Here is a 54,905-nt window from a genome sequence, read left to right on the forward strand (position 1 = left end):
CCCGGACCTGAGCGGCGCCTCCCGGACCTGAGCGGGGCCTCCCGCACGACGGCCGCCACTCACACGCCGCAACCGCCACTCACACGCCGCAACCGCCACTCACACGCCGCAACCGCCACTCACACGCCGCACCCGCGCGCGTCCGGACCGCTAGAGGCGCGAGGCAGCGGCGGCGTCGAGCACGATCCGCGTCTCGAGCCGGCCCGCGACGCCCGAGGCGGGCGCCTCGGCGACGTCGGCGCCGTCGAGCACGCGCGCCACCGCATCCGCCTTGTCGGCGCCGGCGACGACGAGCCACACCCGGTCGGATGCGTTGATCGCGTCGAGCGTGAAGCTCAGGCGCTCGGGCGGCGGCTTGGGGGAGTCGCGCACGGCGATGATGCGCGCACCGCGCTCGTGCACCCCCGGGAGCCCGGGGAAGAGCGAGGCGACGTGGGCGTCCGGACCCATGCCGAGGAGCGTCACGTCGATCGCGCCGAGCCGCTCGAGCAGCTCGGACGCGCGCGCCGCCGCCTCGTCGAGGCTCGTGGCGCCAGCCGCCGGCAGCTCGAGCACGTGCTCGGCGGGGATGGGCACGCGGTCGAGCAGCGCCTCGCGGGCCTGCCGCGCGTTCCGGTCGGGGGAGGCCGCGTCGACGAAGCGCTCATCGCTCCAGGTCAGGGCGACGCGCGACCAGTCGACGGGGAGCTCCGCGAGCGCGGCGAGGAGCTCGGTGCCGACCGAGCCGCCGGTGAGCGCGATGGCCGCGCGGCCCCGCGCGGCGACGCTCGCCTCGATGAGCTCCGCGAGCTCGCGAGCGGTCTCGCGCACGAGCGCGGCGCGGTCGGCGTGGACCGTGCGCCTCATCGGTCGCCGCCGCGAGTCGAGAGGAGCACCTGCCGGTACATGTCGTCGGGCGCGAGCTTGCGCAGCTCCTCGGCGAGCTGATCCTCGAGCCCGCGGGTCGAGAGCGCGACGTGGTGCTCCGGCTGGCCGGGCTGCCGGAGCACGCCGACCGAGTCGCGCACGCGCGTGAGCGACGACTCGCCGCTCGTGCGGTGCAGCTCGACCGCGTGCAGCCCGCTCGAGCCGGTGGGCGTGTCGCCCGCCTCGACCTTGTCGATCGGCACCTGCAGGCGCAGCTGCAGCCACGCGGCCATGAGGTGCACGCTCGGGTTCGAGAGGTCGCCGGAGACGAGCCCGCCGTGCACCGGCTCGAACGGCGGCTGGTCGAGGAGCGCCGCGAGGTGGGCGCGCCAGTTCGTCAGGCGCGTCCACGCGAGGTCGGTGTCGCCCGGCTGGTAGCAGCCCGCGAGGGCGAGGATCGCCGCGCGCGGGTCGGCCTGCTTGCCCGAGTCGGTGATGCGGCGCTGCGAGATCTGCCCGAGCTGCGACGCGGAGGGCGTCTCGGGCATGAAGCTCGGCCACCACGCGACGACGGGCGCGTCGGGCAGGAGCAGCCCCTGCACGATGCCGAGCAGGTGGGACCCGAGCTCGCCGTAGCACTGCAGCAGCACGACCTCGCTCGCCCCGGCGTCGGCGCCCACGCGCAGCTCGGCGTCGAGCCGCGGCTCCTCGTTCGCGTTCACGTGGTCCGGGTTGCGGGAGACCACGATGACGCGCATGGGGTGCTCGCGCGAGGCCTGGTTCGCGGCGCGGATCGCCTCCTCCTCGGCCCCGATCTGCGTGTGGATGACGAGCGTGAGCACGCGGCCGAGCGCGACGACGCCGCCCTCCTCGCGGATCTCGAGCATCCGCCGCTGCACCTCGGCGGTCGTCGTGCGGGAGAGTCGGATGATCACGGTCGCCTCCAGTGCCGTCCGTCGCGCGCGAGCAGGTCGTGGGCGCTGCGCGGACCCCACGAGCCGGGCGCGTACTGGTCGATCGGTCCGCCCTCCGCCTCCCAGTGCTCCTCGATCGGGTCGAGGATCCGCCAGGAGAGCTCGACCTCCTCGTGCCGGGGGAACAGCGGCGGGTCGCCGAGCAGCACGTCGAGGATGAGCCGCTCGTACGCCTCGGGGCTCTCCTCGGTGAACGCGTGGCCGTAGCCGAAGTCCATCGTGACGTCGCGCACGTGCATCCCCGGGCCCGGGACCTTCGAGCCGAAGCGCATCGAGACGCCCTCGTCGGGCTGCACGCGGATGACGAGCGCGTTCTCGCTCATCGTGCGGATGTCGGACTCCTCGAACAGGTACTGCGAGGCGCGCTTGAAGACGATCGCGATCTCGGTCACCCGGCGCCCGAGCCGCTTGCCCGCCCGCAGGTAGAACGGCACGCCCGACCAGCGGCGCGTGTCGACCTCGAGCTTGATCGCCGCGAACGTCTCGGTCGTGGAGTCGGGCCGCATGCCCTCCTCCTGCAGGAAGCCCTTCACGAGCGTCCCGCCGTGCCAGCCGGCGTCGTACTGCCCGCGCGCGCTCGAGCGGGCGAGCGGCAGCGGCACGCGCGCCGCGCGCAGCACCTTCTCCTTCTCGACGCGGAGGTCGGCCGCGTCGAACGACACGGGCTCCTCCATCGCGGTGAGCGCGAAGAGCTGCAGGAGGTGGTTCTGGATCACGTCGCGCGCGGCGCCGATGCCGTCGTAGTAGCCCGCGCGGCCGCCGACCCCGATGTCCTCCGCCATCGTGATCTGCACGTGGTCGATGTGATTCGCGTTCCAGATCGGCTCCCACAGCGCGTTCGCGAACCGCAGCGCGAGGATGTTCTGCACCGTCTCCTTACCGAGGTAGTGGTCGATGCGGAACACGCTGTCGGCGGGGAACACCGACTCGACCACCTGGTTGAGCTCGCGGGCCGATTCGAGGTCGTGCCCGAACGGCTTCTCGATCACGACGCGCCGCCACCGGTCGCCCTCGCCCTCCGCGAGCCCCGAGCGCTTGAGCTGCTGCGTGACGAGCGGGAACGCGTTCGGGGGGATGGAGAGGTAGAACGCGTGGTTCCCCATCGTGCCGCGCGTCTCGTCGAGCTCGGCGAGCACCTCGGCGAGCCGGTCGAAGGCCGCGTCGTCGTCGAAGTCGCCCTGCACGAAGCGGATGCCCTCGGCGAGCTGCCGCCACACCGACTCCCGGAACGCGGTGCGGGCGTGCTGCTGCACCGCCTCGCGCACCATGGCCGCGAACGACTCGTCGCTCCACTCGCGCCGGCCGAAGCCGACGAGGCCGAAGCCCGGCGGCAGCAGCCCGCGGTTCGCGAGGTCGTAGACGGCCGGCAGCAGCTTCTTCCGCGCGAGGTCGCCCGTGACGCCGAAGAACGTCATCGCGTTGGGGCCCGGGATGCGCGTGAGGCGCTGGTCGGACGGGTCGCGCAGCGGGTTCTGGCCTGCGGCGATCTCGACGGCGCCCTCGGCCGCCGGCGCGGTCATCGCGAGGCGAGCGCGAGGAGCCGGTCGAGCCCCTCGTCGAGGTCGGGGAGCGTGAGCGTGAGCACGGGCCTGCCGTGCTCGGCCAGCACGCTCGCGTCGCCCGACGCCTGCGCCTGGAGCAGCTGCCCGAACGTGAACGGCCGACCGGGGATCTCGAGGTCCTCGTGCGGCTGCCCGAGGAGCTGCAGGAAGACGCCGTTCGGCGTGCCGCCCTTGTGGTACTGCCCGGTCGAGTGCAGGAAGCGCGGCCCCCAGCCGAAGGTCACCGGCCGACCGGTGCGCGCGGCGAACGCCGCCCGCAGCCGCTCGAAGCGCGGCTGCCCGATGCGATCGAGGTAGGCGTGGATCGCGAGGTAGCCGTCGGCGCCGAGGCTCGCGAGCAGCGCGTCCACGGAGGCCTCGAGCGAGTCGCGCACGACGCCCGGGGTGCCGCGCAGCTCGACGCCCGCATCGACGGCGCCGGGAGCCGCGGGCGGCTCGAGCGCGTCGAGCAGGCCGCGGGCCGCGACCTTCGCCGACTCGACGTCCGGCTGGTCGAACGGGTTGATGCCGAGCAGCCGGCCGGCGACGGCGGTCGCGAACTCCCACACGAGCAGCTGCGCGCCGAGCGTGCCGGCGACCTCGATCTCGCCGTGCGCGACGTGCTGCGCCTCGCGCGCGGAGCCGACGAGCCGCACGACCTGGAGGTCGGGCAGGTCGGCCGAGAGCTCGGGCGCGTCCTTCTCGAGCACGACGGGCAGCAGGCCGACGCCGTCCTTGCCGGTCGACTCCGCGATGAGCTGCTCCGCCCAGTCGCCGAGGCCGACGATGTGCGTGCCGTCGGCGACGAAGCCGATCTTGTCGCGCAGCGGCCGCGTGCCCGCGATCGCCGCGGCGAGCCGCAGGCCCGGGTTGTCCTCGGCGTCCTCCGAGATCTCGGGGAGCGCGGCGAGCGCCTCCGCGAGGAGCTCGCGCACATCGACGCCCGCGAGCCCCGCGGGCACGATGCCGAACGCGGTGAGCGCGGAGTAGCGGCCGCCGACGTTCGGGTCGGCGTTGAACACGCGGTAGCCGGCGCGCCGCGCGTCCTGGTCGAGCGGGGAGCCGGGGTCCGTCACGACGATGATCCGGTCGATCGGGTCGATGCCGGAGTCGCGGTAGGCCTGCTCGAACGCGCGGCGCTGGCTGTCGGTCTCGAGCGTCGACCCCGACTTCGACGAGACGACGAGCGCGGTGCGGGCGAGGCCGTCGCGCAGCGCCCGGCGCACCTGGCCGGGCTCGGTCGAGTCGAGCACCGTGAGGTGCACGCCCTCGGTGCGGGTGATGACCTCGGGCGCGAGCGACGAGCCCCCCATGCCCGCGAGCGCGATGCGGTCGACGCCGTGCTGGCGCAGCTGCTTGCGGAGCGCCTCGATGTCGTCGACGAGGCCCGCGCTCGAGGCGGCCGCCTCGACCCAGCCGAGCCGGATGGACGCCTCGGCCTCGGCGGCCTCGCCCCACAGGGTCGCGTCGCCCGAGACGAGCCGCCCGGCGACGCCGTCGACGACGAGCTGCGGCACGACCCGGTCGATCGCCTCCTTCGCGGGCCCCGAGGCCGTGATGATGAAGGTCATGCGCCCGCTCCCGCCGAGTCGAGGTGGCCCTGGACGGTCTCGACGAGCTCTGCCCACGATGCGTCGAACTTCTCGAGGCCCTCGCGCTCGAGCAGCTCGACGACCTCGGTGTACGAGACGCCGACGCGCTCGAGCGCGTCGAGCACCGCCTCGGCCTCGTCACCGCGGCCGGAGACGCGGTCGCCCGCGATCTCGCCGTGGTCGGCGACCGCCTCGAGCGTCTTCTCGGGCATCGTGTTGACGGTCTGCGGCGCGACGAGCTCGGTGACGTAGAGCGTGTCGGGCAGCGACGGGTCCTTGACCCCCGTCGACGCCCACAGCGGCCGCTGGGTGTTGGCGCCCGCGGCGAGCAGCGTCTGCGCGCGCTCGGTCGCGAAGGCCTCCTGCCAGACGCGGTAGGCGAGGTGCGCGTTCGCGACGCCCGCCTTGCCCTTGAGCGCGAGCGCCTCGTCGGTGCCGATCGCGTCCAGGCGCTTGTCGATCTCCGTGTCGACGCGCGAGACGAAGAACGATGCGACCGAGTGGATGCTCGAGAGGTCGTGCCCGGCCTGCTGGGCGCGCTCGAGGCCCGTGAGGTAGGCGTTGATGACGTCGCGGTAGCGGTCGAGCGAGAAGATCAGCGTCACGTTGACGCTGATGCCCGCGCCGATCGTCGCGGCGATCGCCTCGAGCCCCTCCTGCGTCGCGGGGATCTTGATGAGCACGTTCTCGCGGCCGACGCGCTCGTGGAGCTCGGCCGCCTGCGCGACGGTGCCCGCGGTGTCGCGCGCGAGACCCGGCTCGACCTCGATCGACACGCGGCCGTCGAAGCCCGCGGTGGATGCGTAGACGTCGGCGAAGAGGTCGCATGCCTCGGCGACGTCCTCGGTCGTGAGCGCCGTGATGACCTCGTCGACGCCCGCCCCGTCGGCGGCGAGCTCGTGGATCGCCGCCTCGTAGGACTCGCCCTTCGCGATCGCGTTCGCGAAGATCGTCGGGTTGGTCGTGACGCCCACGACGTTGCGGTCGGTGATGAGCGCCGCGAGCGTGCCGCTCGTGATGCGCTCGCGGGAGAGGTCGTCGAGCCAGATGCTGACGCCCGCGTCGGAGAGGGCCTGCGTGTTCTCGTTCATGTCCGTGCCTCCTGCCGGCCCGCTCAGCGGGCTGCCTCGATGGATTCGCGAGCGGCCTGCGCGACCGCCTCGGCGGTGAAGCCGAACTCGCGGAAGAGCGTCTGCCAGTCGGCGCTCGCGCCGAAGTGGTCGATCGCGACCGAGCGGCCCGCGTCGCCGACGATGCCGCGCCACGTGAGCGCGGAGCCGGCCTCGACCGACACGCGCGCGCGGACGCCCGCCGGCAGCACCGACTCGCGGTACTCGTCGCTCTGCTCGGCGAACCACTCGAGCGACGGCGCGGCGACGACGCGCGCCGCGATGCCGTCGGCCTGGAGCTGCTCACGCGCGGCGAGCGCGAGCTGCACCTCGGAGCCCGTCGCGATGAGGATCACGTCGGGGGAGCCGCCGCGCGCCTCGGCGAGCACGTACGCGCCCTTCGCGACGTTGGAGGCGTGCGCGAGCGCATCGCCCGTCGCGTCGCCGTCGCCGCGCTCGAGCACGGGGATGTTCTGGCGGGTGAGGGCGATGCCCACGGGCCGGTCGCGGCGCTCGAGGATCGTCTTCCACGCCCACGCCGTCTCGTTCGCGTCGGAGGGCCGCACGACCTCGAAGCCGGGGATCGCGCGCAGCGTCGCGAGCTGCTCGATCGGCTGGTGCGTCGGGCCGTCCTCGCCGAGCGCGACCGAGTCGTGCGTCCAGACGTGGATGGGGTGCACGCCCATGAGCGCCGCGAGCCGCAGCGCCGGGCGCTGGTAGTCGCTGAAGATGAGGAACGTGCCGCCGTAGGGGCGCGTGGGCCCGTGCAGCACGATGCCGTTGAGGATCGCGGCCATGGCGTGCTCGCGGATGCCGAAGTGCATCGTGCGGCCCGCGGGGGAGGCGTCGGGCCACGCGGTGGTCGCGTGGTCGGCGGGCGCGAACGAGCCCTTGCCCTCGAGCGTCGTGTTGTTCGACTCCGCGAGGTCCGCCGAGCCGCCCCACAGCTCGGGCAGCACGTCGGCGAGCGCGTTGAGCACCTTGCCGGACGCGGCGCGGGTCGAGACCTCGGTGCCCGCCTCGAACGTCGGCAGCGCATCCTCGACCCCGTCCGGGAGCGCGCCCGAGAGCAGCCGGTCGAGGAGCGCCTTGCGCTCGGGGTTCGCCTTCGCCCAGATGTCGAAGCGGCGCTGCCACGCGGTGCGCGCGTGCTCGGCGCGCTGCGCGGCGTGCTGGCGCGTGTACTCGATGACGGCGTCCTCGACCTGGAAGGTGCGCTCGGGGTCGAAGCCGAGCACCTGCTTGACCGCGGCGACCTCGTCGGCGCCGAGCTTCGAGCCGTGGATCTTGCCGGTGCCCTGCTTCGTCGGCGCCGGCCACCCGATGATCGTCTTCAGGATGATGAGGCTCGGCCGGCCGGTGTCGGCCTTCGCCTCCTCGATCGCCGCGTGCAGCGCCTCGACGTCCTCGACGTACTCGTCGGCGACCGGGTCGTCGCCCGTGCGCCACGCGACCTCGAGCACCTGCCAGCCGTACGCCTCGTAGCGGGCCCGCACATCCTCGGTGAAGGCGATGTCGACGTCGTCCTCGATCGAGATGGCGTTCGAGTCGTAGATCGCGATGAGGCGGCCGAGGCGCTGGTGGCCCGCGAGCGAGCCTGCCTCGCTCGTGACGCCCTCCTGCAGGTCGCCGTCGCCGGCGATCACGTACGTGTAGTGGTCGAAGGGGCTCTCGCCGTCGGCCGTGTCGGGGTCGAGCAGCTCGCGCTCGAAGCGCTGCGCGTAGGCGAAGCCGACCGCCGACGCGAGGCCCTGGCCGAGCGGCCCGGTCGTGATCTCGACGCCCTTCGTGTGGCCGTACTCCGGGTGGCCCGGCGTGCGGGAGCCCCACGTGCGCAGCGCCTCGAGGTCGCTCTTCTCGAGCCCGGAGCCGGTGAGGTACAGCTGGATGTACTGCGTGAGGGAGGAATGGCCGACCGAGAGGATGAACCGGTCCCGTCCGAGCCAGCGGTCGTCCGCCGGGTCGCGGTCCATCACCTTCTGGAACAGGAGGTGCGCGACGGGCGCGAGGCTCATCGCCGTGCCGGGGTGGCCGTTGCCCACCTTCTCGACAGCGTCTGCGGCGAGCACGCGGGCGGTGTCGACGGCGCGCTGGTCGTCGGTGGTCCATTCGAATGCCAAAGCGGCTCCTTCTTCTGGCGGCACGGAGCCGCGGCGATGCGGAGGGGATGCGACCCGACCAGCATAGTGAGCGAGCGCATGGCGGCCCGGGGCCATTCCCGCACCGTGACGCCGCGCGTCGGATAGGATGGAGGTCGGCTCTCGCCCCTCCCATCCGCCCCGTCGAACAGGATCCCGCTGCATGTCGAACGCGACCTCGTCCGGCGTCGCGGCGCCCGCGGCGGAGCCGGCGCAGCGGGCGAGCCTCCGGGCGAAGGCGGCCGCCTACGTCGCGCTCACGAAGCCGCGCGTGATCGAGCTGCTGCTCGTGACGGCGCTCCCGACGATGTTCCTGGCGGCGGATGGGGTGCCGCCGCTCGGCGCGCTCGTCGCGACCCTGGTCGGCGGGTTCCTCAGTGCCGGCAGCGCCAACGCGTTCAACATGATCATCGATCGCGACATCGACCGGGTCATGCACCGCACGCAGCACCGCCCGCTCGTGACCGGCGCGCTCTCCGTCGCCGAGGCGCGCGCGTTCGCGTGGACCCTCGCGGTCGTCTCGACGCTCGTGCTCGGCGTGTTCGCGAACTGGCTCGCCGCGGCGCTGTCGATCGCGGCCATCGCCTTCTACGTGCTCGTCTACACGATGCTGCTGAAGCGCCGCACCGAGCAGAACATCGTGTGGGGCGGGATCGCCGGCTGCTTCCCGGTCGTGATCGGCTGGGCGGGCGTGACCGGCTCGCTCGACTGGCCCGCGTGGATCCTGTTCGCGCTCGTGTTCCTCTGGACCCCCGCGCACTACTGGCCGCTGTCGATGAAGTACCGCGACGACTACGAGGCGGCCGACGTGCCGATGCTCGCGGTCGTCCGCGGACGCCCGATGGTCGGCATCCAGGTGATCCTCTACGCGTGGGCTTCGCTCGCGTGCACGCTCCTGCTCATCCCCGTCGGGGGCATGGGCTGGCTCTACAGCGGCGTCGCCGTCATCGCGGGCGCGTGGTTCGTGGGGGAGGCGCACGGCCTCTACGCGCGCGCGATCCGCGGCGAGCGCGAGGTGCGGGCGATGCGCGTGTTCCACGCGTCGAACACGTACCTGACGCTCATCTTCCTCGCCGTCGGCGTCGACCCGCTCCTGCCGTTCTGACGACGGGCTCGCGGCGACGCGTCCGCCCGCAGTAGGGTCGCCGCTGTCGTCACCTGCAGAGTCGAGGGCGGATGCTCCTGATCGTCACGTGCGCCGCCCTGCTCGCCGCGGGCGTCGCCCTCGCCGTCGCGTGGGGCGATGAGCGGCTCGTCGAGCCCGCCGTGCCCGCGTCCCCCGGCCGCCCGCGACGCGCGGCGCTCGCCCTGTACGGGCGATGGCTGCTGCTCCTCGCGATCGTCGGCGCGGGCTCCGGCGTCCTGATCGCCGCGGCAGGCGGTCGGCTCGCGATGCGGCTCCTCGCTGCCACCTCGCCCTCCGCGACGGGCCGCCTCACCGAGGGCCAGGCGGTGGTCGGCGAGATCACGCTCGAGGGCACTGCCGCGCTCGCGGCGTTCGGCGCGCTGCCGCTCGCGCTCGCGTCGGCCGCGCTCTACCTGCTCGCAGCGCCCTGGTTGCCGCGCGGCCGGCTCGCGGGGTGGGCGTTCGGCGCGCTGCTGCTCGTGATCGGCGCGCCGCTCGTCGACCCGCTGCGAGCGGACAACGTCGACTTCGACCTGCTGGGACCCGGATGGCTCGCCGTGCTCGCGCTCGGGGCGCTCGTCGTCGTGCACGGTGCTGCGGTCGCCGCGATCGCCGGCCGTGCGAGCCGGGCGCTCAGCGCGCCGACGCGGACGTCGCGCGCCGTGATCGTCGCGGGGCTCGTGCTCTCCGCCCCGGTGCTCGCGATCGCCGCCGTGCTCGCGGCGCCGCTCGTGCTGGTGAGCGCCCTCGGCGTCGCGGCGCTGCCACGGGCGCTCCCGGCACTGCTCGCGGCGAGGGCGTCGACGCGCGGCGTGCTGCTGGGGCGGCTCGTGCTCGGGGTGGCAGCGGCCGTCGCGCTTCCCGCGTTCGTGGCCGCGGTCGTGTCGATCGCGGGTCGGTGACGCCCGCGCTCAGACGCGGTCGAGCATCTGGAGCAGCCGGCCCTCGCGGAGCGCCCACGGGCTCACGTCGAGCTCGGCGACGCGGAAGGCGCGCACCGCCTCGGACAGCACGATCCCTCCCGCGACGATCTGGAACGTGCGGTCGGTCGTGATGCCGGGCAGCGCCGTGCGCGAGGTGGCGTCCATGCGGGCGAGCCGCGGCACCCAGTCGTCGAGCTGCGCGCGCGAGAGCACCGCCCGGTCGCCGTCGCCGACGCCCGGGAGCGCGTTGCCCGCGAGCCGCGCGAGGGAGCGGATGGTCTTCGACGACCCGATGACGTGGTCCGGGCGACCGAAGGGCGCGACCTTCGCGACGGCGTCCTCGAGCACGTCCTTCGCGTAGGCGCGCAGCGCCCGCTGGTCGGCGGCAGAGGGCGGGTCGTCGTGGAAGAAGCCCACGGTGCTGCGGCCGGCGCCGAGCGGCACCGAGAGCGCGATCGCGGGCTCCTCGTCGTCGCCGACGGCGATCTCGAGCGAGCCGCCGCCGATGTCGAGCAGCAGGATCCTGCCCGCCGCCCAGCCGAACCAGCGGCGCACCGCGAGGAACGTCAGCCGCGCCTCGTCCGGCCCGGAGAGGATGTCGAGCGACACCTCGGCCTCGCGCTCGATGCGCGCGACGACCTCCTCGCCGTTCGCCGCCTCGCGCAGCGCGCTCGTCGCCATCACGACGAAGTCGTCGAGCGCCTCGGCGCGAGCGATGTCGACGCACTCGCCGATGGCCGAGAGCAGCGCGGCGACGCCCTCGTCGCTGATCGAGCCGTCGTCCTGCAGGTACCGCATGAGGCGGAGCGTCTGCTTGTGCGAGCGGGTCGGCACGGGGCGCCCGCCGAGCCGCATGTCGACGATGAGCAGGTGCACGGTGTTCGACCCGATGTCGAGCACGCCCAGTCGCGCGCCGTGCTGGACCGTCCCGAGGGCGCCGTCGACGGGCCGATCGCCCGTCATGCGCCCACCGCCGACGGCGCATCCGCCCCGTCGTCGCGCGCATCCGCCGGTCGGGGAGCGCGGAGGGAGAGCACGACCGCGGCCCCGACGGCGGTCGCGACCACCGAGAGCACCATGTGGATGCCGACGAGCGCGATCGGCAGCCCGAGGCGCGACTGCACGATGCCGACGACGATCTGCACGAGGATGACGCCGAGCAGCGCGAGCGACCACCGCAGGTGCAGGAGCGGCCCCCGGGCGCGCGCGACGGCGACGACCGCGAGCACGAGCGCGAGCAGCGCGTAGCCGGGCCACGCGTGCACGTGCTGCATGATCGCGGGGTCAAGCCCGTTGCGGGCCGCGCCCCCGTCCCCGGCGTGCGGACCGGACCCGGTCGTGAGCACGCCCACGACGATCACGACGGCGAGCGCGAGGGTCATCGCGTGCACGAGCACCGGCTGCCAGCGCAGCTCGGGACGCGGACCGGCAGGGCCCATCACGACCCGCCACACGAGCACGGCCGAGAGCCCCACGAGGATGACGGAGAGGAAGAAGTGCACGCCGACCGTGTCGGGCCGCAGCCGCATCCACACGACCACGGCGCCGATGAGCGCCTGCGCGATCGTGAGGCCGAGCACGAGGGCCGAGAGCGTCACGACGGTGCGCCCGGCGCGGTGCCGCAGCGCGAGCACGAGCATGATGACGGCGATCAGCACCACGAGGCCGCCCCACACCCGGTTCGTGAACTCGATGATGCCGTGGATGCCCTGCTCCGGCACGGGCGTGAACGACTCGGGGGTGCAGTTGGGCCACTCGGAGCACCCGAGCCCCGACCCGGTGAGCCGCACGGCGCCGCCCGTCCCGACGATGACGATCTGCGACACCAGCGTCGCCCAGGCCGCGACGACCAGGCTCCGTGAGCGCTCGAGCACGATGCACCTCTCCTTGCCGTTCGCGGTAGGATCGTGGGGAGCCCATCGGCTCCGAACCCCTGCGCCGAATCGGGCGAGGCATGTGCGAAGGCCCTTCAAGTATGGCCGAGCGGCGGTTCGCGAGTCGCGCGGAATGCCGAGGAGCACCGCCGGGTTGTGACCATGGAGGGAAGGGGGAGCGATGTCCGACGTCCTGATCGACCGGCCCGAGCTCGAGAGCCTGGGACAGTACGAGTTCGGCTGGCACGACTCCGACGAGGCCGGAGCCGTCGCGAAGCGAGGGCTCAGCGAGCAGGTGGTCCGCGAGATCTCCGAGCTCAAGAGCGAGTCCGACTGGATGCTCGAGCGCCGGCTCAAGGGGCTGCAGCTGTTCGAGCGCAAGCCCATGCCCACGTGGGGTGCCGACATCTCGGGCATCGACTTCGACAACATCAAGTACTTCGTGCGCTCGACGGAGCGCCAGGCGCGCACGTGGGAGGACCTCCCCGAGGACATCCGCACGACGTACGACCGGCTCGGCATCCCCGAGGCCGAGCGCTCGCGCCTCGTCGCCGGCGTCGCCGCGCAGTACGAGTCGGAGGTCGTGTACCACCAGATCCAGGAGGACCTGGAGCGCCAGGGCGTCATCTTCATGGACACCGACACCGCGCTCAAGGAGCACCCCGAGTTCTTCGAGGAGTACTTCGGCACGGTGATCCCGGCGGGCGACAACAAGTTCGCGGCGCTCAACACGGCGGTGTGGTCCGGCGGCTCGTTCGTCTACGTGCCGAAGGGCGTCCACGTCGAGATCCCGCTGCAGGCCTACTTCCGGATCAACACCGAGAACATGGGCCAGTTCGAGCGCACGCTCATCATCGCCGACGAGGGCTCGTACGTGCACTACATCGAGGGCTGCACGGCGCCGATCTACTCGAGCGACTCGCTGCACTCGGCGGTCGTCGAGATCATCGTCAAGAAGAACGCCCGCGTGCGCTACACGACGATCCAGAACTGGTCGAGCAACGTCTACAACCTCGTCACCAAGCGCGCCATCGCCGAGGAGGGCGCGACGATGGAGTGGATCGACGGCAACATCGGCTCTAAGGTCACGATGAAGTACCCGTCGATCTACCTCGTGGGCGAGCGCGCGAAGGGCGAGACCCTCTCGGTCGCGTTCGCGGGCCCCGGCCAGCACCAGGACGCGGGCGCGAAGATGATCCACATGGCGCCCTACACGACGTCGTCGATCGTCTCGAAGTCGATCGCTCGCGGCGGCGGCCGCGCGGGCTACCGCGGCGAGGTGCGCGTCGACGCGAACGCCCACCACTCGGCGAACAGCGTCGTGTGCGACGCCCTGCTCGTCGACACCATCTCGCGCTCCGACACCTACCCGGCCATCGACATCCGCGTCGACGACGTCGTGCTCGGCCACGAGGCGACCGTGTCGAAGGTGAGCGAGGAGCAGCTGTTCTACCTCATGTCGCGCGGCCTCGAGGAGACCGAGGCGATGGCGATGATCGTCCGCGGCTTCATCGAGCCGATCGCCCGCGAGCTGCCGATGGAGTACGCGCTCGAGCTCAACAAGCTCATCGAGATGAGCATGGAAGGATCCGTCGGCTGACATGACCGCGACTGACACCACCCCCGCGCACCTCGCCGCTGCCGAGCCCTTCGTCCCCATCCAGACCCGGTCCGAGCGGCCCACGTCGTTCGACCCCGCCGACTTCGGCAGGCCCACGGGCCGCGAGGTCAACTGGCGGCTCTCCGACCTGAAGCGCCTCGCGCCGCTGCTCGTCGACGAGGAGACCGAGTCGGGCGACGACCTCGGCATCGACTACGACGTCGACGCGCTCGTCGAGCGCGGCCTGCTCGTCGAGTCGACGGGCCACGACGTCGCGCCGCGCGGCGAGGTCTTCCGCCCCGAGGACGCGATCAGCGCGATCGCCTGGAAGCGCTGCCCGAACGCCCTGCACATCCGCCTCCCGGAGGGGCAGGAGCAGGCGGAGCCGATCATCGTCCGGCTGCGCGGCACGGGCGCGGAGCGCCACGCGAACGCGCACATCGTCGTCGAGGCCATGCCCGGCTCGGTGGCCACGGTCGTGCTGCACCACGCCGGCTCGGCGCAGTACGCGCAGAACCTCGAAGTCATCGTGCGCGACGGCGCCCGGCTCACGCTCATCTCGGTGCAGGACTGGGAGGACGACGCGGTGCACGCCGCAGCCCACCAGGCCGTCGTCGGCGAGGGCGCGTTCCTCAAGCACATGGTCGTCTCGTTCGGCGGCGGCGTCGTGCGGGTCAACCCGTCGGTGCGGCTCGCGGGGCACCGCGCCGAGGGCGAGATGTACGGCCTGTCGTTCGCCGACAGCGGCCAGCACATCGAGAGCCAGGTGTTCCTGTTCCACGAGGGCGTCGAGACGCGCGGCGACGTGCTCTACAAGGGCGCGCTGCAGGGCGAGGGCGCGCGCTCGGTGTGGGTGGGCGACGTGCTCATCGGCAAGGGCGCGACCGGCACCGACAGCTACGAGAAGAACCAGAACCTCGTCCTCACCGACGGCGCCCGCGCCGACAGCATCCCGAACCTCGAGATCCAGACGGGCGACATCGCCGGCGCGGGGCACGCCTCCGCCACCGGTCGCTTCGACGACGAGCAGCTCTTCTACCTGCAGTCGCGAGGCATCGAGGAGGAGGAGGCCCGTCGCCTCGTCGTCATCGGCTTCCTCATGGAGATCGTGCAGAAGATCGGCGTCCCCGAGATCGAGGAGCGCCTCGCCGAGGCGATCGAGGAGGAGCTGCGGCGCGGCGCCGGGCTCGCACCCGCGAGAAAGGCGGGCGCATGACCGCCCAGCGCGCGTGCGGCGTCGACGAGGTCGCGGTGAGCTCGGCCGTCAAGGTCGAGCTCGACGGCATCGCGGTCGCGATCGTGAAGGACTCGGCGGGCGAGATCCACGCGATCGGCGACACGTGCACGCACGGCGAGATCTCGCTCTCGGAGGGCTTCGTCGAGGACGACTCGATCGAGTGCTGGGCGCACGGGTCGCAGTTCGAGCTCCGCACCGGCAAGCCGAAGAACCTGCCCGCCTACGAGCCGGTGCCGGTCTTCCCCGTGACCATCGACGGCGACGACGTGCTCGTCGACGTCCAGAACCCTGTGAAGCTGTGACGCGGCCCGCGGCCGCGAAGGAAGGAAGCGCGATGAGCGTGCTGGACATCAAGGACCTGCGTGTCTCGATCGAGACCGAGCAGGGCAACAAGGAGATCCTCCGAGGCGTCGACCTGACGATCAGCTCCGACGAGATACACGCGGTGATGGGCCCGAACGGCTCCGGCAAGTCGACGCTCGCGTACACGATCGCCGGGCACCCGCGCTACACCGTCGACGGCGGCTCGATCACGCTCGACGGCGAGGACGTGCTGGAGATGAGCGTCGACGAGCGCGCCCGCGCGGGACTCTTCCTCGCGATGCAGTACCCGGTCGAGATCCCGGGCGTCACCGTGTCGAACTTCCTCCGCACCGCGAAGACCGCCGTGTCGGGTGAGGCGCCCCGCGTGCGCGAGTGGATCGGCGACGTGCGCACCGCCATGGAGCAGCTGCGCATGGACCCGTCGTTCGGCGAGCGCAACGTCAACGAGGGCTTCTCGGGCGGCGAGAAGAAGCGCCACGAGATCCTGCAGATGGAGCTCCTCCGCCCGCGCTTCGCGGTGCTCGACGAGACCGACTCCGGCCTCGACGTCGACGCGCTCCGCATCGTCTCCGAGGGCGTGAACCGCATCAAGGGCGAGACCGGCCTCGGCGTGCTCCTCATCACCCACTACACCCGCATCCTGCGCTACATCCAGCCCGACCACGTGCACGTGTTCGTCAACGGCCGGGTCGCGGAGCAGGGCGGCCCCGAGCTCGCCGAGCGGCTCGAGGAGGAGGGCTACGACCGCTACCTCAAGGCCGGCGTCTGATGGCGCTCGTCGAGGTCGATGCCGCGAAGTTCGACGCGGTCACCGAGGCCCTCAAGGACGTCGTGGACCCCGAGCTCGACGTCAACATCGTCGACCTCGGCCTCGTCTACGACCTTGCGTGGGATGACGACCAGGACGCGCTCGTCATCTCGATGACGCTCACGTCGGCCGGCTGCCCGCTCACCGACGTCATCGAGTCGGAGATCGCCGAGAAGCTCGACGGCATCGTCGAGCGCTTCCGGATCAACTGGGTGTGGATGCCGCCGTGGGGTCCCGAGCGGATCACCGAGGACGGCCGCGAGATGATGAGGGCGTTGGGCTTCACCATCTGATGCGTGCTACGACGAAGGGGACGACCACCGCGGTCGTCCCCTTCGTCGTGCGCCGGGCGGCGGTCAGGCCGCGTCGCGGCTGACGCGCGGCGTCCACGCCCGCTCGGGCTCTGCGGGCTCGAGCATCGCCCAGACCGTCGGCGCGAGCGGCGGGTAGTCGTCGACGATGCGGCGCAGCACGTGGTCGCTCACGGCGTGGCCCGGCCGCACGGCGTACGGCGGCACGATGCGCTCGGCTCGCAGCAGGAGCACGACGATCTCGTCGACGCTCGGCAGCTCCGACATGAACTCCCACGGGTCCTCGCCGGAGCGCAGCCGCTCCTCGACGAGCACCGAGCGCTCGTCGGCGGCCTCGGCGCGCAGCACCTCGAGGCTCGCCCGGCGGCGGGGCGAGGGGTGGGGCACCGCGGCCTGGATCACCGATCCCGCCCGTGCCGCGGCTTCCGCGGGGGCCGGTCGTCACGGTCGCGGCGCGGCGCGCGGTCGTCGCGGTCGCGGCGCGGGCCGCGGTCGTCGCGCTCGCCCCGCTCACGACGACCGGTGTCGACCCGGATGTCGATCGGGACGCCGAGGATGCGCGTCTGCGACAGCCGCTCGAGCTGGCCCGCATCGAGCTCCGGCAGCTCGACGAGCGTGAAGTCGTAGCGGATCGTGATGCGCCCGAAGTCGTCACGGCCGAGGCCGCCCTCGTTCGCGAGCGCGCCCACGATCTGGCGGGGCTCGACGCCGCGCCGGCTGCCCACGTTCAGGCGGTAGGTCGTCGTCTCCGACGCTCCTCGGCGCGAGCGGCGCTCGGCGCGGTCGTCGTCGGAGCGGGCCGCGCGCTCGGCCCGGTCGGCGCGCGCCGGCGGCTGGAGCGCCCGGTCGGCGCGCTCGTCGAGCAGCAGGGGCGTCTCGCCCTGGGCGACCACGGCGAGGGCCGCGGCGACGTCCTCGTGCGGCACGTCGTGGTGCTCGACGTAGTGCGCGACGATCTCGCGGAAGCGCTCGATGCGATCGGTCTGACCGAGCGCCTCGGTGATCGCGTCGTCGAAGCGGGTGAGCCGGGTCGCGTTCACCTCGCCGGCGCTCGGCATCGGCATCACCTCGACCGTGCCGCGCGTGGCCTTCTCGATCGCGCTCAGCATGCGGCGCTCGCGCGGCGTGACGAAGCTGATCGCGTCGCCCGTGCGGCCGGCGCGCCCGGTGCGGCCGATGCGGTGCACGTACGACTCGGTGTCGACCGGCAGGTCGTAGTTGATGACGTGGCTGATGCGCTCGACGTCGAGGCCTCGCGCCGCGACGTCCGTCGCGACGAGGACGTCGAGCTCGCCCGAGCGCAGCTGCTCGATCGTCCGCTCGCGCTGCGGCTGCGCGACGTCGCCCGAGATGGCGGTCGCCGCGTAGCCGCGCGCCCGGAGCCGCTCCGCGACGGTCTCGGTCTCGTTGCGCGTGCGGGTGAAGACGATCGCGGCCTCGAACGGCTCGACCTCGAGCACGCGCGTGAGCGCCTCGAGCTTCTGCTGGTACGACACCATGAGGGCGCGCTGCGTGATGCTCGGGGTCGTCGTCGCGCTCGCGCGCACGGTCACCTCCGCCGGCTCGCGCAGGTGCTGCTGCGAGATCGCGCGGATCTGCCGCGGCATGGTCGCGGAGAACAGCGCGACCTGCTTCTCCGCGGGCGTCGCGCGGAGGATCTCGTCCACGTCCTCCGCGAAGCCCATCCGCAGCATCTCGTCCGCCTCGTCGAGCACGACGTGCGTGAGGCCCGACAGGTCGAGCGTGCCCTTCGCGAGGTGGTCCATGATGCGACCCGGCGTGCCGACCACGACGTGCACGCCGCGGCGCAGCGCCGAGAGCTGCACGCCGTAGCCCTGGCCGCCGTAGATCGGCAGGACGTGGATGCCGCCCAGGTGCGCGGCGTAGCGCTCGAAGGCCTCGCACACCTGGACCGCGAGCTCCCGGGTGGGGGTGAGCACGAGCGCCTGCGGGCTGCGTCGCTCGACGTCGATCGCCGCGAGCACCGGCAGCGCGAACGCCGCCGTCTTGCCCGTGCCCGTCTGCGCGAGCCCGATCAGGTCGCGACCTGCGAGCAGGAGCGGGATGGTCTCGGCCTGGATCGCCGAGGGCGTCTCGTAGCCGACCTCGTCGAGCGCGCGGAGGATGCCCGCGGGCAGCCCGAGGCCCGCGAACGTCGAGCGCTCGCCGTCGTGGTCGGGGGTGCTGTCGTTCGCGTCGGTCATGACGGCAACGCTACGCGCCCTGCGCGGCCCTCCGGTCCCCGAGGGCTCAGCGAGCGCTGCGGTCGGCGCGCCGCACGAGCGCCCACGCGGCGGGCAGGAGCGCCGCGGCGATCGCCCACTTCACGACGCCGCCGAGGATGAACGGCAGCACGCCGAGCTCGAGCGCGCCGACGACGCCGACGGGCGACCCCATCGCCGCGAGGACCGCCGCCATGTACGGGACGCCGAACGCGAAGGGGATGAGGCTCGCGAGCCCGAAGAGCGCGATCGCGAGCAGCGGCCGGCGGTCCCACCGGCGCTCGGCGAGCCAGCCGACGACCGCGGCCGTCGCGATGAAGCCGATGATGAAGCCGAAGCTCGGCTTCCCGACCGCGAGGATCCCGCCGGTGAACCCGGCGAAGATCGGCAGCCCCGCGACGCCGAGCACGAGGTAGCCGACCATCGCGGCGACGCCCCGGCGGAAGCCGAGCGAGGCGGCGACGAGCATGACGCCGAGCGTCTGGCCCGTGATCGGCACCGGCCACATGGGGATCTCGACCTGCGCGAGCGCGGCGACGACGGTGATGCCGGCGGCGACGAGCAGGAGGTCCTTGACCAGGGAGCGCTGGCCGACGAGGGCGTCGACGAGCACGGCACGGCGGGGGAGCGGGAGCGCGGTAGCAGTCACCCCGTCAGCATATGGGCGCACCGCGTAGGCTCCGGGCATGAGGGATCTCGCGGGCCTCGCGGCCGAGCTGCTCACGATGCACGACGACTTCGTCGTCCTGCCCACCGCGTGGGACGCGTGGTCGGCCCGCGCGCTGGTCGACGCCGGGTTCCGGGCGATCACCGTCGGGAGCCATCCCGTCGCGGAGTCGCGCGGGCAGCGCGACGGCGAGGGGATGTCGCTCGACGACGCGCTCGACGCGGTCGGCCGCATCACCGCATCCGTCGACGTGCCCGTGAGCGCCGACCTCGAGTCGGGCTACGGCGCTGAGCCGCGCGAGCTCATCGGCCGGCTGCTCGACGCCGGCGCGGTCGGGCTCAACGTCGAGGACACCGTGCACGCGCAGGGCCGCATGCGGGAGCCGCACGAGCACGCCGACTACGTCGCCGCGCTGCGCGCCGCGGCCGACGAGGCGGGCGTCGATGTCGTCATCAACGGGCGCACCGACGCGTTCGCGCGGCCCGACCTCCACGGGCTCGATCCGCTCGAGCAGGCGATCCTGCGCTGCGAGCTCATGGAGCAGGCGGGCGCGCAGGCGCTCTACCCGGTGCGCCCGCCGAGCGCCGAGGCGGTCTCGGCGATCCTCGAGCGCGTGTCGCTCCCCGTCAACGTCACCGCGCATCCCGTCTCGGGCACCGTCTTCGGCGACCTCGCCGCGACGCGCGCGGGGGGAGCGCGCCGCGTGAGCTTCGGGCCGCGGCTCCAGGCGGCCCTCACCGACTCGATCGCCGAGCTCGTCCGCCCCTGGCGCTGAGCCCGCGGCGCGGCGGCGGCGCCGGGCTCGCTGGTAGGCTGGACGGCTGGCCCGCTCGACGCGCGCCGCACCCGCACCGCACCCACGAGAGAGGCTCCCGCGCGCATGATCGCCGTGTCCGGCTTCGAGCTGTCGGTGGGTCCGCGCACGCTCATGAGCGACGTGTCCTTCCGCATCGACGCCGGCGACAAGATCGGCCTCGTCGGCCGGAACGGCGCGGGGAAGACCACCATGACGAAGGTGCTCGCGGGCGTGAGCGACGACCGCGACGGGCACACCTACTCCGGTCGCATCGAGCGCAGCGGGGAGATCGGCTACCTGCCGCAGGACCCGCGCTCCGGCGACCCGAAGCAGACCGCCCGCCGTCGCATCCTCGACGCGCGCGGCCTCGGCGAGCTCGTCGAGGGCATGCGGCTCGCGACCGAGCAGATGGCCGAGGGCGGCGCGGTCGCCGACGAGGCGATGCGCCGGTACGGCCGGCTCGAGGACCGCTTCCTCGCGCTCGGCGGGTATGCGGCCGAGGCGGAGGGCGCGGCGATCGCGTCGAACCTGCAGCTGCCCGACCGCATCCTCGACCAGCCGCTCGAGACGCTCTCCGGCGGGCAGCGCCGCCGCATCGAGCTCGCGCGCATCCTCTTCTCCGGCGCCGACACGATGCTGCTCGACGAGCCGACGAACCACCTCGACGCCGACTCGGTCGCGTGGCTGCGGGAGTTCCTCAAGGGCTACTCGGGCGGCCTCATGGTGATCAGCCACGACGTCGAGCTCGTCGAGGAGACGGTCAACCGCGTCTTCTACCTCGACGCGAACCGCCAGGTCATCGACATCTACAACATGCGCTGGAAGCTCTACCTGCGCCAGCGGGAGGCCGACGCCGAGCGCCGCAAGCGCGAGCGCGCGAACGTCGAGAAGCAGGCCGGCCAGCTCGAGCTGCAGGCGGCGAAGATGGGCGCGAAGGCCACGAAGGCCGTCGCGGCGAAGCAGATGGCGCGCAGGGCCGAGCGGATGCGCTCGGGGCTCGAGGAGGAGCGCGCGGTCGACCGCGTGGCCAAGCTGCGCTTCCCGAAGCCCGCTCCCGTCGGGAAGACGCCGATCCTCGCCCGAGACCTGTCGAAGTCGTACGGGTCGCTCGAGATCTTCACCGCCGTCGACCTCGCGGTCGACCGCGGCTCGCGCGTCGTGATCCTCGGCCTGAACGGCGCGGGCAAGACGACGCTGCTGCGGATCCTCGCGGGCGTCTCCGAGAGCGACACGGGTCACATCGAGCGCGGGCACGGCCTGCGCGTCGGCTACTACGCGCAGGAGCACGAGACGCTCGACGTCGAGCGCTCGGTGCTCGAGAACATGCTCTCGGCCTCGCCCGACATCACCGCGACCGAGGCGCGGCGCGTGCTCGGCTCCTTCCTGTTCACGGGCGACGACGCCGACAAGCCGGCGCGCGTGCTCTCGGGCGGCGAGAAGACGCGCCTGTCGCTCGCGATGCTCGTCGTCTCGAGCGCGAACCTGCTGCTGCTCGACGAGCCGACGAACAACCTCGACCCCGCGAGCCGCGAGGAGATCCTCGGTGCGCTCGGCGCGTACGAGGGCGCCGTGATCCTCGTGAGCCACGACGAGGGCGCGGTCGAGGCGCTCGACCCCGAGCGGGTGCTCATCATGCCCGACGGCACCGAGGACCTCTGGAGTCCCGAGTACCTCGACCTCATCGGGCTCGCCTAGCCTGGGCGCGGCGAGGAGGCGCGCGCATGCTGGATGAGCCGGTCGGGTGGCTGTCGGCGGTCGGCGGCGTGCTCAACGCGGTCGGGATCGTCGCGTTCGCCGTCTCGGGCGCGCTGCTCGCCGTCCAGAAGCGGATGGACGTCGTCGGCATGGCGGGGCTCGCCGTCGTCACCGCGACGGGCGGCGGCATGCTGCGCGACCTGCTGCTCGGCGCGACCCCGGTCGCGGTGCTCCGCGACTGGTGGATGATCGGGCTCGCGCTGCTCGGCGCGCTCGCGGTGTTCCTCCTGCACCGCTGGATGCAGCGGCTCGACAAGCCCGTGCTCGTCTTCGACGCGATCGGGCTCGGCATCTTCGTCGTCGGCGGCGCGACGAAGGCGGTCCACTACGGGCTCGACCCCGTGGGTGCCGCGTTCGTCGGCATGCTCACGGGCATCGGCGGCGGCATCCTGCGCGACGCGCTCGCCAACGACATCCCTGCCGTGTTCCGCCGCGAGTCGCGCCTCTACCTGCTGCCCGCGCTGCTCGGCTCGAGCGCGGCCGCGGCGGCGGAGTGGTACGGGTGGGGCCACTGGGCTGTGCTCACCGCGATCGCGGCGACCGTGTGCGCGGTGCGCATCGCGAGCGAGGTGCTCGACTGGCGGGTGCCGTCGCTGCGGACCGAGTCCATCCCGACGCTCGGCGACCGCGGGCGGGACTGATCGCGGCCGGTCAGCCGCGGTCGAGGATGTCGTCCTCGACGTCGGCATCGGTGCGCCGCGCTCGCTTCGGGGCCGGCGCGGGCGCGTCCCCGCGCAGCTCCTCCCGCACGCCCCACGCGACGGCCGCGTAGCCGAAGAGCGCGAAGACGAACCACTGCAGCGTGTACGACAGGTGCGGGCCCTCGTCGAGCACGGGCCGAGTCGCGATCGCGACATCGGCGGGCGCCTCGCCGTCCTCGCTCACGAGCAGCCCGTACGCGCCCGTGTAGACGGGCGCGTCGAGGCCCTCGGCGATCGACGGGAGGTCGACCGAGGCGATCTGCCCCTCGGGGGCCCCGCGGCCCGGGATGTCGCCCTCGTTGGGCCGCAGCCGCGCGACGACGGTCGTGGGCCCCGCAGGCGTCGCGGGGTCGGTGACGGGCCGCTCGGCACCGGGCGCCTGGTCGATCCATCCGCGGTCGACGACGAACACCGTGCCGTCCGACGTGCGGAACGGGGCGACGACGTCGAACCCGACCCGGCCGTCGCGCCACCGGCCGCGCAGCAGCAGCTGCTCGTCGAGCAGGTACTCGCCCTCGAGCACGACCGGCGTCCACTGCAGGTCGGGCTCGAACCCGCCCGGGTCGGGGAGCGCATCCGTCACCGCCACCGGCACGCGGTCGTAGTTCGCCTCGAGCCGCTCGATCGCCGCGAGCGCCTCCTCCCGCCGGTTCCACTGCCACACGCCGAACAGGCAGCACGCGAGCGCGAAGGCCGTCGCCAGCGCGAGGTAGCCGAGCCAGCGAGGCTGGCGGAGGATCGCGAGCATCAGGCGACGCGCTCCACGGTCTCGCCGAACGCCGTCTCGACCACCGGGAAGCCGCGCGAGCGCAGCCGCTCGGCGAGGCTGCCGCGGTGCGCGTCGCACGCCGCCCACGTCTTCACGCGGTCGTCGGCGTGGATGCGCGGGTTGCGCCAGTGCAGCGCGTGCGCGGCGGGTGCGGCGCAGCCCGCGGCGGAGCACGGGGTGGCACCGGCGCCGCCGTCGAGCATGGCGAGCAGGCTCATCGGCGACCCTCGTCGCCCGCCGCGCCCGACGCCGCGGACGGGCCGGGCGGGAGCGCGTTCGGCGCCTGCCGCACCTCGCCGACGGCGTGCGTCGACACGTTCGCGACCACCACCGCGAAGTAGGGGATGAGCACCGCGACGATCGCGGGCAGCACCTTCCACCAGCCGGGCACGACGAAGAAGATCCCGAGGCACGCGACGCGCACGAGCATCATGTACAGGTACATGCGGAAGCGCCTCTCACGATCCTCGTCTGGGGAGATCGGGAGGTCGGTGATCGACGCGGACCGTGCTCGCATGGCGCGAGCGAGTCTACGCCCGTGCCCTTTGCGCGAGCCCTGACTCCCGCGCGCGGCCTCGCGGGCACACGGGTTCTCCTAGGCTGGCTCGCATGACCTCTCGCACCGTGCTCGTCACCGGCGGCAACCGCGGCATCGGCCGCGCGATCGCCCAGGCCTTCCTCGACGCCGGACACCGCGTCGCGATCACCTCGCGCGACGGCTCCGGCCCCGAGGGCGCGCTCGCGGTCGCGGCCGACGTGACCGACTCGGCGTCGATCGACGCCGCGTTCGCGCGCGTCGAGGCGGAGCTCGGCCCCGTGGAGGTCGTGGTCGCGAACGCGGGCATCACGCGCGACACGCTGCTCATGCGCATGAGCGAGGAGGACTTCTCGACGGTCGTGGACACGAACCTCGGCGGCGCCTTCCGCGTGGTGCAGCGCGCCTCGAAGGGCATGCTGCGCGCCAAGTGGGGGCGCGTCGTCCTCATCTCGAGCGTCGTGGGGCTCTACGGCGGTCCCGGCCAGGTCAACTACGCCGCCTCCAAGGCCGGGCTCGTCGGCATCGCGCGCTCGATCACGCGCGAGCTCGGCGCGCGCGGCATCACCGCGAACGTCGTCGCCCCCGGGTTCATCGCGACCGACATGACCGCCGAGCTCGACGAGAAGACGCAAGCGGAGTACAAGCAGGCGATCCCCGCGGGCCGCTACGGCTCCGCCGAGGAGGTCGCGGGCGTCGTGCGCTGGCTCGCGAGCGACGAGGCCGCCTACATCTCGGGCGCCGTCATCCCGGTCGACGGCGGCCTCGGCATGGGCCACTGACGGCCTCGGCGGCCCGCACCACGTCGACCCACCCCGGTCGGTCGCGGCGGAGCGCCACGCAGCAAGGAGGCGCCCGCGAGACGCAGCGGCAGATCCTTGCCCCGTGGCGCTGGCCGCAGGACGTCCTTGCCCCGTGGCGGGCGGCCGCAGTCGGGTGCTTCGAGGATCAGCCCGGCAGCAGCGGGATGAGCTCGCGGAAGTCGGGCACGTCGATCGCGTTCGTCGCGACCTCGCGCACGAGGGGCTTCGCGCAGAACGCGACCGAGATGCCCGCCGCCTCCATCATGAGCACGTCGTTCGCGCCGTCGCCGACCGCCATGATCCGCTCGCGCGGCACGCCGAGGTTCAGCCGCAGCGACTCGAGCGTGTCGCGCTTCGCGGCCCCGTCGATGACCGGACCGATCGAGCGGCCCGTGAGCCGCCCATCCGCGACCTCGAGCCGGTTCGCGCGCGCGTGGTCGATGCCGAGCTCGGCCGCGATCGGGTCGAGCACCTCGTGGAAGCCGCCCGAGACCGCGGCGACGGCGCCGCCGCGCGCGTGCACCTCGGCGATGAGCTCGGGCACCCCGTGCGTGACGGTCACCGCGGCGCGCGCGTCGTCGAGCACCGAGACCGGCAGCCCCTCGAGCATGCGCAGCCGCTCGGCGAGCGAGGCCGCGAAGTCAAGCTCGCCGCGCATCGCGCGCTCGGTGACGGCGGCGACGTGGCGCTCCGCGTCGGGACCGACCGCGCGAGCGAGCAGCTCGATGACCTCGTCGCGGATGAGCGTCGAGTCGACATCGGTGACGACGAGCAGGGACGCCCTCACTGGAAGATCTTCAGGCCCTTGGGCACCGTCACGATGCCCGAGGCCGACACGGAGAAGCCGCGCGCGCGGTCGGCCTCGTGGTCGACGCCGACCTGCACGCCGGGACCGATCTCGACCTCCTTGTCGATGATCGCGCGCCGCACGACGGCGCCGGCGCCCACGTGCACCTGGTCGAACAGGATCGCGTCCGACACGGTCGCTCCCGCGTCGATCGAGCACCACGGCGAGACGACGCTCCGCACGACGCTCGCGCCCTGCACGACCGAGCCGGCGCCCACGATGGCCTCGTTGACGTCGGCGGCGCGGCCCCACGCATCCCTCGTGAACTTCGCGGGCGGGGCGTTGACCGTCTGCGTGTAGATCGGCCACTCGCGGTTGTAGAGGTTGAAGATCGGCAGCGCCGAGATGAGGTCCATGTGCGCGTCGAAGAACGACTCGATCGTGCCGACGTCGCGCCAGTAGTACTTGTCGCGCTCGGTCGCGCCCGGCACCGTGTTGTTCTTCAGGTCGTACATCGCCGCCTCGCCGCGCTCGACGAACCACGGCACGATGTCGCCGCCCATGTCGTGGTCGGAGTCCTCGACCTGGTTGTCGGCGATGACCGCCTCGACGAGCGCGTCGGCGTCGAAGACGTAGTTGCCCATCGAGGCGAGCACCTCGCCCGGGGCGACGACGAAGCCGGATGCGTCGGCGGGCTTCTCGTGGAAGGCGCGGATGTAGTCGGGCCGCTCCTCGTCCTCCTCGATGACGCCGAACTGGTTCGCGAGCTCGAGGGGCTGGCGGATGCCCGCGACCGTCGCGCGCGCGCCGGAGGCGAGGTGCGCGTCGATCATGTCGCGGAAGTCCATGCGGTAGACGTGGTCGGCGCCGACGACCACCACGATGTCGGGCTTCTCGTCGGCGATGAGGTTGAGCGACTGGAAGATCGCGTCGGCCGAGCCCGCGAACCAGTGCTTGCCGGTGCGCTGCTGCGCGGGAACCGACGTGACGTAGGAGTTCAGCATCGACGACATGCGCCACACCTGCGAGATGTGGCGGTCGAGCGAGTGCGACTTGTACTGCGTGAGCACGACGATCTGCCGGAGCCCCGAGTTGATGAGGTTGGAGATCGCGAAGTCGATGAGGCGGTAGGAGCCGCCGAACGGCACCGCCGGCTTCGCCCGGTCGGCGGTGAGGGGCATGAGCCGCTTGCCCTCGCCGCCGGCGAGCACGATCCCGAACACCTTCTTGTCCATGGGTTCACCCTACGGTCCGTGTCTGCACGCTGACCATGAGCCGAACGACGGTCGAGAGCGCTGGCGTACTGTGAGGGCATGCGCGTCGACCTGCTCACGAAGGAGTATCCGCCCGAGGTCTACGGGGGAGCGGGGGTCCACGTGACCGAGCTCGTGAAGGCGCTCCGGCACTCCGTCGAGGTGCAGGTGCGCTGCTTCGGCGGGCCGCGCGACGAGGCCGGCGTGACCGCCTACGACGTGCCGGCCGAGCTCGCCGAGGCGAACGCGGCGCTCCAGACGCTCGCGGTCGACCTGCAGATCGCCGACGCCGTCGCCGGCGCCGACCTCGTGCACTCGCACACCTGGTACGCCAACGAGGCGGGCCGGCTCGCGCAGGAGCTGCACGGCATCCCGCACGTCGTGACCGCCCACTCGCTCGAGCCGCTCCGACCGTGGAAGGCCGAGCAGCTCGGCGGCGGCTACCGCATCTCGAGCGACGTCGAGCGGCGCGCGTACGAGGCCGCCGATCGCGTCATCGCGGTGTCCGACGGCATGCGCGCCGACATCCTGCGCTCGTACCCGGCGCTCGACCCCGAGCGCGTCGTCACCATCCACAACGGGATCGACCTCGAGGCGTGGTCGCCGCTGCCGGACGCCGGTCGCGCGCGCGAGCTCGGCATGGACCCCGACCGTCCCGCCGTCGTCTTCGTCGGCCGCATCACGCGGCAGAAGGGCCTGCCGCACCTGCTGCGCGCCGCCCGCTCGCTGCCCGAGGGCGTGCAGCTCGTGCTCGTCGCCGGGGCTCCCGACACGCCGGAGATCCTCGCCGAGGTCAAGGGCCTCGTCGAGGAGCTGCAGTCGGCGCGCGACGGCGTCCTCTGGATCGACGACCAGCTCGAGCGCGACGACATCCGCGTGCTGCTCAGCCACGCGACGACGTTCGTGTGCCCGAGCGTCTACGAGCCGCTCGGCATCGTGAACCTCGAGGCGATGGCGTGCGGCGCCCCGGTCGTCGGCAGCGCGACCGGCGGCATCCCCGAGGTCATCGTCGACGGCGAGACGGGCTTCCTCGTCCCGATCGACCAGGTGCAGGACGGCACGGGCACGCCGACCGACCCCGACCGCTTCGTCGCCGACCTCGCCGACGCCCTCACCCGCATGGTCGCCGACCCGGACGCGGCCCGCCGCATGGGCGAGGCCGGGCGCCGGCGCGCGGCCGAGCACTTCGACTGGGAGCGCATCGCGACCGAGACGCGCGAGGTGTACGAGCGCGTCATCGCCGAGCGCGCCGGTCGGTAGGCTCGCTCGCATGGCGAATGTGCTCGAGCTCCGTGATGTCTCCTTCGTCCGGAACGGCAATCGCATCCTCGACCAGCTCAGCTGGAGCGTCGACGAGGCCGACCGCTGGGTGGTCCTCGGGCCGAACGGCGCGGGCAAGTCGACGATCCTGCAGCTCGCGGCCGCGGCGACGCATCCGACCTCCGGCACGATCGACGTGCTGGGGGAGCGGGTCGGCAAGGTCGACGTGTTCGAGCTGCGCACTCGCATCGGGCTCGCCGCGACGGGCCTCGCGCGCCGCATCCCCGCCGCCGAGCGCGTCGGCGACGTCGTGCTCACCGCGGCCTACGCCGTCACCGGCCGCTGGCACGAGCGCTACGAGTCGCTCGACCTCGAGCGCGCCGCCGAGGTGATGGACGCGTGGGACCTCGCGCCCCTCGCGAACCGCCCGTTCGGCACGCTCTCGGACGGCGAGCGCAAGCGCGTGCAGATCGCGCGCGCGGTCATGACCGACCCCGAGCTCATGCTGCTCGACGAGCCCGCCGGCAGCCTCGACCTCGGCGCCCGCGAGTCGCTGCTCGCCTCGCTCGAGGAGTACGCGTCGAGCTCGCTCGCGCCGGCGATCGTGATGGTCACCCACCACGTCGAGGAGATCCCGCCCGGCTTCACGCACGGCATGCTGCTGCGCGAGGGGCGCATCGTCGCTGCGGGCCCGCTCGATTCGGTGCTGACGGATGCGCACCTGACGGAGACGTTCGGCCTCGGCCTCGAGGTCGCCCACGACGGCGGCCGCTGGTCGGCGCGCGCGACGCGCTGAGCCTCCCCGTCGGCCCGCCCACCTGATACACTCGTCTGTCGGCCCGCATGCCGACCACAGACTTCCGCGCCCGAGCGACCAAGGAACTGCCATGAAGACCGAGATCCACCCCGACTACCAGCCGATCGTGTTCCGCGACCTCGCCTCGGGCGAGACGTTCCTGACGCGCTCGACGATCACGAGCGACAAGACGATCGAGCTCGACGGCGAGACCTACCCGGTGATCGACGTCGAGATCTCGTCGGCGTCGCACCCGTTCTACACGGGCAAGCAGCGCATCATGGACTCCGCCGGCCGCGTCGAGAAGTTCAAGAACCGCTACAAGGGCTTCGGCGGCTGATCTCCGCAGCAGCGACGAGAGGGCGACGGGCTCCGGCTCGTCGCCCTCTCGCATGCCGTCACCGCCGCAGCGGCCAGCCGCGCCCGGCGCTGAACGCCGGGTCGCTGCGGCGCCGGAACTCCTCGAAGCCCGCCGCCTGCTCGTCGGCCCACCGCATGGTGAGGTCGTGCAGCGAGATCGGGTCGATGCGCAGCTCGGGGTAGCGGGCGGTCATCGCCTGCGCGAGACGGCCCGCCGCGATGGCGTCGGCGCTCGCGTCGTGCGCGTCGGTGAGCTCGATGCCGTAGACCTCGGTCGCGACCGTGAGCGTGCGCTTGCCGCGGCGGTAGCGGTCGACCTGCCGGTCGATGACCATGGGGTCGATCACGGGGCGCGCGTCGAGCGGCTCGATGCCGTGCCTGCGGCACTCGGCCGCGAGCAGCGAGAAGTCGTAGGCGGCGTTGAACGCGCACACCGCGAGCCCGGCGGCGAAGTGCCCGGCGAGCACATCGCGGATCTCGCGCACCGCGACCGCGGCCTCGGCGCCCTCGGCGCGGGCGCGCTCGGTCGTGATGCCGTGCACCTCGGTCGAGGCGGAGGGGATCTCGATGCCCGGGTCGACGATCCACGAGCGCCCGTCGACGACCGTCCCGCTCGCGTCGAGGAGGCCGACGTAGGCCGTCACGATGCGCGCCTCGGCGGGGTCGACGCCGGTGGTCTCGAGGTCGAACACGGCGAGCCGGTCGATCCAGCGGTCGGGAGCGTCGGGGCTCACCGCGAGGATCGGTCGATGCAGCTGCGCCGCCTCCTGCACGTTCGTCTCCGTCATGCGCCCACGGTAGCCCGGCCCGCCCACACCCCCGGGTAGGCTCGGCTGGTGGCAGTGGAAGCGCGAGCGGACCGATCCCCGTACCGGGCGCTGCTCGACGCGCTCCCGCAGCGCACCCGCTCCGTCGAGGCCGCCGGCGTGCGCACCGCGGTCTTCGAGTACGGCGCGCCCGAGGTCCCGCCGCTCGTGCTCGTGCACGGGTTCCGCGGCGACCACCACGGGCTCGAGCCGATCGCCGCGCACCTGCCCGGCATGCGGGTCATCGCCCCCGACCTGCCCGGCTTCGGCGACTCCGCCCCGCTGCCCGTCGCATCCATCGACGGCTACGCCGACTGGCTGCGGGCGCTCGTCGCGACCGAGGCGCCCGGCGCCGTCGTGCTCGGCCACTCGTTCGGCTCGATCGTGGTCGCGCACGCGGCCGCGACCGGCCTCGACGCCGCGCGGATCGTGCTCGTGAACCCCATCGCGACTCCCGCGCTCTCGGGCCCCAACCGCCTCGGCTCGCTGCTCGCGCTCGGCTACTACCGCGCCGCGGCGGCGCTGCCCGAGCGCGCGGGCCTCGCGCTGCTCGGCGCGCCGCCCATCGTGCGGGGGATGAGCGCGTTCATGGCGAAGACCCGCGACCCGCTGCTGCGCAGCTGGATCCACGGCCAGCACGACCGCTACTTCTCGCGGTACGCGTCGCGGCAGTCGGTGCTCGAGGCCTTCGACGCGTCGATCCGCCACACGGTGGGCGAGGTCGCGGGCCGCGTCCGCCAGCCCGTGCAGCTCATCGCCGCCGACCGCGACGACATCACCCCGCTCGCCGAGCAGCACCGGCTGCGCTCGCGCTTCCCCGACGCGCGGCTCGCGGTGCTGCGCGGCACCGGCCACCTCGTGCACTACGAGCAGCCGCGCGAGGCGGCCGCGGTCATCCGCCGGTTCCTCGCCGAGGCCGGCCGGTAGTGCGCATCCTCGCCGACTGCCGCTACGTGCGGCTCGAGCGCCACGACGGCATCTCGCGCTTCACCGCCGAGCTCGTCGCCGAGCTCGGCCGCGACCACGACGTCACGATGCTCGTGAGCGACGCGCGGCAGCTCGCGATGCTGCCGTCCCTGCCGCACGTGCTCGGCCCGTCGCCCGCGGGCGTGCTCGAGCCGCTCACCTCGTGGCGGCTTCGGCGCGTGCCGGCCGACATCGCGTGGTCGCCGATGCAGACGATCGGCTCGATCGGCCGCGCGTGGCCGCTCGTCACGACGGTGCACGACCTCATCTACTACCGCCACCGCACGCCGCCGCGCGACATGCCCGCGCTCATCCGGCTGCTGTGGCGCGCGTACCACCTCTCGTTCGGGCCGCAGCGCATGCTGCTGAACGCGGTCGACGGCGTCGTCACGATCTCCGAGACCACCCGCCGGCTCATCGAGCGGCACCGGCTCACGCGGCGGCCGCTCGCGGTCGTGCGCAACGCCGCACCGCACCTCGGGGAGCCGGTCGCGCACGAGCGCCCGCCGACCCGGCGGCTCGTGTACATGGGCTCGTTCATGCCATACAAGGACGTCGAGACGCTCGTGCGCGCCGCGCGCCTGCTGCCCGACCACGAGCTGCACCTGTGCAGCCGCGTCGACCCCGCGACGCGGGAGCGGCTCGCCCGGCTCGCCGGCGGCGCATCCGTCGTCTTCCACGACGGCATCGCCGACGCCGACTACGCCGACCTGCTGCGCAGCGCGACCGCGTTCGTGCACGCGTCGCGCGACGAGGGCTTCGGCATCCCCGTGCTCGAGGCGATGAGCCTCGGCGTGCCGGCCGTGATCGCCGACACCGAGATCTTCCGCGAGGTCGGCGGCGACGCGGCGCGGTACTTCGCGGTCGGCGACGCGGATGCGCTCGCGCGCGCCGTGCGATCGCTCGAGGGGGAGTGGGCGGCCGTCTCGCGCGCCTCGCTCGAGCAGGCCGCCCGGTTCAGCTGGCGCGACTCCGCGGAGCGGCTCGGGGCGTTCCTCGAGCGGATCGCTGCGGAGGCCCGCTCCTAGAAGGGAGCCACGAGCGCCTCGGCCATCGCCGTGAGCGTCTCGGAGGTGCCGCCCTCCACACGCACCGCGGCGCGCGCATCCCACTTCGTCTCGCCGCGGTTGACGATCACGATCGGCACGTCGGCCCGCCGCGCGACCTCGAGCAGCCGCGTGCCGGAGTTCACGACGAGCGACGAGCCGGCGACGAGCACGGCGTCGCCCGCGGCGATGATGTCGCGCGCCTCGGCGAACACGCGCGGCGGCACGATCTCGCCGAAGAAGACGACGTCGGGCTTGAGGATGCCGCCGCACACGGGGCACGGGGGCACCTCGAACCGCTGCGACGGGTCGATCTCGACGTCGCCGTCGGGCTGCAGCCGCACCTGCTCGGGCAGCCGGATCCACGGGTTGAGCCGCTCGATCTCGTCGGCGATGCGGTGCCGGTCGAAGCGCGTGCCGCAGTCGAGGCACGAGACGGTGTGCAGCTGCCCGTGCACGTGCGTGACGGTCGTCGAGCCGGCCCGCTCGTGCAGGTCGTCGACGTTCTGCGTCGCGATGCCGGTGATGATGCCGGCCTCCTCCATGTGGGCGAGCGCGCGGTGCCCCTCGTTCGGGTGCACCGAGGCGAAGCGCTGCCACCCGAGGTGGCTGCCGGCCCAGTAGCGGCGGCGCGCGTCGACCGACGACAGGAACGTGTCGAACTGCATCGGCGTGCGCTTCGGCGCGCCCTCCCCGCGGTAGTCGGGGATGCCCGAGTCGGTCGAGATGCCCGCCCCGGTCAGCACCGCGATCCGGCGTCCCCGCAGCAGGTCGATCGCTGTGTCGAGCATGGCCGCCACCCTAGTCGCGGGTAGGCTCGGGAGTCCTGCGAGAAGGGCGGGAGCGAGCATGGAGATCGTGGCGATCGACTCGCTCGACGACCCACGGCTGCAGGACTTCGTCGGGCTCACCGACGTCGCGCTGCGCCGTCGCACCGAGCCCGAGCGCGGCCTCTACATCGCCGAGTCGCAGACGGTGCTCGAGCGCGCGCTGCGCGCCGGCCACGAGCCGCGCTCGGTGCTCGTCGCGCCCCGCTGGCTCCCCGACGTCGAGCGCCTCGTCGCCGGCCTCGACGTGCCGGTGTTCGTCGGCGACGAGGCGCTCCTCGAGCAGCTCACCGGCTTCCACCTGCACCGCGGGGCGCTCGCCGCGATGCACCGCCCGGTGCTGCCGGATGCGTCGGCGCTGCTCGAGCGCGCACGTCGCGTCGTCGTGCTCGACGGGCTCGTCGACCACACGAACGTCGGCGCCGCGTTCCGCTCGGTCGCGGGCATCGGCGGCGACGCGGTGCTCGTGACCTCGACGTGCGCCGACCCGCTCTACCGCCGCAGCGTGCGCGTGTCGATGGGGACGGTGCTGCAGGTGCCGTGGACGCGCATCGACTCGCTCGAGGCCGCGGTGCCCCGCTTCCACGACGCGGGCTTCGAGGTCGTCGCGATGGCGCTCCGGGACGACGCGGTCGACCTCGCCGACTACGCCGCCGCGCCCGCCGAGCGAGTCGCGCTCGTGCTCGGCTCCGAGGGGCCCGGGCTGTCGCAGCGCGCGATCGCCGCGGCTGACCGGGTCGTGCGCATCCCGATGCGCCACGGGGTCGACTCGCTCAACGTCGCCGCGACCGCGGCGGTCGCGATGTGGGCGCTGCGGTGACGATCCCAACGCGGGCCGGGCGGACGCATCCGCTCGTGGTGCTCGTGCGCGCGCTGCTCGTCATCGCGCTCGTCGCGGCGGTCGCGCTCGTCGGCGCGGCCCTCGTGGCGCCGGCGCCGGCCATCGCGGCCGAGCGGCTCGACGCCCGCCGGGCCGCCCTGCCGGCCGCGCACATCGACTGGCCCGAGGAGGCGCGCGCGGCGGGCTACGGCGTCGTGGGGATCGATGGCGGCGAGGACGTCTGGGAGTCGTGGGGGAGCGAGGAGGCGCACCCGATGGCGAGCGTCGCGAAGCTCGTCACGGTGCTCGTCGTGCTCGACGCGCACCCCATCGAGCCGGGCTCGCGCGGAGCCGTCATCGCGCTCGACGCCGACGACGTCGCCGCGCAGGCGCGCGCGCTGCGCGAGAACGCGCCGATCGCCCCGGTCTTCGACGGCATGCAGGTGACGCAGCGCGACCTCATCGAGTGGTCGCTCGTCGACTCGGCCGGGAACGCGATCTGGTCGCTCGCGAACTGGGCGTTCGGCGACATGGACGGCTTCGCGGCCGCCGCCGCCGCGTGGACCGATCGGCACGGACTCGATCGCACGGTGCTCGCCGACCCGGCGGGGCTCGACGCCCGGACCGTCTCGAGCGCCGCCGACCTCACCCGCGCGGCGCTCATGGCGGTCGAGGAGCCGGTCGTGCTCGCGACGATCCAGCTCGAGTCGGTGCGCATCCCCGGCATCGGCATCGCGCCGAACACGAACCGGATCCTCGGCGAGCACGACATCGACGGCGGCAAGACGGGGACCCTCAAGATCTGGGGCCGGAACCTCTTCGTCACCGCCGTGCGCGAGGTCGACGGCGAGCCACGCCGCGTCGTCGGGGTCGTGATGGGCACGATCGCGGCGGACGAGACGGACGCCGCGATGATCTCGCTGCTCGAGAGCGTGTGGCCGAACTTCGCGACCCGGACGATCGTCGAGGAGGGCGACGTGATCGCCGAGTACCGCGCGCCATGGGGCGCGTCGACGCGCGCGGTCGCTGCGGGCGGGCTCGACGCGCACGTGTTCGCCGACGACGCCCCGGGATGGAGCGCCACGGTCGAGCCCATCGCCGCCGGCGCGGTGCCGCAGCACGTCGGCGAGGTGCGGCTCGAGCGCGGGGACGCGTCGGTGCCGGTGCGCACCGCGAGCCTGCTGCCGGGGCCGGACGCATGGTGGCGCATCGCGAACGCGCCCCACGTGCTCGGCTGGTACTTCGACTAGTCCGCGCGAGGCTCGTGCGGCGACGGCAGCACGGGCGCCGCGGTCGGCCGCTTCGGGGAGATCGCGTCGCCCGACGACTGGCCGCGCAGGCGCCGCAGCACCCACGGCGCGAGGTGCTCGCGCGCCCAGTGCAGGTCGTCGAGGCGCATGCGCTGCCACGTGCGCACGGGGAGCGGCTCGGGCTCCATCGGCGTGAGGTCGTGCCGCACGCCGAGCGCGTCGAGCACGAGGATCGCGATCGCGTGGTGCCCGTAGGCGGAGAAGTGGAGGCGGTCGGGGGCCCACATCTGCGGCTGCTGCAGGTGGCGCGCCGACCACATGTCGGCGACGATCGCGCCGTGCTTCGCCGCGACGCCGTGGAGGTTCGAGTTGTAGATGCCGACCCGGCCGCGGATCGAGCGCAGCACGGGGGTCATCGCGATGTCGGGGCCGTTGAAGAGCACGACCTCCGCGCCGGTCGCCCGGAGTCGCCCGACGACCGCGTCGAGCTTCGCCGCGAGCACGTCCGGGTCGCCGCCGGGGCGGATGAGGTCGTTGCCGCCCGCCGAGATCGTGACGAGGTCGGGCTCGAGCGCGACCGCGGGCTCGAGCTGCTCGTCGATGATCTGCTGCAGCAGCCGCCCGCGGATCGCGAGGTTCGCGTACTGGAAGTCGTGCCGCGTGCGCGCGAGCTCCTCGGCGACCCGGTCGGCCCAGCCCCGCACGCCGTTGGGCAGGCCCGGCTCCTCGTCGCCGACGCCCTCGGTGAAGCTGTCGCCGAGCGCGACGTATCGGGTGAAGGGATGCTCGAGGCCGGGGTGCTGCATGCCTCCATCCTGCCGTGCCCCGCGGCGATGTCGGCCCCGCGTGGGACGATGGAGCCGTGAGCAAGCAGGACGGCTCGAACCGGCTCGTCTCGGGGCCGGAGGTGGACGATGCGACCGCGACGATCCTGCACGTCGACCTCGACGCGTTCTTCGCGTCCGCGTCGCTGCTCGCGCGGCCCGACCTCGTCGGCCTGCCGGTCGTGATCGGACACGAGTCCTCCCGGTCGGTCGTCACCGCCGCGACCTACGAGGCGCGCAGGTACGGCGTGCACTCCGCGATGCCGATGGGCAGGGCCATGCGCCTGTGCCCGAGCGCCATCGTGCTCGAGCCGGACTTCCACCTCTACTCGCGGCTGTCGAAGCAGGTGATGGCGATCCTCAACGACGTCTCGCCCGACGTCGAGCGGCTCGGCATCGACGAGGCGTTCGTCGGCATCGCGGGGGTCCGGCGCCTCTCCGGCGGCGCGAACCGCATCGGGCCCGCCCTGCGCGCGCGCATCCGCGAGGAGACCGGGCTCGTCGCGTCGGTCGGGGCGGCGGGCACCAAGCACGTCGCGAAGCTCGCGTCGTCGCGCGCGAAGCCCGACGGCCTGCTCGTGGTGCCCGACGAGCACGTGCTCGACTTCCTCCACCCGCAGCCCGCGAGCGCGATCTGGGGCGTCGGGCCGAAGCAGCAGGAGCGGCTCGCGCGCTACGGCCTGCGCACCGTCGGCGATGTCGCGCGCACGCCGCTCGAGCGGCTCGAGGCGTGGTTCGGCGAGGCGACCGGGCGCCACCTGCACGAGCTCGCGTGGGGCCGCGACCCGCGCGAGGTGCGCGAGCGCGGGCACGAGAAGACCTTCGGCCACAACCACACCTTCTTCCGCGACGTCACGGAGCGGAGCGAGCTGCACGGCGAGGTCCTGCGGCTCGCGACGGGCGTGGGACGACGGCTGCGCGACGCCGGCGTGCAGGCGCGCACGGTGACGCTCACGGTCCGCTTCCACGACTTCCGCACCATCACCAGGTCGAGGACCCTCCCGGAGGCGACCGATGTCACGCGCGTGCTCGTCGAGACCGCGTGGTCGCTGCTCGACGCCCTCGGGGAGCTGCCGCCCGTGCGGCTCCTGGGCGTGCGCGCGAGCTCCGTCCAGGACGCGGCGGACCACGGGCTGCTGTGGGACGACACCGAGACGTGGGGGAGCGCGGAGCGCGCGATGGACGCGGTGCACGACCGGTTCGGCGCCGCGGCCGTCGCGCCCGCGAGCATGCTGCGGCGTGAGCGCAAGCGCGACGACACCGGGCCCTCCGGCGGCGACTGAGCCCGCCGTGACCGAGCTGCCTGCGCCGCCGCGCATCGACGAGGCGCTCGTGCGCTCGCTCCTCGCCGACCAGTTCCCCGCATGGGCGGGCCTGCCCGTCCGCGCCGTGCGTCCCGGCGGCAACGACCACCGCGCCTTCCGGCTCGGGGATGCGCTCGCGGTCCGGCTCCCGAGCGCACCCGGGTACGTGCCGCAGGTCGCGAAGGAGCAGGCATGGCTGCCGCGCCTCGCGCAATCGGTGCCCCTGCCGATCCCGAGGGTGGTCGGCCACGGACTCCCGTCCGAGCGCTTCCCCGCGCCGTGGTCGGTGCTCGAGTGGCTCGAGGGGGAGCCGGCCTCGGCCGCGCGCATCGACGACGACTCGCGGTTCGCCGCCGACGTCGCGGGGTTCCTCGTGGCGCTGCGCGGCGCCGACACGGCCGGTGCGCCGCCGCCGGGGCCGCACAGCGCGTTCCGCGGCGCGCCCGTGGCGCACTGGGACGACGAGGTGCGCGACCTGCTCGCCCGCGTCGACGGCCATGAGCGCGACCGAGCGGCCGGGATCTGGCGCGACGCCCTCGCTGCGGCGGCTCCGTTCGCGGCTGCCTGGTTCCACGGCGACGTCGCGCTCGACAACCTGCTGGTGCGCGACGGCCGGCTGGCGGCCGTGATCGACTTCGGCTGCGCCGGCGTCGGCGACACCGCGTGCGACACCGTGCTGCTCTGGACGCGGCTCGAGGGCGCCGCGGCCGACGTCTACCGGCGCGAGCTCGCGCTCGATGAGGCGACGTGGGCGCGCGGCCGCGGCTGGGCGCTCTGGAAGGCGCTCATCCTGCTCGGCAACCGCCCCGCGGCGCAGGTCGCGCTCGGGCGCCGGACGCTCCGGGCGCTGCTCGATGCGCGCTGAGGCTCAGCGGCGCCCGAGCCAGCGCTCGAGCGGGATCGAGCCGCGCTGATCGGGCGTGAGCACCCACAGCACGAGGTACAGGCCCCAGCCCACCACGGGCAGGAGGAACAGCACGAGCGTCACGAGCCGCACGATCCACACGTTGATGCCGGTCCTGGCGGAGATGCCGCCGCAGATGCCGGCGAGCAGGCGCTGGGGGCCGCGGCGGAAGCCCGCACGGCGGATGGAGTCGAAGAAGGAGGCCATGCCGCACACGGTAGCCGCACGCGGCTGGAGAGGGAACGGGAAGAGGCCCGGAGCTGGAGCTCCGGGCCTCTCTCGTGCGCGAGGGGGGACTTGAACCCCCACGCCCTAATACGGGCACTAGCACCTCAAGCTAGCGCGTCTGCCAATTCCGCCACCCGCGCAGAGTGTCGGTTTCCCTTGCAGGACCGAGAAACGACTCTAGCACGCTCCGCGGACCTCCGATGACCACCCCGGGCGCGGCGGGCGAGCAGCGCGAGGAGGCTAGCCTTGGCTGGTGACCGAAGGCCTCTCCCGCACCGTGCAGCTCGCCAGGGACCTCATCCGCATCGACACCCAGAACTGGGGCGGGGGCCGCGCGACCGGTGAGGCGGATGCGGCGGCCTACGTGACCGCGGTGCTCGCGTCCATGGGCGTGGAGAGCCAGACCTTCGAGTCCGCACCCGGCCGGGCGAGCGTCGTCGCGCGCATCGAGGGGGAGGACCCGTCGCTGCCGCTCCTCGTCGTGCACGGCCACCTCGACGTGGTGCCCGCGGATGCGGCGGAGTGGAGCGTCGACCCCTTCGCGGGCGAGATCCGCGACGGGCTGCTCTGGGGACGCGGCGCGGTCGACATGAAGCAGATGGACGCGATGATCCTCGCCGCGCTCGAGCGCATCCTCACGAGCGGCCGCAGGCCCCGTCGCGGCCTCGTCGTCGCGTTCTTCGCCGACGAGGAGGCGGGCGGCGCCTACGGCGCGCAGTGGCTCGTGCGCACCCACCCCGAGCTGTTCGCCGGGGCGACGGAGGCGATCAGCGAGGTCGGCGGCTACTCGATCGAGGTCGCCGGCACGCGCGCCTACCTGCTGCAGACGGGGGAGAAGGCCCTGCAGTGGATCCTGCTGCGCGCGCGCGGCACCGCCGCCCACGGCTCCCAGCACATGCGCGACAACGCCGTGACGAAGCTCGCGGCCGCCGTCGCGGCGGTCGGCGCGCACGAGTTCCCCGTCGAGCTCACCGACACGACGCGCGAGCTCGTCGCCCGCATCGCAGACCTCCTCGGCGTCGACGACGACGATCCCGACGCGGTCGCCGAGCGCACCGGCACCGTCTCGCGGTTCCTGCGCTCGAGCCTGCGCCACACCGCGAACCCGACGATGCTCGAGGCGGGCTACAAGCACAACGTCATCCCCTCGGTCGCCGAGGCGCGCATCGACGTGCGCCCGCTGCCCGGGCGGGAGCGGGAGGCGATCGACGCGATCCGCGCGCTCGTGGGCGACGACATCGAGGTCGAGCTCGTGCACGGCGACGTCGGCATCGAGCACCCGTTCGGCGGCGCGCTCGTCGAGGCGATGGCCGCGTCGCTCGGCCGCTTCGACCCCGACGCGCCCGTGCTGCCGTACATGCTCTCCGGGGGCACCGACAACAAGTCGCTCTCGGAGCTCGGCATCGCCGGCTACGGCTTCGCGCCGCTGCGGCTCTCGCCCGACCTCGACTTCGCCGCGATGTTCCACGGCGTCGACGAGCGGGTGCCGCTCGACGCGCTGGACTTCGGCACCGACGTGCTCGAAGACCTGCTGCTGACGTACTGACCTCCCGCCTACCGACCAGGGGACCATGGACTGGCTGATCGCGATCGTGCTCGGAGCGCTGCAGGGCGCCACCGAGTTCCTGCCCATCTCGTCGAGCGCGCACCTGCGCATCGCGGGCGAGCTGCTGCCGGGAGCGGAGGACCCGGGCGCGACGTTCACCGCGATCACCCAGATCGGCACCGAGCTCGCGGTCGTCCTCTTCTTCTGGCGCGACATCTCGCGCATCATCGGCAAGTGGTTCGGCTCCTTCACCGGCAGGGTCGGGAAGTACGACCCCGACGTGAAGATGGGCTGGCTCGTGATCATCGGCACCGTGCCGATCGCGATCGCCGGCGTCGTCGCGCAGGACCTCATCCGCGATCAGTGGCGCAGCCTGTGGATCACCGCGACCGTGCTCATCGCCTTCGGCATCGTCCTCGGCCTCGCCGACATGCTCGGCCGCCGCGTCAAGACGCTCGAGACGACGACCTACCCCGACGGCATCCTCATCGGCCTCGCCCAGATGCTCGCGCTCATCCCCGGCGTCTCCCGCTCGGGCGCGACGACGAGCATGGGCCGCGCCCTCGGCTACGAGCGGCCCGCGGCCGCGAAGTACGCCTTCTTCCTCGCGGTGCCGGCCGTGTTCGGCGCGGGCTTCTACGAGACCGCGCAGGCGATCGCCGAGCCGTCGTCGGTCGGGCTCGGCTGGGGCCCGACGATCGCGGCGACGGTCGTGGCGTTCGTCGTGGGCCTCGCGGTCATCAAGTTCCTGATGGACTGGATCTCGCGGCGCAGCTTCCTGCCGTTCGTGCTCTACCGGATCGCGCTCGGCGCCGCGCTCCTCATCGCCCTCTCCGCCGGCTGGATCGAGGCCCTCTGATGCGGTCGTGGGAGCGTCCCGCGGTGCCCTCGCTCGCCGCGCTCGGGCACGGCACGGCCGAGCGGCCGAGCGTGCACGACGTGCGCCGCGACGGCCGTGCCGTCCTGCCGACGGGGCCCGTCGCATCCATGTACACGTGCGGCATCACCCCCTACGACGCGACGCACCTCGGCCACGCGTTCACCTACCTCGCCTTCGACACGCTCACGCGCGTGTGGCTCGACGCGGGACTCGAGGTGCGCACGGCGATGAACTCGACCGACGTCGACGACCCGCTCCTCGAGCGCGCCGCGCGCGACGGGGTCGACTGGCGCGAGCTCGCGCAGTCGCAGCAGCAGCTCTTCCGCGACGACATGGCGGCGCTGCGCATCCTCCCGCCCGACTCGTGGGTCGCCGTCACCGAGCGGATCGCGCCGATCGCCGACGCGGTGCGGCGGATGCTCGACACCGGCGACGCGTACGCGCTGCCGGTCGAGGGCGACGAGGGCCGCGTCGACGTGCTCTTCGACACCACGCGGCAGCGGCAGTTCCGCATGGGCGCCGGCAGCCGCACCGACGACGCCGAGATGCTCGAGCTCACGCGCGAGTTCGGCGGCGACCCCGACCGGCCGGGCAAGCGCTCGCCGCTCGACCCGCTGCTGTGGCGCGCCGAGCGGCCGGGGGAGCCCGCGTGGGAGTCGCCGCTCGGGCGCGGCCGCCCCGGCTGGCACGTCGAGTGCACGGTCATCGCGATGGCCGAGCTCGGCGCCCCGTTCACGGTCGCGGCCGGCGGGCGCGACCTGCGCTTCCCGCACCAGGAGATGCAGGGCCACCACGCGCTCGCGCTCGGCGCTCCCATGTTCAGCGAGGCGCGGCTCAACGCCGGGCTCGTCGCCTTCGAGGGCGAGAAGATGTCGAAGTCGCGGGGCAACCTCGTGCTGGTCTCGCGGCTGCGGGAGCAGGGCGCGCGCCCCGCGGCGCTGCGGCTCGCGCTCCTCGACCACCACTGGCGCGAGGACTGGGAGTGGACGGCGCCGCAGCTCGCTCGCGCCGAGGCTCGGCTCGACCGCTGGCTCGCGTGGGCGGCGACGCCCCCGGACGACCCGTCGCTCGACGACAGCGTCGTGCCGTGGCTGCGGGTCACGCTCCACGACGACCTCAACACGCCGGCCGCCCTGCAGGCCGTCGACGCGTTCATCGAGCGCGCCCCCGCCGACGAGGGCAGCCTCGCGGCGATCGACGCGCTGCTCGGCATCGACCTCCGCTCGCGCGCGGTGGAGCTGTAGGCAGCGGCCCGCGCAGGCCCGTCCGGGACCCGTCGCCGAGGCCCGTCCCGGACCCCGGTCGTCGCGCAGCGGCTCACACCGGCGGCGCGTCGTCCCCCTCGTCGCGCTGCGGCTCCTGCCGCGGGCGGCGGTTCTGGTCGCGCAGGAACCGCTCGAACTCGTGCGCGATCGCCTCGCCCGACGCCTCGGGGCTCTCTGCCGCGTCGCGCTGCTCCTCGAGCTTGCCGATGTACGCGCGCATGTCGTCGTCGCGCTCGGTGATCTCGTCGATGCCGCGCTCCCACTCGCCCGACTGCTCGGGCAGGTCGCCGAGCGGGATCGTCACGTCGACCATCTCCGAGAGCCGGTCGAGCAGCGCGATGACCGCTTTCGGCGCGGGGGCGTTGTGCACGTAGTGGGGCACGGATGCCCACAGGGACGCGGTCTGGATGCCCGCGTCCTGCGCGGCGAGCGAGAGCACCGTCATGATGCCGGTCGGTCCCTCGTACTCGCTCCGCAGCACGCCCAGGCGCGCCTGGAGCTCGGGGCTGTCGCTCGAGATCGACGTCGCGATCGGCCGCGTGTGCGGCACGTCGGCGAGCATCGCGCCCACGAAGACGATCGCGTCGATCTCGCAGCCGCGCGCGATCTCGAGGAACTCGGCGGCGTACGCGGCCCAGTTGCGGCTCGGCTCGGCGCCGACGAGCGCGAACAGCTCCCCCTCGTTGCCCGAGGAGACGTCAAGGCCCGCGTCGGCGGCGAGCGGCTTCCGCTCCGACGGCCGCGTGGGGGCGTAGGCGATCGTCGACGGCCACTGCAGCGCGCGCGTGCCGTCGTCGAGCGTCCGCACGACCGGGCGGTGCATCGCGAAGTCGACGTACTCGTCGGGCTCGATCTCGTCGAACGCCTCGAGCTCGCACGCCTCCACGAGCCGCCGCACCGCGGTGCTCGCGGCATCGCCCGCGTCGGTCCAGCCCTCGAAGGCGACGACCATGATGCGGCCCTCGATCGGTCCTCGCGCCACGCGTGGCACCTCCTCACGTCGGACGCCCACTCTAGTCTCGCCGACTAGGCTGGCGCGGTGACCCCACCCGCCTCCCGGCCGATCGGCGCCGTGCTCTTCGACCTCGACGGCACCCTCGTCGACACCGAGCCCGCGTGGATGGCGGCGGAGGCCCGGCTCGCGGCCGACCACGGCATCGAGTGGACGGCGGCCGACGCGGAGGCGCTCGTCGGGGTCGACCTGTGGGACGGCGCAGCGCACTTCATCGCGCGCGGCGTGCCGATGGAGCCGGACGCCGTCGTCGAGCGGCTCGTCGGCGAGGTGCTCGACTGGATGGACGACGCGCTGCCCGCGCGACCGGGCGCGCTCGAGCTGCTCGCCGCCCTCCGCGACGACGCCGTGCCCGTCGCGCTCGTGACGATGTCGACCCGCGCGATCGTCGACCGGGTCGAGGGGGCGCTCGCGCGCGCCCTCGGCGGCTCGCCCTTCACCGCGACCGTCGCGGGCGACGAGTGCGAGCGCGGCAAGCCGCATCCCGAGCCGTACCTGCGCGGGCTCGAGCTGCTCGGCGTCGACGCCGCGGACGCGATCGCGATCGAGGACTCCCGCACCGGCGCGGCGAGCGCCCTCGCCGCGGGGCTCACGACCATCGGCGTGCCGCACGCGGTCGACGTCTCGACCGTGCCGGGGGTCGTGCACTGGCCCTCGCTCTCAGGCCGCACGCCGGCCGACCTCGCCGAGGAGATCAGGAGGGCCCGCGCATGATGGGCAGGACCGGGCCGTTCCAGTGGGGCGACGTCGTGCAGCTGACGGGGCCGAAGCAGCGCCTGCACACGATCGTGCTCGGCGAGGGCAAGCACTTCCACTCGCAGCACGGCGCGCTCGCCCACGAGGCCATGGTCGGGCTCGACGACGGCTCGCTCGTGCACGTCGGCGAGGCGCCGTACCTCGCCATCCGCCCGCTGCTGCACGACTACGTCATGTCGATGCCGCGGGGCGCCGCCATCATCTACCCCAAGGACGCCGCGCACATCGTCGGCTTCGCGGACATCCACCCCGACCTCACCGTCGTCGAGGCCGGAGTCGGCTCGGGCGCCCTGTCGCTGTGGCTGCTGCGCGCGCTGCACGGCACCGGCCGGCTCGTGTCGTTCGAGCGCCGCGATGAGTTCCGCGACGTCGCCGAGGCGAACGTGACGGGGTTCTTCGGCGAGCGGCCCGCGAACTGGGAGACGGTGCTCGGCGACCTCGCGGAGGCGCTGCCCGAGCACGTCGGCGCGGGCGAGGCCGATCGGGTGCTGCTCGACATGCTCGCGCCGTGGGAGTGCGTCGACGCGACCGCGACCGCGCTGCGGCCGGGAGGCCTCGTGCTCTGCTACGTCGCGACCGTCACGCAGCTGAGCCGCACGGTCGAGGCGATCCGCGCCGACGGGCGCTTCACCGCGCCCGTCTCGAGCGAGACGCTCGTGCGCGGCTGGCACGTCGAGGGCCTCGCGGTGCGCCCCGACCACCGGATGGTCGCGCACACCGGGTTCCTCATGACCGCGCGGCGCGTCGCCGACGGCGTCGACCTGCCCTCGTTCCGCCGCCGCGCTGCGAAGGCGGACTTCGCCGACGCCGACATCGAGGCGTGGACCCCCGGCGCGCTCGGCGACCGCACGCCGAGCGACAAGCGGCTGCGCCGCGCCGCGCGCGACGCGAGGCGCCAGGCGGAGGCGATCACCGGCGGTGCCGGGGAGCCCGCGCCGCCGCAGATAGACTGACCGCGTTCCCACGACCCGGAAAGGCACCGCTGTGCGCACTCGCCCCCTCTCGATCGCCGCGCTGCTCGTGGCAGCCGCCGGCCTCACCGCGTGCCAGGCGCCCGCGGGCAGCCTCGACGGCTGCACGCCCCTGCTGCAGCCGGGTGCCGCGACCGACCAGGTGAGCGTCGACGCGTCGGCCGAGGTGCCGGAAGCGACCTTCGAGATCCCGCTGGTGAGCGACGGCGCGCAGGCGCAGGTGCACGGCGGCGCCGGCGAGCGCGCCGAGGAGGGCGCGACCGTCGACGCGGACTACATCGTCTACTCCGGCAAGACGGGGGACATCATCACGACCTCGTACGCGGTCGACGGCTCGCCCGCGAGGCCCTCGAACGCGCTCCGGGTCGCCGCTGGAGCCGAGTCGGTCCTCGCGCAGGCGGTCGAGTGCGCCGCCCCCGGCAGCCGCGTCGTGCTCACCACGACCATCGGCGAGGTGTACGGCCCCGCCGCCTCGTCGGAAGCACTCGACCTCACTCCCGCCGACACCGCCGTCGTCGTCCTCGGCGTGAGCGACGTGCGCCCCGGCCGCGCCGAGGGCAACCCGAAGCCGGGCCAGCAGGGCATGCCGGCGATCGCGCTCGCGCCGAACGGCCAGCCCGGCGTCACGTTCCCCGGCTCGCCCGCACCGGCCGAGCTCACGGTGATGCAGAGCATCGAGGGCACCGGCCCGGAGGTCGCCGAGGGCGACACCGTGCTGCTCCACTACACCGGCATCATCTGGGAGACGGAGGAGGTGTTCGACTCCTCGTGGGAGAAGGGCAGCCCCACCGAGATGACGATCGACGACGCGAACCTCATCCCGGGCTTCGTCGACGCGGTCGTCGGCCAGCCGGTCGGCAGCCAGGTCGTCGTGTCGATCCCGCAGGAGCTCGGCTACGCCGACCCGGCGACGCGCCCCGCGTCGATCGGGGAGGGTCAGCACCTGCTGTTCGTCATCGACATCCTCGACCGGGTCGAGCCCGCCGCCGAGTGACGGCCACGCGCTGATGGCGAGGATCGAGGCGGAGGAGCGGCAGTTCTCGCTGCTGCTCGCCCTCGTCGACGCGCGCGCCGGGTTCACGAAGCACGAGCTCTTCGAGCGGGTCGCGGGCTACCAGGGCCAGCCGCCCGGCGATGCGCTCGAGCGCATGTTCGAGCGCGACAAGGATGCGCTGCGGGAGCTCGGGATCGTCATCGACGTCGTGCAGCCGCCCGGCGACGACAGCAACCAGCAGGCGCGCTACCGAGTGCTCGACGGCGTGCTCGGCGACCCCGCCGAGCTGCAGTTCGACGCGGAGGAGCGCGAGCTGCTGGACCTCGCGCTGCGCGTGTGGCACGAGGGAGGCCTCACCGAGGAGGCGCAGCGCGCGGCGCTCAAGCTGCGAGCCGACCCCGAGTTCCGCGGCGGCCTGCCGCTCGAGCGCACGCCCGGGCGCACCGAGGAGCCCGCGGCGGCCGAGGTCATCCGGGCGCGGCAGCGCCCACGGGAGAGCGCGTTCCAGGCGCTCAAGCGCGCCGCCGACCGGGGCCGGGAGGTCGTGTTCGACTACTTGAAGCCCGGCGAGCGCGCGCCGCGCACGCGCACGGTGCAGCCCTGGGCGACCGTGCTGTTCCGCGGCCGGTGGATGCTCGTCGGGTACGACCTGGGAGCCGAGGACTCCCGCACCTTCCTCATGCAGCGGATCGTCTCGCCCGTCAAGGACCGCGCCGCGCGCACGCCGTTCGAGGTGCCCGCGGACGCGGCGAGCGGCGCGCTCGCGAAGCTCGAGGAGATCTGGGCGATGGCGACCGTCGGCGTGCTCGCGGTGCCCGGCAGCGACGCCGACATCCGGCTGCGGCACCGGCCCGGCACCACCGAGGAGGACGGCGTGCTCGTCATCCACCACGCCGACCGCCACCTGCTCGCCGACGAGCTCGCGGCGTTCGGCGCCGACGTCGACGTGCTCTGGCCCGAGGAGCAGCGGCACCTCGTGCGGGTTCGGCTCGAGCGCATCCGCGACGTGCATGCCGATCCGGCGGCGGGGGAGGCGGCGTGAGCGCGACGCGCGTGGAGCGCGGCATCGGCCTGCTGCTCTCCCTCATCCAGTACGTCACCGCCTCGGGCACCGCGACGGTCGCCGAGGCCGCCGCGCACTTCGGGGTCGACGAGGACCGCATCCGCGAGGCCGTGCGCCGCGTGTTCATGTCCGGCGTCCCCGACGGCGCGGGCGACTTCATCCGCTTCGACATCGACTTCGACGCGTTCGAGGACGACGACGTCATCTCGGTCACGATGCGCCCCGCGTTCGAGGACGAGACGCTCCGGCTCTCGCCGCGCGAGGCGAGCGCGCTCATCGCGGGCCTGTCGCTCGTCGCCGGCTACACGGGCGCTGCGCCCGAGCGCGTCGAGGCGCTGCAGGCCAAGCTCCGCCGCGCCGCGTCGCGGGGCGCTGACACCGTCGCCGTGGAGCGCCTCGAGGCCCCGAGAGCGGCCCAGCTCGTGCGCGACGCGATCCGCGCGCGCACCGTGCTCGAGATCGGCTACCGCAAGCCGGGAGCCGGCTCGCAGCTGCGCCGCGTCGCGCCGCGCCGCCTCGAGCTGCGCGAGGGGCAGGTCTTCCTCGTCGGGTTCGACCTCGACCGCCAGGACGCGCGCACCTTCCGGCTCGACCGCGTGGAGTCGATCGCGCCGATCGAGGTCGAGTGGCCTGCCGCGATGCCCGAGCTCGAGCGGCCGATCGCCGGCACCGCGCAGATCGTCGCGACGCCCGCGGCCGCGGCGCTCCTCGCCGACTACGCGACGAGCGAGCCGGTCGAGGTCGACGGCGAGCGCGTGCGGCTCGACATCGAGCTCTGGAGCGAGGCGAGCGTGCTGAGCGCCGTCGCCGCGTGCGGCGGCGACGCCGAGATCGTCGCGCCCGCGAGCCTGCGGCAGGCGATGCACCGCTTCGCAGCGGCTGCGCTCGGCGACCGGTAGGATGGCACGGACGAGAACTCGCGGAGGGCGATCATGGGCTTCTGGAACAATGCGGCATCGCATTGGTGGATCATCCTCATCATCGTGGTGCTCGTCTTCGGCGCTGCGAAGCTGCCCGCCCTCGCGCGCAGCATCGGCCAGTCGGTCAACATCCTCAAGCAGGAGGTGAAGCGCGACGGCTCCGAGCCCGCCGCGACCGAGACCGACGAGCAGGCCTCCGGCAGCGACCGGAAGTAGCCGATGGCCCGCGAGGGGCGGACGCAGAATCCCGAGGCCCGGATGCGGCTCGCGGGGCACCTGCGCGAGTTCAAGCGCCGGTTCCTCATCTCGGGGCTCGCGTTCGTGGCCGCCGCGATCGGGGGCTTCTTCCTCGCGGCTCCGCTCCTCCAGCTGCTGAGCTCGCCGCTCGACGAGCTGCAGGCGCAGGGGCTGCCCGTGGAGCTCAACGTCACGAACATCACGCAGGCGCTCGACGTGCAGATGCGCATCGCGTTCTTCCTCGGGCTCGTGCTGTCGAGCCCGGTGTGGATCTGGCAGCTGCTCGCCTTCGTCGTGCCGGCGCTGCGCGGCATCGAGCGCCGCTACGTCTTCGGCTTCATCGCCTCCGCCGTGCCCCTCTTCGTCGCGGGGTGCGCGACCGGCTGGTTCATCCTGCCGCGCATCATCCGGCTCTTCGTCGGCTTCACCCCGCAGGGCTTCACGGCCTTCCTCGGCGCCTCCGACTACTGGGACTTCTCGCTCAAGCTCGTCTTCGCCGTCGGCGTCGCGTACGTGCTGCCCGTCATCGTCGTCTTCCTCAACCTCGCGGGCGTCATCTCCGGGCGCTCGATCCTCCACGGATGGCGCTGGGCGGTGCTCGCCGCCACCCTCTTCGGCGCGTTCGTCACGCCCGCGGGCGAGGTGCTGAGCATGTTCATCATCGCCGTGCCGATGGTCGTGCTGTACTTCGCGGCCGCGGGCATCGCGATCCTCGTCGACCGCCGGCGCGCGAAGCGCGCGCTCGAGCTTTCCGGCACCGAGGCGACCGCGTGAGCATCGCGACCGAGGCCTTCGCGCGATCCATGCCCTTCGGCCTCGACCCGTTCCAGCGCGAGGCGTGCGAGGCGCTCGAATCGGGCTCGAGCGTGCTCGTCGCGGCCCCCACGGGCGCCGGCAAGACCGTCGTCGCGGAGTTCGCGATCCGCATGACGATGGAGGCCCCGACCGGCCGCGTCTTCTACACGACGCCCATGAAGGCGCTCTCGAACCAGAAGCACCGCGAGCTCACCGAGGTCTACGGCGCCGCATCCGTGGGCCTCCTCACGGGCGACACGTCGATCAACGGGGACGCCCGCATCGTCGTGATGACGACCGAGGTGCTGCGCAACATGCTCTACGAGGGGCGCGACCTCTCGCAGCTCGAGCACGTGGTGATGGACGAGGTGCACTACCTCGCCGACCGCTTCCGCGGCGCGGTGTGGGAGGAGGTCATCATCCACCTCCCGCGCCACGTGCGGCTCGTCTCCCTCTCGGCGACCGTGTCGAACGCCGAGGAGTTCGGCGCGTGGCTCGACGCCGTGCGCGGCGACACGCGCGTGATCGTGAGCGAGCACCGGCCCGTGCCGCTCGACGCGCACGTCCACATCCGCGGACGGCTCGTCGACCTGTTCGACTCGAAGGCGGGGGAGGAGACGCACCGCCCGGGTCGCGAGCTCCTCGAGCTCGCGCGCGGCACCGATCTCGACGACTCCGCCGCCCACGGCCACCGCGACCGCGGCGGGCACAACCGCTACCGGTCGCGGCGGCCGCCGAAGGGCGGCTCCCGGCCCGGCCGGCCCGGGGGCTTCCCGGCGCGCGTGGATCGCGTCGCGCTCATCGGCATGCTCGACGAGCGCGCGATGCTGCCGGCGATCGACTTCATCTTCTCGAGGGCCGGATGCGACGCGGCCGTCCAGCAGGTCGTCGCGGGCGGGGTGCGGCTCACGACGCCCGAGGACCGCGCCGAGATCCGCGCGATCGTCGACGAGCGCACGCGGCTGCTCGACGACGCCGACCTCGCGGTGCTCGGCTACTGGGACTGGCGCGACGGCCTCGAGCGGGGCGTCGCGGCGCACCACGCGGGGCTACTGCCGGTCTTCAAGGAGGTCGTCGAGGAGCTCTTCCGTGCCCGGCTGCTGAAGGTCGTGTTCGCGACGGAGACGCTCGCGCTCGGCATCAACATGCCGGCGCGCACCGTCGTGCTCGAGCAGCTCGAGAAGTTCAACGGCGAGGCGCGCGTGCGCATCACGCCGGGCGAGTACACGCAGCTCACGGGCCGGGCGGGCCGCCGCGGCATCGACACCGAGGGGCACGCCGTCGTCATCTGGAACGGCAAGCTGCAGCCGGTGGAGGTCGCCTCGCTCGCGTCGCGCCGCACCTACCCGCTGCACTCGAGCTTCCGGCCCACCTACAACATGGCCGTCAACCTCGTCGACCGCCTGGGCGTCGTCGGCACGCGCGAGGTGCTCGAGACGTCGTTCGCCCAGTTCCAGGCCGATCGCTCCGTCGTGCAGCTCGCACGGCGGGTCGTCGACCAGCGCGCGAGCCTGGCCGGTTACGAGGAGTCGATGCGCTGCCACCTCGGCGACTTCGCCGAGTACGCGCAGCTGCGGCGCGAGGTGAGCGACCTCGAGCAGGAGGGCGCCCGCGCGGGGCTCAGCCACGGCGAGCACGACCGGCTCCAGAGGCAGCTGCAGGGCGTGCGCCGGCGCATGCGCGCCCACCCGTGCCACGCGTGCCCCGAGCGCGAGCAGCACGCGCGCTGGGGCGAGCGCTACTGGCGCCTGCGCCGCGACATCGAGAGGGCGGAGCGGCAGATCGACCGCCGCACGGGCCAGATCGCCGAGCGCTTCGACCGCATCATCGAGATCCTCCGCGAGCTCGACTACCTCGAGACCGGGGACGACGGCCACGAGCGCGTCACGGGCGCAGGCGACATGCTCCGCCGCATCTACGGCGAGCGCGACCTGCTGACGGCCGAGTGCCTGCGCCGGGGGCTGTGGAGCTCGCTCGACGCGCCGGGCCTCGCCGCGATGGCGTGCGCGCTCGTCTTCGAGGGCCGCCGCGACGAGGGCATGCTCCCCGATCGGATGCTCCCGAAGGGCCCGTTCCTCGACGCGCTCGACGCGACGCAGCGCCTCTGGGCGCAGCTCGACGAGCTCGAGCAGGCGCACCGGCTGCCCGGCTCGATCCCGCTGCAGACGGGGATCACCCTCGCGATGCACCGCTGGGCGCGCGGCTACCCGCTCGAGGGCGTGCTCGCCGACACCGACCTCGCCGCCGGCGACTTCGTGCGCTGGACGAAGCAGACGATCGACGTGCTCGAGCAGCTCGGCGACGTCGCGCCCAAGCGGCTGCGCCGCACGGCCGACGAGGCCGTCGAGCGGATCCGGCGCGGCGTCGTCGAGGCGTCGGGGTCGGCGCTGTGACCGCGGTGCAGGCTCCCGCACCCGCCCCGCCGCGGGGCCGCTCCCGCGCGCGGAGCGCGCTCGCGACCCCCTACGCGTGGGCGGCCGCGATCGCCGCGGGGGCGATCATGCCGCTCGCGTTCGAGCCGGTCGGCTGGTGGCCGGTCATCGTGCCGGCCGTGGGCCTCGCGCTCGTCGCGCTCCGCGGGCGCTCCCTCGGGCAGGCGTTCGGCATGGGGTTCGCGACGGGCGCGCTCTTCTTCCTGCTCCACATCCAGTGGATCACCGTCTACCTCGGCCCCGTGCCACTCGTGGCCCTCAGCGCGTGGATGGCGACGTGGTGGGGGCTCGGCGGCATCGCGCTCGCGCTCGCGTGGCGCTGGGGCGAGGCACGCATGCAGGGTCCGCTCGGCGCGTTCCTCGGCATGCCGGCGCTGCTCGGCGCGACCTGGGCCGCCCGCGAGACGCTCTCGTCGACCGTGCCCTGGGGCGGGTTCGCGTGGGGCCGGCTCGCCCACTCGCAGGCCGCGAGCCCCCTCGCCGACACCACGAGCTGGGTGGGCTTCTCTGGCCTGACGTTCCTCCTCGCCGCCGCCTCGGCGCTCGTCGTGCAGCTCGTGCTGCACCGCCGGACGATGCTCCGCCGCCGGCTCACGATCGGCGCGGCCGCGCTCATCCTGCTCGTCGCCATCCCGCAGTTCCCGATCGCGAGCCACGGCGCGCTGCGCGTCGGCGCCGTGCAGGGCGACAGCGAGGCGGGGCTCCTCGCCCCGCGGGTGCCCGGCGAGATCCTGCGGCAGCACCTCGACGCGACCCGCGCGCTCGAGGGGGAGGAGCTCGACCTGCTCGTGTGGCCCGAGAACGCGGCCGAGTGGTACGCCGACGAGTCACCGACGACCATGGCGGCCCTCGACCGCGTCGCGAGCGGCTTCCATGCGCCGCTCGTGACCGGCACGATCACGCGCGACGGGGACGACACCTACAACGCCCTGCTGCAGATCGAGCCCGGCGAGGGCGCCGTGGCGGAGTACCGCAAGCGGCACCCGGTGCCGTTCGCGGAGTACCTGCCGCAGCGCGAGCTCTTCGCCCCGATCCTCGACGCGCTCGGCTTCCTGCAGTACATCCCGCGGGACTACTCGATCGATCCGACGAGCGCGAACGCGTTCGACGTCGCCGGCACGGTCGCCGGCCTCGCGATCTGCTTCGACATCATCGACGACACGCTCGCGCGCGAGATGGTGCTCGAGCACGGCGCCGAGGTCATCCTCGCGCCCACGAACAACGCCGACTTCGGCGAGGGCTCCGCCGAGAACGTGCAGCAGCTCGCGATCGCGCAGCTCCGCGCCGTCGAGGCGGGCCGCGCGCTCGTGAACATCTCGACCGTCGGCACGAGCGCGATGATCGCTCCCGACGGCACGATGCTCGACCGGCTGCCGCAGTACGAGCCGGGCGCGATGCTCGAGGAGCTGCCCCTGTCGACGACCGTGACGCCGGGGCTGCGTCTGGGAGCATGGATCGACCTCGCGCTCGTCATCGGCGCGGCGCTCGCGCTCGCGGGCCTCGGGGTCGCACGGATCGCACGGACGAGGAGAGCGGATGCCTGACGTCATGATCGTCGTGCCGACGTACAACGAGGTCGACGGGCTCGAGCGCACCGTCGGGCGGCTGCGGCAGTCGGTGCCGCACGCCGAGCTCCTCATCGTCGACGACGGCAGCCCCGACGGCACGGGCGAGCTCGCCGACAGCCTCGCGAAGCGCGACGCCGGCACGCTCGTCATCCACCGGGCCGAGCGCGGCTACCGCTCGGCCGTCGTCGAGGGGATGCGCTTCGCGATGTCGCGCGGCGCCACCCGGGTGGTCGTCACGGACGCCGACGGCTCGTACGACGCCGACGACCTGCCCGAGCTGCTCGCGGTGTCGGCGGAGGGCGTCGACCTCGTGATCGGCTCGCGCTTCGTCGAGGGCAGCGACGTGCGCAACATGGGCGTGCGGCGGCGCATCGCGGCGCGCGTCGGCAACGTCTACGCGCGCCGGATGCTGCAGACCGACGTGCAGGACCTCACGAGCTCCCTGCGCGTCTACCGCACGCGCATCCTCGAGCGGATCGACCTCGACGCCATCCAGGTCGACGCGTACGCGTTCCAGGTGGCGATGGCCGTGCGCGTCGCGCAGGCGGGCGGCACGATCGCGGAGGTGCCGATCCACTTCATCGAGCGCGCGACGGGCAGCTCGAAGATGCGGCTCGCCGAGGAGCTCGGCACCGTCGGCGCGGTCACGAAGTGGTCGCTCTCGGGCGTGCGCGCGCTCCCGAAGCCGCCCCGCTGACCGCCCGGAGGCTCAGCGGGGGAGGAGCGGCAGCGCGAGGTCGCAGCGGTCGGTGACGAGGCCGTCGACGCCGAGCGCGAGGAGCTCGCGCATCTCGTCGGGGTCGTTGATCGTCCACGCGTGCACCTCGACGCCCGCGGCGTGGAAGGCGCGGACGCTCCGCTCAGTGACGATCTCGACGCCCCGGTGGCGCCGCGGCACCTGCAGCGCGACGACGGGCTCGAGGATGCGCCGGAGCGGGCCCGCGAGGCCCATGCGCTGCGCGACGAGCGCCCGCGCCACGATCGACTGGGACGCACTCGTCGCGACGCCCGGCAGGAGCGTCGCCGCCTGCCGTCGGCGCCGCTCGGAGAACGAGGTGAGCAGCACCCGGTCGGTCGCCTTCGCCTCGACGACCGCGCGCACCGTCGGCACGACCGCGGCATCCGTCTTGAGGTCGATGTTCCAGCGCGCGTCGGTGAGCGCGAGCAGCGCCTCGCGGAGGCCCGGCACCCGTTCGCCCTGGCCGACGTCGATGCGTTGCAGGTCCTGCCACAGCGTCGCCTCGATCACGACGTCGCGCCCGGCGACGCGGTCGAGGGACGGGTCGTGCGCGAGCACCGCGACGCCGTCGGCCGTCGCGTGCACGTCGGTCTCGAGGAACGTCGCGCCCGCGTCGACCGCTGCGACGAACGCGAGCATCGTGTTCTCGGGCGCCGCGAGCGCGAGCCCCCGATGCGCGAGCACGCGCGGCGGGGCCGGCTCGAGGTAGTCGCTCACGCCTGGGGCGGCCTGCTGTCGCCGGGGGCGCCCTGCTCGCCGTCGGGGACCTCGTCCGCGGCCTGCCGCGCGGCCTCGACGGCGTCGGTGTAGTCGGCGCTCGGCGTCTCGTCGGCGAGCGACGTGGAGGAGGAGACCGTGCCGGCCGCGCCCGCGCCGCGCGGGTCGATGCCGCTCGCCTCGAGCGTCTCGGCGATCGTCGGCACGTCGACGTCGCTCACCGAGTCCGCCTGGAAGGTCTCGTCGAGGATCGACGGCTCGGCCGCCTCGTCCGAGCGCTGCCGGCCCTTCCGGAACGGCACCTCCGCACGGCCCTCGAAGAAGCCGCGGCCGACGCCCTGCAGCGCGTCGGTGAGCTCCGAGGGGATGATCCACAGCTTGTTCGCGTCGCCCTCGGCGAGCTTCGGCAGCGTCTGCAGGTACTGGTATGCGAGCAGCTTGTCGTCCGCGTCGCCCTCGTGGATCGCGGCGAAGACGCGCTCGATCGCCTCCGACTCGCCCTTCGCGAGCAGGACCTGCGCCTCCGCGTCGCCCTTCGCGCGCAGCACCTGCGCCTTCGCCTGGCCCTCGGCCCGCAGGATCTCCGACTGGCGCAGGCCCTCGGCCTCGAGGATCTGCGACTGCTTCGAGCCCTCGGCGGTGAGGATGGCGGCGCGCCGGTCGCGCTCGGCGCGCATCTGCTTCTCCATCGAGTCCTGGATCGAGTGGGGCGGGTCGATCGCCTTGAGCTCGACGCGGCCCACGCGCAGGCCCCACTTGCCGGTCGCCTGGTCGAGCACGTTGCGCAGCTGGCCGTTGATCGTGTCGCGGCTCGTGAGCGCCTCCTCGAGGTTCATGCCGCCGACGACGTTGCGGAGCGTCGTGGTCGTGAGCTGCTCGACGGCCGAGAGGTAGTCGGCGATCTCGTAGGTCGCGGCGCGGGCGTCGG

The 54,905-nt window shown here is 73.5% G+C and carries 56 protein-coding genes and 1 tRNA gene (1 of these 57 running past the window's edge); 33 read left to right on the forward strand and 24 right to left on the reverse strand.

Annotation, left to right across the window (positions count from 1 at the left end; translation table 11 throughout):
* Nucleotides 1-150: 150 nt before the first annotated feature.
* From pgl to tkt, 6 genes are read right to left on the reverse strand one after another with little or no spacing between them, the layout of a single operon-like run.
* Entirely contained in the window at nucleotides 151-846 is a 696-nt protein-coding gene (pgl, locus tag NWP09_RS00655) for a 6-phosphogluconolactonase (protein WP_258273614.1), read from the reverse strand.
* Complete coding sequence (locus NWP09_RS00660; protein WP_258273615.1) at nucleotides 843-1,781, reverse strand: glucose-6-phosphate dehydrogenase assembly protein OpcA; 939 nt, start codon at nucleotides 1,779-1,781, stop codon at nucleotides 843-845. Before NWP09_RS00660 ends, pgl begins: the two co-directional genes overlap by 4 nt.
* On the reverse strand, nucleotides 1,778-3,340 hold the full coding sequence (gene zwf / locus NWP09_RS00665; protein WP_258273616.1) for a glucose-6-phosphate dehydrogenase: 1,563 nt from the start codon (nucleotides 3,338-3,340) through the stop codon (nucleotides 1,778-1,780). Before zwf ends, NWP09_RS00660 begins: the two co-directional genes overlap by 4 nt.
* Entirely contained in the window at nucleotides 3,337-4,932 is a 1,596-nt protein-coding gene (locus tag NWP09_RS00670) for a glucose-6-phosphate isomerase (protein ID WP_258273617.1), read from the reverse strand. Before NWP09_RS00670 ends, zwf begins: the two co-directional genes overlap by 4 nt.
* Nucleotides 4,929-6,044, reverse strand: a complete 1,116-nt coding sequence (gene tal, locus NWP09_RS00675) for a transaldolase (protein ID WP_258273618.1) — start codon at nucleotides 6,042-6,044, stop codon at nucleotides 4,929-4,931. Before tal ends, NWP09_RS00670 begins: the two co-directional genes overlap by 4 nt.
* 23 nt (nucleotides 6,045-6,067) lie before the next feature.
* On the reverse strand, nucleotides 6,068-8,182 hold the full coding sequence (tkt, locus tag NWP09_RS00680; RefSeq protein WP_258273619.1) for a transketolase: 2,115 nt from the start codon (nucleotides 8,180-8,182) through the stop codon (nucleotides 6,068-6,070).
* 181 nt (nucleotides 8,183-8,363) lie between these two features.
* Here tkt and NWP09_RS00685 point away from each other — a divergent pair, with 181 nt between their 5' ends.
* Entirely contained in the window at nucleotides 8,364-9,305 is a 942-nt protein-coding gene (locus tag NWP09_RS00685) for a heme o synthase (protein ID WP_258273620.1), read from the forward strand.
* Between the two features lie 71 nt (nucleotides 9,306-9,376).
* Nucleotides 9,377-10,228 carry a hypothetical protein gene (locus NWP09_RS00690; RefSeq protein ID WP_258273621.1) on the forward strand — a complete coding sequence of 284 codons (852 nt, stop codon included), beginning with the start codon at nucleotides 9,377-9,379 and terminating at the stop codon, nucleotides 10,226-10,228.
* 9 nt (nucleotides 10,229-10,237) lie between these two features.
* Here NWP09_RS00690 and NWP09_RS00695 read toward each other — a convergent pair whose 3' ends face one another.
* Complete coding sequence (locus NWP09_RS00695; RefSeq protein ID WP_258273622.1) at nucleotides 10,238-11,212, reverse strand: Ppx/GppA phosphatase family protein; 975 nt, start codon at nucleotides 11,210-11,212, stop codon at nucleotides 10,238-10,240.
* A complete protein-coding gene (locus tag NWP09_RS00700; protein ID WP_258273623.1) occupies nucleotides 11,209-12,123 on the reverse strand; it encodes a heme A synthase in 915 nt (304 codons plus the stop codon). The genes NWP09_RS00695 and NWP09_RS00700 overlap by 4 nt, the downstream gene beginning before the upstream one ends.
* 181 nt (nucleotides 12,124-12,304) lie before the next feature.
* Here NWP09_RS00700 and sufB point away from each other — a divergent pair, with 181 nt between their 5' ends.
* The 5 genes from sufB to NWP09_RS00725 are packed head-to-tail and all read left to right on the forward strand — an operon-like array spanning nucleotide 12,305 to nucleotide 16,385.
* Entirely contained in the window at nucleotides 12,305-13,723 is a 1,419-nt protein-coding gene (gene sufB / locus NWP09_RS00705) for a Fe-S cluster assembly protein SufB (RefSeq protein ID WP_258273624.1), read from the forward strand.
* A gap of 1 nt (nucleotide 13,724) precedes the next feature.
* Nucleotides 13,725-14,939: a Fe-S cluster assembly protein SufD gene (sufD, locus tag NWP09_RS00710; RefSeq protein ID WP_258273625.1), complete on the forward strand. Its 1,215-nt coding sequence runs from the start codon at nucleotides 13,725-13,727 to the stop codon at nucleotides 14,937-14,939.
* Nucleotides 14,936-15,262: a non-heme iron oxygenase ferredoxin subunit gene (locus NWP09_RS00715; RefSeq protein ID WP_258273626.1), complete on the forward strand. Its 327-nt coding sequence runs from the start codon at nucleotides 14,936-14,938 to the stop codon at nucleotides 15,260-15,262. Before sufD ends, NWP09_RS00715 begins: the two co-directional genes overlap by 4 nt.
* 32 nt (nucleotides 15,263-15,294) lie before the next feature.
* Nucleotides 15,295-16,053, forward strand: a complete 759-nt coding sequence (gene sufC, locus NWP09_RS00720) for a Fe-S cluster assembly ATPase SufC (protein ID WP_258273627.1) — start codon at nucleotides 15,295-15,297, stop codon at nucleotides 16,051-16,053.
* Nucleotides 16,053-16,385, forward strand: a complete 333-nt coding sequence (locus NWP09_RS00725) for a metal-sulfur cluster assembly factor (RefSeq protein ID WP_258273628.1) — start codon at nucleotides 16,053-16,055, stop codon at nucleotides 16,383-16,385. The genes sufC and NWP09_RS00725 overlap by 1 nt, the downstream gene beginning before the upstream one ends.
* A 63-nt stretch (nucleotides 16,386-16,448) precedes the next feature.
* Here NWP09_RS00725 and NWP09_RS00730 read toward each other — a convergent pair whose 3' ends face one another.
* Genes NWP09_RS00730 through NWP09_RS00740 form a run of 3 tightly spaced genes read right to left on the reverse strand, consistent with a single transcriptional unit; the run spans nucleotide 16,449 to nucleotide 19,274 of the window.
* On the reverse strand, nucleotides 16,449-16,805 hold the full coding sequence (locus tag NWP09_RS00730; protein WP_258273629.1) for a tryptophan synthase subunit alpha: 357 nt from the start codon (nucleotides 16,803-16,805) through the stop codon (nucleotides 16,449-16,451).
* Nucleotides 16,802-18,607 (reverse strand): DEAD/DEAH box helicase, encoded by a 1,806-nt coding sequence (locus NWP09_RS00735; RefSeq protein ID WP_258273630.1) that lies wholly within the window; start codon nucleotides 18,605-18,607, stop codon nucleotides 16,802-16,804. The genes NWP09_RS00730 and NWP09_RS00735 overlap by 4 nt, the downstream gene beginning before the upstream one ends.
* 46 nt (nucleotides 18,608-18,653) lie before the next feature.
* On the reverse strand, nucleotides 18,654-19,274 hold the full coding sequence (locus NWP09_RS00740; protein ID WP_258273631.1) for a biotin transporter BioY: 621 nt from the start codon (nucleotides 19,272-19,274) through the stop codon (nucleotides 18,654-18,656).
* A 37-nt stretch (nucleotides 19,275-19,311) separates the two neighbouring features.
* Here NWP09_RS00740 and NWP09_RS00745 point away from each other — a divergent pair, with 37 nt between their 5' ends.
* The 3 genes from NWP09_RS00745 (at nucleotide 19,312) to NWP09_RS00755 (ending at nucleotide 22,484) form a co-directional block, all read left to right on the forward strand.
* Nucleotides 19,312-20,067, forward strand: coding sequence for an isocitrate lyase/phosphoenolpyruvate mutase family protein (locus NWP09_RS00745; protein ID WP_258273632.1), 756 nt, complete (start codon nucleotides 19,312-19,314; stop codon nucleotides 20,065-20,067).
* A 105-nt stretch (nucleotides 20,068-20,172) separates the two neighbouring features.
* Nucleotides 20,173-21,783, forward strand: coding sequence for an ABC-F family ATP-binding cassette domain-containing protein (locus NWP09_RS00750; RefSeq protein WP_258273633.1), 1,611 nt, complete (start codon nucleotides 20,173-20,175; stop codon nucleotides 21,781-21,783).
* A 26-nt stretch (nucleotides 21,784-21,809) separates the two neighbouring features.
* Nucleotides 21,810-22,484, forward strand: a complete 675-nt coding sequence (locus tag NWP09_RS00755; RefSeq protein ID WP_258273634.1) for a trimeric intracellular cation channel family protein — start codon at nucleotides 21,810-21,812, stop codon at nucleotides 22,482-22,484.
* 10 nt (nucleotides 22,485-22,494) lie between these two features.
* Here the strand turns inward: NWP09_RS00755 and NWP09_RS00760 are convergent, their stop codons facing one another.
* The 3 genes from NWP09_RS00760 to NWP09_RS00770 are packed head-to-tail and all read right to left on the reverse strand — an operon-like array spanning nucleotide 22,495 to nucleotide 23,830.
* Nucleotides 22,495-23,292, reverse strand: coding sequence for an SURF1 family protein (locus NWP09_RS00760; protein ID WP_258273635.1), 798 nt, complete (start codon nucleotides 23,290-23,292; stop codon nucleotides 22,495-22,497).
* Nucleotides 23,292-23,531 (reverse strand): hypothetical protein, encoded by a 240-nt coding sequence (locus NWP09_RS00765; RefSeq protein WP_258273636.1) that lies wholly within the window; start codon nucleotides 23,529-23,531, stop codon nucleotides 23,292-23,294. The genes NWP09_RS00760 and NWP09_RS00765 overlap by 1 nt, the downstream gene beginning before the upstream one ends.
* Nucleotides 23,528-23,830 (reverse strand): DUF3099 domain-containing protein, encoded by a 303-nt coding sequence (locus tag NWP09_RS00770; RefSeq protein WP_258273637.1) that lies wholly within the window; start codon nucleotides 23,828-23,830, stop codon nucleotides 23,528-23,530. Before NWP09_RS00770 ends, NWP09_RS00765 begins: the two co-directional genes overlap by 4 nt.
* A gap of 92 nt (nucleotides 23,831-23,922) precedes the next feature.
* Between NWP09_RS00770 and fabG the strand changes: the two genes are divergently transcribed.
* Nucleotides 23,923-24,630, forward strand: a complete 708-nt coding sequence (fabG, locus tag NWP09_RS00775) for a beta-ketoacyl-ACP reductase (protein ID WP_258273638.1) — start codon at nucleotides 23,923-23,925, stop codon at nucleotides 24,628-24,630.
* Between the two features lie 166 nt (nucleotides 24,631-24,796).
* Here the strand turns inward: fabG and serB are convergent, their stop codons facing one another.
* Both serB and glgC read right to left on the reverse strand, forming a co-directional pair.
* Nucleotides 24,797-25,438 carry a phosphoserine phosphatase SerB gene (gene serB, locus NWP09_RS00780; protein ID WP_258273639.1) on the reverse strand — a complete coding sequence of 214 codons (642 nt, stop codon included), beginning with the start codon at nucleotides 25,436-25,438 and terminating at the stop codon, nucleotides 24,797-24,799.
* Complete coding sequence (glgC, locus tag NWP09_RS00785) at nucleotides 25,435-26,673, reverse strand: glucose-1-phosphate adenylyltransferase (RefSeq protein WP_258273640.1); 1,239 nt, start codon at nucleotides 26,671-26,673, stop codon at nucleotides 25,435-25,437. Before glgC ends, serB begins: the two co-directional genes overlap by 4 nt.
* 78 nt (nucleotides 26,674-26,751) lie before the next feature.
* Between glgC and glgA the strand changes: the two genes are divergently transcribed.
* From glgA to NWP09_RS00800, 3 genes are all read left to right on the forward strand, one after another.
* Entirely contained in the window at nucleotides 26,752-27,951 is a 1,200-nt protein-coding gene (gene glgA, locus NWP09_RS00790; protein ID WP_258273641.1) for a glycogen synthase, read from the forward strand.
* A gap of 10 nt (nucleotides 27,952-27,961) precedes the next feature.
* Nucleotides 27,962-28,747 (forward strand): ABC transporter ATP-binding protein, encoded by a 786-nt coding sequence (locus tag NWP09_RS00795; RefSeq protein ID WP_258273642.1) that lies wholly within the window; start codon nucleotides 27,962-27,964, stop codon nucleotides 28,745-28,747.
* A 91-nt stretch (nucleotides 28,748-28,838) separates the two neighbouring features.
* Nucleotides 28,839-29,087: a type B 50S ribosomal protein L31 gene (locus NWP09_RS00800; protein ID WP_128190198.1), complete on the forward strand. Its 249-nt coding sequence runs from the start codon at nucleotides 28,839-28,841 to the stop codon at nucleotides 29,085-29,087.
* 58 nt (nucleotides 29,088-29,145) lie between these two features.
* Here NWP09_RS00800 and NWP09_RS00805 read toward each other — a convergent pair whose 3' ends face one another.
* A complete protein-coding gene (locus NWP09_RS00805) occupies nucleotides 29,146-29,895 on the reverse strand; it encodes an exonuclease domain-containing protein (protein WP_258273643.1) in 750 nt (249 codons plus the stop codon).
* Between the two features lie 48 nt (nucleotides 29,896-29,943).
* On the opposite strand from NWP09_RS00805, the gene NWP09_RS00810 reads away from it, so the two are divergent.
* Together NWP09_RS00810 and NWP09_RS00815 are read left to right on the forward strand one after the other, a co-directional pair.
* Entirely contained in the window at nucleotides 29,944-30,840 is an 897-nt protein-coding gene (locus NWP09_RS00810) for an alpha/beta fold hydrolase (RefSeq protein WP_258273644.1), read from the forward strand.
* Nucleotides 30,840-31,907: a glycosyltransferase family 1 protein gene (locus NWP09_RS00815; RefSeq protein ID WP_258273645.1), complete on the forward strand. Its 1,068-nt coding sequence runs from the start codon at nucleotides 30,840-30,842 to the stop codon at nucleotides 31,905-31,907. Before NWP09_RS00810 ends, NWP09_RS00815 begins: the two co-directional genes overlap by 1 nt.
* On the opposite strand, the gene NWP09_RS00820 is transcribed toward NWP09_RS00815, so the two are convergent.
* Nucleotides 31,904-32,716: a Sir2 family NAD-dependent protein deacetylase gene (locus NWP09_RS00820; RefSeq protein ID WP_258273646.1), complete on the reverse strand. Its 813-nt coding sequence runs from the start codon at nucleotides 32,714-32,716 to the stop codon at nucleotides 31,904-31,906. The two genes, NWP09_RS00815 and NWP09_RS00820, sit on opposite strands and share 4 nt — an antisense overlap.
* Nucleotides 32,717-32,774: 58 nt before the next feature.
* On the opposite strand from NWP09_RS00820, the gene NWP09_RS00825 reads away from it, so the two are divergent.
* On the forward strand, nucleotides 32,775-33,572 hold the full coding sequence (locus NWP09_RS00825) for an RNA methyltransferase (RefSeq protein ID WP_258273647.1): 798 nt from the start codon (nucleotides 32,775-32,777) through the stop codon (nucleotides 33,570-33,572).
* A complete protein-coding gene (locus tag NWP09_RS00830) occupies nucleotides 33,569-34,822 on the forward strand; it encodes a D-alanyl-D-alanine carboxypeptidase family protein (protein ID WP_258273648.1) in 1,254 nt (417 codons plus the stop codon). The genes NWP09_RS00825 and NWP09_RS00830 overlap by 4 nt, the downstream gene beginning before the upstream one ends.
* On the opposite strand, the gene NWP09_RS00835 is transcribed toward NWP09_RS00830, so the two are convergent.
* Nucleotides 34,819-35,628, reverse strand: a complete 810-nt coding sequence (locus NWP09_RS00835) for an SGNH/GDSL hydrolase family protein (RefSeq protein ID WP_258273649.1) — start codon at nucleotides 35,626-35,628, stop codon at nucleotides 34,819-34,821. The two genes, NWP09_RS00830 and NWP09_RS00835, sit on opposite strands and share 4 nt — an antisense overlap.
* 56 nt (nucleotides 35,629-35,684) lie before the next feature.
* Between NWP09_RS00835 and dinB the strand changes: the two genes are divergently transcribed.
* Both dinB and NWP09_RS00845 read left to right on the forward strand, forming a co-directional pair.
* Nucleotides 35,685-36,929 carry a DNA polymerase IV gene (gene dinB / locus NWP09_RS00840; protein WP_258273650.1) on the forward strand — a complete coding sequence of 415 codons (1,245 nt, stop codon included), beginning with the start codon at nucleotides 35,685-35,687 and terminating at the stop codon, nucleotides 36,927-36,929.
* A 7-nt stretch (nucleotides 36,930-36,936) separates the two neighbouring features.
* On the forward strand, nucleotides 36,937-37,815 hold the full coding sequence (locus NWP09_RS00845) for an aminoglycoside phosphotransferase family protein (RefSeq protein WP_258273651.1): 879 nt from the start codon (nucleotides 36,937-36,939) through the stop codon (nucleotides 37,813-37,815).
* 3 nt (nucleotides 37,816-37,818) lie between these two features.
* Here the strand turns inward: NWP09_RS00845 and NWP09_RS00850 are convergent, their stop codons facing one another.
* Together NWP09_RS00850 and NWP09_RS00855 are read right to left on the reverse strand one after the other, a co-directional pair.
* On the reverse strand, nucleotides 37,819-38,061 hold the full coding sequence (locus tag NWP09_RS00850) for a PspC domain-containing protein (RefSeq protein ID WP_258273652.1): 243 nt from the start codon (nucleotides 38,059-38,061) through the stop codon (nucleotides 37,819-37,821).
* 75 nt (nucleotides 38,062-38,136) lie between these two features.
* Nucleotides 38,137-38,222, reverse strand: a tRNA-Leu gene (locus NWP09_RS00855).
* A gap of 113 nt (nucleotides 38,223-38,335) precedes the next feature.
* On the opposite strand from NWP09_RS00855, the gene NWP09_RS00860 reads away from it, so the two are divergent.
* The 3 genes from NWP09_RS00860 to NWP09_RS00870 are packed head-to-tail and all read left to right on the forward strand — an operon-like array spanning nucleotide 38,336 to nucleotide 41,752.
* On the forward strand, nucleotides 38,336-39,628 hold the full coding sequence (locus NWP09_RS00860; protein WP_258273653.1) for a M20/M25/M40 family metallo-hydrolase: 1,293 nt from the start codon (nucleotides 38,336-38,338) through the stop codon (nucleotides 39,626-39,628).
* 25 nt (nucleotides 39,629-39,653) lie between these two features.
* Nucleotides 39,654-40,487 (forward strand): undecaprenyl-diphosphate phosphatase, encoded by an 834-nt coding sequence (locus tag NWP09_RS00865; RefSeq protein WP_258273654.1) that lies wholly within the window; start codon nucleotides 39,654-39,656, stop codon nucleotides 40,485-40,487.
* 23 nt (nucleotides 40,488-40,510) lie between these two features.
* Nucleotides 40,511-41,752 (forward strand): cysteine--1-D-myo-inosityl 2-amino-2-deoxy-alpha-D-glucopyranoside ligase, encoded by a 1,242-nt coding sequence (locus tag NWP09_RS00870; RefSeq protein ID WP_309137087.1) that lies wholly within the window; start codon nucleotides 40,511-40,513, stop codon nucleotides 41,750-41,752.
* Between the two features lie 73 nt (nucleotides 41,753-41,825).
* Here NWP09_RS00870 and NWP09_RS00875 read toward each other — a convergent pair whose 3' ends face one another.
* On the reverse strand, nucleotides 41,826-42,755 hold the full coding sequence (locus NWP09_RS00875) for a PAC2 family protein (RefSeq protein WP_258273656.1): 930 nt from the start codon (nucleotides 42,753-42,755) through the stop codon (nucleotides 41,826-41,828).
* Nucleotides 42,756-42,812: 57 nt separating this feature from the next.
* Here NWP09_RS00875 and NWP09_RS00880 point away from each other — a divergent pair, with 57 nt between their 5' ends.
* The 10 genes from NWP09_RS00880 to NWP09_RS00925 are packed head-to-tail and all read left to right on the forward strand — an operon-like array spanning nucleotide 42,813 to nucleotide 53,218.
* Nucleotides 42,813-43,499, forward strand: coding sequence for an HAD family phosphatase (locus tag NWP09_RS00880; protein ID WP_258273657.1), 687 nt, complete (start codon nucleotides 42,813-42,815; stop codon nucleotides 43,497-43,499).
* The gene (locus tag NWP09_RS00885; RefSeq protein WP_258273658.1) at nucleotides 43,496-44,494 is read left to right on the forward strand and encodes a tRNA (adenine-N1)-methyltransferase; all 999 of its coding nucleotides are present in this window, start codon (nucleotides 43,496-43,498) and stop codon (nucleotides 44,492-44,494) included. Before NWP09_RS00880 ends, NWP09_RS00885 begins: the two co-directional genes overlap by 4 nt.
* 31 nt (nucleotides 44,495-44,525) lie before the next feature.
* On the forward strand, nucleotides 44,526-45,506 hold the full coding sequence (locus NWP09_RS00890; protein WP_258273659.1) for an FKBP-type peptidyl-prolyl cis-trans isomerase: 981 nt from the start codon (nucleotides 44,526-44,528) through the stop codon (nucleotides 45,504-45,506).
* Between the two features lie 13 nt (nucleotides 45,507-45,519).
* On the forward strand, nucleotides 45,520-46,548 hold the full coding sequence (locus NWP09_RS00895) for a YafY family protein (RefSeq protein WP_258273660.1): 1,029 nt from the start codon (nucleotides 45,520-45,522) through the stop codon (nucleotides 46,546-46,548).
* The gene (locus NWP09_RS00900; RefSeq protein WP_258273661.1) at nucleotides 46,545-47,468 is read left to right on the forward strand and encodes a YafY family protein; all 924 of its coding nucleotides are present in this window, start codon (nucleotides 46,545-46,547) and stop codon (nucleotides 47,466-47,468) included. The genes NWP09_RS00895 and NWP09_RS00900 overlap by 4 nt, the downstream gene beginning before the upstream one ends.
* A gap of 33 nt (nucleotides 47,469-47,501) precedes the next feature.
* Nucleotides 47,502-47,705 carry a twin-arginine translocase TatA/TatE family subunit gene (locus NWP09_RS00905; protein ID WP_258273662.1) on the forward strand — a complete coding sequence of 68 codons (204 nt, stop codon included), beginning with the start codon at nucleotides 47,502-47,504 and terminating at the stop codon, nucleotides 47,703-47,705.
* Between the two features lie 3 nt (nucleotides 47,706-47,708).
* Nucleotides 47,709-48,500, forward strand: coding sequence for a twin-arginine translocase subunit TatC (gene tatC, locus NWP09_RS00910; protein WP_258273663.1), 792 nt, complete (start codon nucleotides 47,709-47,711; stop codon nucleotides 48,498-48,500).
* Nucleotides 48,501-48,529: 29 nt separating this feature from the next.
* Nucleotides 48,530-50,914, forward strand: a complete 2,385-nt coding sequence (locus NWP09_RS00915; RefSeq protein WP_258273674.1) for an RNA helicase — start codon at nucleotides 48,530-48,532, stop codon at nucleotides 50,912-50,914.
* Complete coding sequence (gene lnt / locus NWP09_RS00920; RefSeq protein ID WP_258273664.1) at nucleotides 50,911-52,497, forward strand: apolipoprotein N-acyltransferase; 1,587 nt, start codon at nucleotides 50,911-50,913, stop codon at nucleotides 52,495-52,497. Before NWP09_RS00915 ends, lnt begins: the two co-directional genes overlap by 4 nt.
* Nucleotides 52,490-53,218, forward strand: coding sequence for a glycosyltransferase (locus tag NWP09_RS00925; protein ID WP_258273665.1), 729 nt, complete (start codon nucleotides 52,490-52,492; stop codon nucleotides 53,216-53,218). The genes lnt and NWP09_RS00925 overlap by 8 nt, the downstream gene beginning before the upstream one ends.
* A 12-nt stretch (nucleotides 53,219-53,230) precedes the next feature.
* Here NWP09_RS00925 and NWP09_RS00930 read toward each other — a convergent pair whose 3' ends face one another.
* Nucleotides 53,231-53,977 (reverse strand): glycerophosphodiester phosphodiesterase, encoded by a 747-nt coding sequence (locus tag NWP09_RS00930; protein ID WP_258273666.1) that lies wholly within the window; start codon nucleotides 53,975-53,977, stop codon nucleotides 53,231-53,233.
* Nucleotides 53,974-54,905: the 3' portion of an SPFH domain-containing protein gene (locus NWP09_RS00935; RefSeq protein ID WP_258273667.1), read on the reverse strand. The gene runs 310 nt beyond the window's last position; 932 of the gene's 1,242 nt are visible here — the last part of the coding sequence; the start codon falls outside the window, past its right edge; it ends in the stop codon at nucleotides 53,974-53,976. The genes NWP09_RS00930 and NWP09_RS00935 overlap by 4 nt, the downstream gene beginning before the upstream one ends.

This window comes from Agrococcus sp. HG114 (genome assembly GCF_024723325.1).
Taxonomy (GTDB): Bacteria; Actinomycetota; Actinomycetes; order Actinomycetales; family Microbacteriaceae; genus Agrococcus.

Excerpts from the sequence above, each read along its gene's own strand:
- NWP09_RS00670 (WP_258273617.1), bottom strand. The coding sequence starts at position 4,932 with ATGACCTTCATCATCACGGCCTCGGGGCCCGCGAAGGAGGCGATCGAC.
- sufD (WP_258273625.1), top strand. The coding sequence starts at position 13,725 with ATGACCGCGACTGACACCACCCCCGCGCACCTCGCCGCTGCCGAGCCC.
- NWP09_RS00895 (WP_258273660.1), top strand. The coding sequence starts at position 45,520 with ATGGCGAGGATCGAGGCGGAGGAGCGGCAGTTCTCGCTGCTGCTCGCC.
- NWP09_RS00795 (WP_258273642.1), top strand. The coding sequence starts at position 27,962 with ATGGCGAATGTGCTCGAGCTCCGTGATGTCTCCTTCGTCCGGAACGGC.
- NWP09_RS00905 (WP_258273662.1), top strand. The coding sequence starts at position 47,502 with ATGGGCTTCTGGAACAATGCGGCATCGCATTGGTGGATCATCCTCATC.
- NWP09_RS00835 (WP_258273649.1), bottom strand. The coding sequence starts at position 35,628 with ATGCAGCACCCCGGCCTCGAGCATCCCTTCACCCGATACGTCGCGCTC.
- sufB (WP_258273624.1), top strand. The coding sequence starts at position 12,305 with ATGTCCGACGTCCTGATCGACCGGCCCGAGCTCGAGAGCCTGGGACAG.
- NWP09_RS00820 (WP_258273646.1), bottom strand. The coding sequence starts at position 32,716 with ATGCTCGACACAGCGATCGACCTGCTGCGGGGACGCCGGATCGCGGTG.
- glgA (WP_258273641.1), top strand. The coding sequence starts at position 26,752 with ATGCGCGTCGACCTGCTCACGAAGGAGTATCCGCCCGAGGTCTACGGG.
- NWP09_RS00805 (WP_258273643.1), bottom strand. The coding sequence starts at position 29,895 with ATGACGGAGACGAACGTGCAGGAGGCGGCGCAGCTGCATCGACCGATC.
- NWP09_RS00715 (WP_258273626.1), top strand. The coding sequence starts at position 14,936 with ATGACCGCCCAGCGCGCGTGCGGCGTCGACGAGGTCGCGGTGAGCTCG.
- NWP09_RS00755 (WP_258273634.1), top strand. The coding sequence starts at position 21,810 with ATGCTGGATGAGCCGGTCGGGTGGCTGTCGGCGGTCGGCGGCGTGCTC.
- NWP09_RS00825 (WP_258273647.1), top strand. The coding sequence starts at position 32,775 with ATGGAGATCGTGGCGATCGACTCGCTCGACGACCCACGGCTGCAGGAC.
- NWP09_RS00750 (WP_258273633.1), top strand. The coding sequence starts at position 20,173 with ATGATCGCCGTGTCCGGCTTCGAGCTGTCGGTGGGTCCGCGCACGCTC.
- NWP09_RS00850 (WP_258273652.1), bottom strand. The coding sequence starts at position 38,061 with ATGGCCTCCTTCTTCGACTCCATCCGCCGTGCGGGCTTCCGCCGCGGC.
- NWP09_RS00745 (WP_258273632.1), top strand. The coding sequence starts at position 19,312 with ATGAGGGATCTCGCGGGCCTCGCGGCCGAGCTGCTCACGATGCACGAC.
- tal (WP_258273618.1), bottom strand. The coding sequence starts at position 6,044 with ATGAACGAGAACACGCAGGCCCTCTCCGACGCGGGCGTCAGCATCTGG.
- glgC (WP_258273640.1), bottom strand. The coding sequence starts at position 26,673 with ATGGACAAGAAGGTGTTCGGGATCGTGCTCGCCGGCGGCGAGGGCAAG.
- NWP09_RS00760 (WP_258273635.1), bottom strand. The coding sequence starts at position 23,292 with ATGCTCGCGATCCTCCGCCAGCCTCGCTGGCTCGGCTACCTCGCGCTG.
- NWP09_RS00735 (WP_258273630.1), bottom strand. The coding sequence starts at position 18,607 with ATGACCGACGCGAACGACAGCACCCCCGACCACGACGGCGAGCGCTCG.
- NWP09_RS00685 (WP_258273620.1), top strand. The coding sequence starts at position 8,364 with ATGTCGAACGCGACCTCGTCCGGCGTCGCGGCGCCCGCGGCGGAGCCG.
- NWP09_RS00925 (WP_258273665.1), top strand. The coding sequence starts at position 52,490 with ATGCCTGACGTCATGATCGTCGTGCCGACGTACAACGAGGTCGACGGG.
- NWP09_RS00770 (WP_258273637.1), bottom strand. The coding sequence starts at position 23,830 with ATGCGAGCACGGTCCGCGTCGATCACCGACCTCCCGATCTCCCCAGAC.
- NWP09_RS00695 (WP_258273622.1), bottom strand. The coding sequence starts at position 11,212 with ATGACGGGCGATCGGCCCGTCGACGGCGCCCTCGGGACGGTCCAGCAC.
- NWP09_RS00885 (WP_258273658.1), top strand. The coding sequence starts at position 43,496 with ATGATGGGCAGGACCGGGCCGTTCCAGTGGGGCGACGTCGTGCAGCTG.
- NWP09_RS00725 (WP_258273628.1), top strand. The coding sequence starts at position 16,053 with ATGGCGCTCGTCGAGGTCGATGCCGCGAAGTTCGACGCGGTCACCGAG.
- NWP09_RS00690 (WP_258273621.1), top strand. The coding sequence starts at position 9,377 with ATGCTCCTGATCGTCACGTGCGCCGCCCTGCTCGCCGCGGGCGTCGCC.
- NWP09_RS00865 (WP_258273654.1), top strand. The coding sequence starts at position 39,654 with ATGGACTGGCTGATCGCGATCGTGCTCGGAGCGCTGCAGGGCGCCACC.
- NWP09_RS00800 (WP_128190198.1), top strand. The coding sequence starts at position 28,839 with ATGAAGACCGAGATCCACCCCGACTACCAGCCGATCGTGTTCCGCGAC.
- NWP09_RS00765 (WP_258273636.1), bottom strand. The coding sequence starts at position 23,531 with ATGAGCCTGCTCGCCATGCTCGACGGCGGCGCCGGTGCCACCCCGTGC.
- fabG (WP_258273638.1), top strand. The coding sequence starts at position 23,923 with ATGACCTCTCGCACCGTGCTCGTCACCGGCGGCAACCGCGGCATCGGC.
- pgl (WP_258273614.1), bottom strand. The coding sequence starts at position 846 with ATGAGGCGCACGGTCCACGCCGACCGCGCCGCGCTCGTGCGCGAGACC.
- zwf (WP_258273616.1), bottom strand. The coding sequence starts at position 3,340 with ATGACCGCGCCGGCGGCCGAGGGCGCCGTCGAGATCGCCGCAGGCCAG.
- NWP09_RS00915 (WP_258273674.1), top strand. The coding sequence starts at position 48,530 with ATGCCCTTCGGCCTCGACCCGTTCCAGCGCGAGGCGTGCGAGGCGCTC.
- tatC (WP_258273663.1), top strand. The coding sequence starts at position 47,709 with ATGGCCCGCGAGGGGCGGACGCAGAATCCCGAGGCCCGGATGCGGCTC.
- sufC (WP_258273627.1), top strand. The coding sequence starts at position 15,295 with ATGAGCGTGCTGGACATCAAGGACCTGCGTGTCTCGATCGAGACCGAG.